At 63.7% G+C, this 48,785-nt stretch carries 40 protein-coding genes, 1 rRNA gene and 1 pseudogene; 2 read left to right on the top strand and 40 right to left on the bottom strand.

Going from position 1 to position 48,785, the window contains the following annotated elements:
* The 31 genes from H582_RS0109180 to H582_RS0109030 form a co-directional block, all read right to left on the bottom strand.
* Positions 1 to 260, bottom strand: a 16S ribosomal RNA gene (locus tag H582_RS0109180); the annotation flags it as partial.
* A gap of 243 nt (positions 261 to 503) precedes the next feature.
* A complete protein-coding gene (gene lysS / locus H582_RS0109175) occupies positions 504 to 2,015 on the bottom strand; it encodes a lysine--tRNA ligase (protein ID WP_028598316.1) in 1,512 nt (503 codons plus the stop codon).
* A 91-nt stretch (positions 2,016 to 2,106) separates the two neighbouring features.
* Positions 2,107 to 2,583, bottom strand: a complete 477-nt coding sequence (gene greA / locus H582_RS0109170; protein WP_028598315.1) for a transcription elongation factor GreA — start codon at positions 2,581 to 2,583, stop codon at positions 2,107 to 2,109.
* 278 nt (positions 2,584 to 2,861) lie between these two features.
* Positions 2,862 to 3,857, bottom strand: coding sequence for a tRNA dihydrouridine synthase DusB (dusB, locus tag H582_RS0109165; protein ID WP_028598314.1), 996 nt, complete (start codon positions 3,855 to 3,857; stop codon positions 2,862 to 2,864).
* Positions 3,858 to 3,873: 16 nt separating this feature from the next.
* Positions 3,874 to 4,095: a helix-turn-helix domain-containing protein gene (locus tag H582_RS0109160; RefSeq protein WP_028598313.1), complete on the bottom strand. Its 222-nt coding sequence runs from the start codon at positions 4,093 to 4,095 to the stop codon at positions 3,874 to 3,876.
* The gene (gene folK / locus H582_RS0109155; protein WP_028598312.1) at positions 4,047 to 4,625 is read right to left on the bottom strand and encodes a 2-amino-4-hydroxy-6-hydroxymethyldihydropteridine diphosphokinase; all 579 of its coding nucleotides are present in this window, start codon (positions 4,623 to 4,625) and stop codon (positions 4,047 to 4,049) included. Before folK ends, H582_RS0109160 begins: the two co-directional genes overlap by 49 nt.
* On the bottom strand, positions 4,603 to 4,989 hold the full coding sequence (folB, locus tag H582_RS0109150; RefSeq protein ID WP_028598311.1) for a dihydroneopterin aldolase: 387 nt from the start codon (positions 4,987 to 4,989) through the stop codon (positions 4,603 to 4,605). Before folB ends, folK begins: the two co-directional genes overlap by 23 nt.
* A 4-nt stretch (positions 4,990 to 4,993) precedes the next feature.
* Entirely contained in the window at positions 4,994 to 5,860 is an 867-nt protein-coding gene (gene folP, locus H582_RS0109145) for a dihydropteroate synthase (RefSeq protein ID WP_028598310.1), read from the bottom strand.
* A gap of 45 nt (positions 5,861 to 5,905) precedes the next feature.
* On the bottom strand, positions 5,906 to 6,802 hold the full coding sequence (locus H582_RS0109140; RefSeq protein WP_028598309.1) for an aminotransferase class IV: 897 nt from the start codon (positions 6,800 to 6,802) through the stop codon (positions 5,906 to 5,908).
* On the bottom strand, positions 6,799 to 7,380 hold the full coding sequence (pabA, locus tag H582_RS0109135) for an aminodeoxychorismate/anthranilate synthase component II (protein WP_028598308.1): 582 nt from the start codon (positions 7,378 to 7,380) through the stop codon (positions 6,799 to 6,801). Before pabA ends, H582_RS0109140 begins: the two co-directional genes overlap by 4 nt.
* A complete protein-coding gene (locus H582_RS26725) occupies positions 7,377 to 9,002 on the bottom strand; it encodes an anthranilate synthase component I family protein (RefSeq protein ID WP_043111136.1) in 1,626 nt (541 codons plus the stop codon). The genes pabA and H582_RS26725 overlap by 4 nt, the downstream gene beginning before the upstream one ends.
* Positions 9,003 to 9,390: 388 nt before the next feature.
* Positions 9,391 to 10,332: a cysteine synthase A gene (cysK, locus tag H582_RS0109125; RefSeq protein WP_028598307.1), complete on the bottom strand. Its 942-nt coding sequence runs from the start codon at positions 10,330 to 10,332 to the stop codon at positions 9,391 to 9,393.
* Positions 10,333 to 10,470: 138 nt separating this feature from the next.
* Complete coding sequence (locus H582_RS26720; RefSeq protein ID WP_052333095.1) at positions 10,471 to 11,451, bottom strand: peptidylprolyl isomerase; 981 nt, start codon at positions 11,449 to 11,451, stop codon at positions 10,471 to 10,473.
* Between the two features lie 13 nt (positions 11,452 to 11,464).
* Complete coding sequence (gene hslO, locus H582_RS0109115) at positions 11,465 to 12,367, bottom strand: Hsp33 family molecular chaperone HslO (RefSeq protein ID WP_028598306.1); 903 nt, start codon at positions 12,365 to 12,367, stop codon at positions 11,465 to 11,467.
* A gap of 81 nt (positions 12,368 to 12,448) precedes the next feature.
* Positions 12,449 to 13,216: a type III pantothenate kinase gene (locus H582_RS0109110; RefSeq protein WP_028598305.1), complete on the bottom strand. Its 768-nt coding sequence runs from the start codon at positions 13,214 to 13,216 to the stop codon at positions 12,449 to 12,451.
* Between the two features lie 3 nt (positions 13,217 to 13,219).
* A complete protein-coding gene (gene nadC / locus H582_RS0109105) occupies positions 13,220 to 14,116 on the bottom strand; it encodes a carboxylating nicotinate-nucleotide diphosphorylase (RefSeq protein WP_240478984.1) in 897 nt (298 codons plus the stop codon).
* The gene (nadB, locus tag H582_RS0109100; RefSeq protein WP_028598303.1) at positions 14,097 to 15,722 is read right to left on the bottom strand and encodes an L-aspartate oxidase; all 1,626 of its coding nucleotides are present in this window, start codon (positions 15,720 to 15,722) and stop codon (positions 14,097 to 14,099) included. Before nadB ends, nadC begins: the two co-directional genes overlap by 20 nt.
* A 37-nt stretch (positions 15,723 to 15,759) precedes the next feature.
* Positions 15,760 to 16,698, bottom strand: coding sequence for a quinolinate synthase NadA (nadA, locus tag H582_RS0109095; protein WP_028598302.1), 939 nt, complete (start codon positions 16,696 to 16,698; stop codon positions 15,760 to 15,762).
* Positions 16,699 to 16,978: 280 nt separating this feature from the next.
* The gene (locus tag H582_RS0109090) at positions 16,979 to 17,935 is read right to left on the bottom strand and encodes an ABC transporter permease (protein ID WP_028598301.1); all 957 of its coding nucleotides are present in this window, start codon (positions 17,933 to 17,935) and stop codon (positions 16,979 to 16,981) included.
* Positions 17,936 to 19,018: an ABC transporter permease gene (locus tag H582_RS0109085; RefSeq protein ID WP_052333094.1), complete on the bottom strand. Its 1,083-nt coding sequence runs from the start codon at positions 19,016 to 19,018 to the stop codon at positions 17,936 to 17,938.
* Positions 19,019 to 20,578: an ABC transporter ATP-binding protein gene (locus tag H582_RS0109080; protein ID WP_028598299.1), complete on the bottom strand. Its 1,560-nt coding sequence runs from the start codon at positions 20,576 to 20,578 to the stop codon at positions 19,019 to 19,021.
* A gap of 96 nt (positions 20,579 to 20,674) precedes the next feature.
* Entirely contained in the window at positions 20,675 to 21,742 is a 1,068-nt protein-coding gene (locus H582_RS0109075; RefSeq protein ID WP_028598298.1) for a BMP family lipoprotein, read from the bottom strand.
* A 355-nt stretch (positions 21,743 to 22,097) separates the two neighbouring features.
* The gene (gene ftsH / locus H582_RS0109070; protein WP_028598297.1) at positions 22,098 to 24,143 is read right to left on the bottom strand and encodes an ATP-dependent zinc metalloprotease FtsH; all 2,046 of its coding nucleotides are present in this window, start codon (positions 24,141 to 24,143) and stop codon (positions 22,098 to 22,100) included.
* Positions 24,144 to 24,240: 97 nt separating this feature from the next.
* Positions 24,241 to 24,780: a hypoxanthine phosphoribosyltransferase gene (hpt, locus tag H582_RS0109065; protein WP_028598296.1), complete on the bottom strand. Its 540-nt coding sequence runs from the start codon at positions 24,778 to 24,780 to the stop codon at positions 24,241 to 24,243.
* A 54-nt stretch (positions 24,781 to 24,834) separates the two neighbouring features.
* Entirely contained in the window at positions 24,835 to 26,361 is a 1,527-nt protein-coding gene (gene tilS, locus H582_RS26715) for a tRNA lysidine(34) synthetase TilS (protein ID WP_052333093.1), read from the bottom strand.
* A gap of 33 nt (positions 26,362 to 26,394) precedes the next feature.
* Positions 26,395 to 27,321: a protein kinase domain-containing protein gene (locus tag H582_RS0109055; RefSeq protein WP_028598295.1), complete on the bottom strand. Its 927-nt coding sequence runs from the start codon at positions 27,319 to 27,321 to the stop codon at positions 26,395 to 26,397.
* Positions 27,305 to 28,033 (bottom strand): vWA domain-containing protein, encoded by a 729-nt coding sequence (locus tag H582_RS0109050; RefSeq protein WP_028598294.1) that lies wholly within the window; start codon positions 28,031 to 28,033, stop codon positions 27,305 to 27,307. Before H582_RS0109050 ends, H582_RS0109055 begins: the two co-directional genes overlap by 17 nt.
* Positions 28,034 to 28,158: 125 nt before the next feature.
* The gene (locus H582_RS0109045) at positions 28,159 to 29,193 is read right to left on the bottom strand and encodes an NADH:flavin oxidoreductase/NADH oxidase (protein ID WP_028598293.1); all 1,035 of its coding nucleotides are present in this window, start codon (positions 29,191 to 29,193) and stop codon (positions 28,159 to 28,161) included.
* Positions 29,194 to 29,357: 164 nt separating this feature from the next.
* Positions 29,358 to 30,065, bottom strand: a complete 708-nt coding sequence (locus tag H582_RS0109040) for a hypothetical protein (protein WP_028598292.1) — start codon at positions 30,063 to 30,065, stop codon at positions 29,358 to 29,360.
* Positions 30,062 to 30,985 carry an ABC transporter ATP-binding protein gene (locus tag H582_RS0109035; RefSeq protein WP_240478982.1) on the bottom strand — a complete coding sequence of 308 codons (924 nt, stop codon included), beginning with the start codon at positions 30,983 to 30,985 and terminating at the stop codon, positions 30,062 to 30,064. The genes H582_RS0109040 and H582_RS0109035 overlap by 4 nt, the downstream gene beginning before the upstream one ends.
* A gap of 4 nt (positions 30,986 to 30,989) precedes the next feature.
* Positions 30,990 to 31,358: a GntR family transcriptional regulator gene (locus H582_RS0109030; protein WP_028598290.1), complete on the bottom strand. Its 369-nt coding sequence runs from the start codon at positions 31,356 to 31,358 to the stop codon at positions 30,990 to 30,992.
* 173 nt (positions 31,359 to 31,531) lie between these two features.
* Between H582_RS0109030 and H582_RS30855 the strand changes: the two genes are divergently transcribed.
* The gene (locus H582_RS30855; protein ID WP_127464516.1) at positions 31,532 to 32,146 is read left to right on the top strand and encodes a type II toxin-antitoxin system PemK/MazF family toxin; all 615 of its coding nucleotides are present in this window, start codon (positions 31,532 to 31,534) and stop codon (positions 32,144 to 32,146) included.
* Positions 32,147 to 32,511: 365 nt separating this feature from the next.
* Here H582_RS30855 and H582_RS26710 read toward each other — a convergent pair whose 3' ends face one another.
* The 9 genes from H582_RS26710 to H582_RS0108985 all read right to left on the bottom strand — a co-directional run bounded on the left by H582_RS26710 (position 32,512) and on the right by H582_RS0108985 (position 48,084).
* A complete protein-coding gene (locus H582_RS26710) occupies positions 32,512 to 38,115 on the bottom strand; it encodes a 5'-nucleotidase C-terminal domain-containing protein (RefSeq protein WP_127464515.1) in 5,604 nt (1,867 codons plus the stop codon).
* Positions 38,112 to 38,660 (bottom strand): lamin tail domain-containing protein, encoded by a 549-nt coding sequence (locus tag H582_RS29940; protein ID WP_255309744.1) that lies wholly within the window; start codon positions 38,658 to 38,660, stop codon positions 38,112 to 38,114. The genes H582_RS26710 and H582_RS29940 overlap by 4 nt, the downstream gene beginning before the upstream one ends.
* A gap of 621 nt (positions 38,661 to 39,281) precedes the next feature.
* Positions 39,282 to 40,106 carry a hypothetical protein gene (locus H582_RS0109015; protein ID WP_028598289.1) on the bottom strand — a complete coding sequence of 275 codons (825 nt, stop codon included), beginning with the start codon at positions 40,104 to 40,106 and terminating at the stop codon, positions 39,282 to 39,284.
* A 349-nt stretch (positions 40,107 to 40,455) separates the two neighbouring features.
* The gene (gene spoIIE / locus H582_RS0109010; RefSeq protein WP_028598288.1) at positions 40,456 to 42,951 is read right to left on the bottom strand and encodes a stage II sporulation protein E; all 2,496 of its coding nucleotides are present in this window, start codon (positions 42,949 to 42,951) and stop codon (positions 40,456 to 40,458) included.
* Between the two features lie 596 nt (positions 42,952 to 43,547).
* Complete coding sequence (locus tag H582_RS26705) at positions 43,548 to 44,366, bottom strand: type II toxin-antitoxin system PemK/MazF family toxin (protein ID WP_043111135.1); 819 nt, start codon at positions 44,364 to 44,366, stop codon at positions 43,548 to 43,550.
* 200 nt (positions 44,367 to 44,566) lie between these two features.
* Positions 44,567 to 45,340, bottom strand: a complete 774-nt coding sequence (locus tag H582_RS26700) for a hypothetical protein (protein WP_043111134.1) — start codon at positions 45,338 to 45,340, stop codon at positions 44,567 to 44,569.
* Positions 45,330 to 46,823: a pilus assembly protein PilM gene (gene pilM / locus H582_RS0108995; protein WP_028598287.1), complete on the bottom strand. Its 1,494-nt coding sequence runs from the start codon at positions 46,821 to 46,823 to the stop codon at positions 45,330 to 45,332. The genes H582_RS26700 and pilM overlap by 11 nt, the downstream gene beginning before the upstream one ends.
* Before the next feature lie 16 nt (positions 46,824 to 46,839).
* Complete coding sequence (locus H582_RS0108990; protein WP_028598286.1) at positions 46,840 to 47,598, bottom strand: prepilin peptidase; 759 nt, start codon at positions 47,596 to 47,598, stop codon at positions 46,840 to 46,842.
* 3 nt (positions 47,599 to 47,601) lie between these two features.
* The gene (locus H582_RS0108985) at positions 47,602 to 48,084 is read right to left on the bottom strand and encodes a prepilin-type N-terminal cleavage/methylation domain-containing protein (RefSeq protein ID WP_043111133.1); all 483 of its coding nucleotides are present in this window, start codon (positions 48,082 to 48,084) and stop codon (positions 47,602 to 47,604) included.
* 549 nt (positions 48,085 to 48,633) lie between these two features.
* Here H582_RS0108985 and H582_RS32790 point away from each other — a divergent pair.
* Positions 48,634 to 48,785 (top strand): annotated as a pseudogene (locus H582_RS32790) (IS256 family transposase); the annotation flags it as partial.

The raw sequence follows: 48,785 nt of genomic DNA, 5'->3' as shown, positions 1-48,785 counted from the left end.
TCACCAACTAGCTAATGCGCCGCAGGCCCATCCCCGAGTAACAGATTGCTCCGTCTTTCCCGATCTCCCCAGGTGGGAAGACCGCGTATCTGGTATTAGCATCCGTTTCCGGAGGTTATCCCAGTCTCGAGGGCAGGTTGCCTACGTGTTACTCCCCCGTCCGCCGCTAACCTTGTCCCGAAGGATGAGGTCCGCTCGACTTGCATGTATTAGGCACGCCGCCAGCGTTCGTCCTGAGCCAGGATCAAACTCTCCATAAAGGTAGTTCGATGACTCATTATGAAGTTTTCGCATCCAAGGATGAGAAAAGCTTCGAACGTTGACTTGCTTCACTCGTTGTTCAGTTTTCAAAGAACAAATCATGCTTTATTGCTTTAGTTCGTCGTGCCTCTCAGCGGCGACTTAGATAATATATCACGCCCGCCCATAGAGATGCAAGTGTTTTTTGAAATTCTTTTTAAGAACGAAAAAGGCGCGCCGCATCAGGCGGCACGCCCGTTTCTTTATTCGTTTCTCATATGAGGGAACAGCAGCACATCGCGGATCGACGGGGAATCGGTCAGCAGCATGACGAGCCGGTCGATGCCGATGCCCAGGCCGCCAGTCGGCGGCATGCCGTACTCCAGCGCGCGGATGAAGTCATCGTCCATCTCATGCGCTTCGTCGTTGCCGGCTTCCTTTTCGACGAGCTGCGCCTCGAACCGCTGGCGCTGGTCGATCGGATCGTTGAGCTCCGTGAACGCATTGGCGTGCTCGCGCGAGACGATGAACAGCTCGAACCGATCGGTGAAGCGCGGATCCTGGTCGTTCTTCTTGGCCAGCGGCGAGATGTCGACCGGATGGCCCGTGACGAAGGTCGGCTGGACGAGCGTATGCTCCACGAACTGCTCGAAGAAGGCATTGACGATATGCCCGTACGTCATATGCGGCTCGATCGCGACCTTATGCTCCTTGGCCAGACGCTGGGCGTCCTCCAGAGAGAGCTGCTCGGTGAAGTCGACGCCGGTCGCATCCTTGATGAGCTCCATCATCGAGACGCGGCGCCAAGGCACGGTCAGATCGACCTGCTGGCCCTGGTATTCGATGACGGTCTTGCCGTGCACCTCTTGGGCGATATGGGCGATCAGATTCTCGGTCAGCGACATGATGTCCTTGTAGTCGGCATAGGCCTCGTACAGCTCGATCATCGTGAACTCCGGGTTATGGCGCGTGCTCATGCCTTCATTGCGGTAGACGCGGCCGATCTCGTAGACCTTCTCCAGTCCGCCGACGATGAGGCGCTTCAGATGCAGCTCGATCGCGATCCGCATGTAAAGCTGCATGTCGAGCGCGTTGTGATGCGTGATGAACGGACGGGCCGCCGCGCCGCCTGCGATGGCGTGGAGCGTCGGCGTCTCCACCTCCAGATAGCCGAGCGAGTCGAGATAGCGGCGCATCGACTGGATGATGCGGGAGCGCTGGATGAACGTCTGCTGGACGTCCGGATTCGTAATCAGGTCGACATAGCGCTGGCGATAGCGCTGCTCCACGTCCTTGAGGCCGTGGAACTTGTCCGGCAGAGGAAGCAGCGACTTGCTGAGCACGGTCACTTCCGCGGCCTTGACGGTAATCTCGCCCGTCTTGGTCTTGAACACGGTGCCGCTGACGCCCACGATGTCGCCGATGTCGAGCAGGTCGAACGCCTGGTACTGAGTCGCCTCGACCGTATCCTGGCGCACGTAGATCTGGATGCGTCCGGTCAAGTCCTGGATATGGGCAAATGCCGCCTTGCCCATGCCGCGCTTCTGCATGATGCGGCCCGCCAAGCTCACCTGAATCGCCTTCTCCTCCAGCTCCTCCTTGCTCAGATCGCCGTAGGCGGAGGCGATTCCGCCCGCGGTCGCGCTGCGCTCGAACTTCGCGCCGAACGGATCGACCCCCAGATCGCGCAGCTCGTCGAGCTTCGCGCGCCGAATGCGCAGCAGCTCGCTGAGGTCCTGCTCCTGTGTTTCCACCGTGCCGTTTTCCTGATTCAATTCCATTCATCTCCTTGTCGTTGCCCTTATCCATAAAAAAGCTCCCTAACATTTAGGAAGCTTGTGCTTGCCGATCGGTTGTAGGAGCCGCTTATTTCTTGATGTCTACGATACGGTACTGAATGGCGCCAGCAGGAACGCTTACTTCCACGGTCGTACCCTTCTTCTTGCCGAGAATCGCCCTGCCGAGCGGGCTCTCGTTGGAGATCTTGTTCTGAAGCGGATCGGACTCGGCCGTGCCGACGATCGTGTACTCCATCGTGTCGCCGAGCTCCAGGTCCTCGACCGTCACGATCGAGCCGACGCTCACCGTGTCGACGCCGATATCCTCATTGTTGATGATGCGCGCGTTGCGAAGCATCTTTTCCAGCGTAATAATGCGGCCTTCAATGAAAGCTTGCTCGTTTTTGGCATCTTCATACTCGGAGTTCTCGCTGATATCGCCATATCCAATCGCGACTTTGATCCGCTCGGCCACTTCACGGCGTTTGACCGATTTGAGATTCTCCAGTTCCTCTTCAAGCCTCTTGAGTCCGTCCTGAGTCAGAATCACTTCTTTGTCGCTCATTGCCGATTCTCCTGTCGTGGCGTATTTGCTTGGCACCCTGCTGATGGATCACGCAGATCATGAAAGAGGTAGCCGGGCCGCAAACGCGCGCCGGACGGCCCCAAGAACAGTCGGTGCAGGATTATATTGCAAGATTATATGCAATTGCTCCCGGCGTGTCAATGCGAGCGCATGGCGTCCTTGCCCTGCGCCTGTCCAAGCAAAAAGCACCCGTGGCGCCTCTGAAGCTCGGAGGACTGGCGGATGCCGGAACGGACTCCGAGTCCGAAGCGGCGGCGCTAGACCGCCGCCGACGCTTCTTCCTGACGGAGAGATTCGATATAGCTCTCGAGAATCCGGACCATGACGTCCCGGCTCGTTTCTTCCATGATGTGGTCCTTGATGCGGGCCGCGCCCTTGAGACCCTTGAGGTACCAGGCCAGATGCTTGCGCATCTCGCGGACGGCGACCGCTTCGCCCTTGAGCGCAATGAGCCTGTCCATATGAAGAATGGCGATCTCCATCTTCTCCTGGGCGTTGGGCTCTGGAAGCAGCTCGTCATGCGTGAGGTAATGGATCGTACGATACAGCATCCACGGGTTGCCGAGCGCCGCGCGTCCGATCATGACGCCGTCGCAGCCGGTCTCGGCGATCATGCGCTTGGCATCCTCCGGCGAGTTCACGTCGCCGTTGCCGATGACCGGGATGCCGACCGCTTCCTTGACCTGGCGGATATAGCTCCAGTCCGCATGTCCGGTGTAGAGCTGCTCGCGCGTCCGGCCGTGGACGCTGACCGCCTTGCCGCCTGCACGCTCGACTGCGAGCGCGTTGTCCACGACGAAGATATGCTCGCTGTCCCAGCCGATGCGCATCTTGACCGTGACCGGCTTCTGGACGGCGTCGACGACGGCGCTGACCATGTCGTAGATCTTGTTCGGATCGAGCAGCCAGCGCGCGCCGGCGTCGCATTTGGTCACTTTAGGGACCGGGCAGCCCATGTTGATGTCGATGATGTCGGCGTTGGTCTCCTTGTCGACGACTTTGGCCGCTTGCACGAGCGAGTCGCGGTCGCCTCCGAAAATCTGCAGGCTGAGCGGCTTTTCGCGCTCATCCACGAACAGCATCTCGCGCGTGCGCTTGTTGCCGTGCACGATCGCCTTGTCGCTCACCATCTCCGCGCAGACGAGCCCGGTTCCGAACTCCTTGGCGATCAGGCGGAACGCCGGATTGCAGACGCCGGCCATCGGCGCGAGCACGACATTGTTCTTCATTTGGATATCGCCTATCTTAAGCATGTTGCCTACCTCTTTTCTATCGCAGACCGCCGCTGGCCGCGGCCGTCAACTCTTCATAATCGATGCCGAGCGTGTCGGCGATGCGCGCCAGCAGCTTCGGCTCCGGCCTGCGCGTGCCGCGCTCGAGCGAGCCGAGCACGGCGACCGAGACGTCCAGCTTGTCGGCGAGCTCCTGCTGCGTGTAGCCTTTCAGCTTCCGGAAGGCGCGGACCCGCTGCGCCAGTTGATCGTGTTCCATCGGGCAATGCCTTCCTTTCCTTCCCGTAATGCCGCCTCGGCCATCGCCTCGGCCCGTTCCAGAAGGGGATGATCCTTCTCCAGCACGTCCGCCAGCGGCGTCATCACGAACGCCCGCTCCAGCATCCGCGGATGGGGCAGCTCGAGCTCCGGCGTATCGATGCGGGCATCGGCGTGCAGCAGCAGGTCGAGGTCGATGACGCGCGGGCCGTTGCGGAACTCCCGCACCCGTCCGAGCGCCAGCTCCAGCTCCAGCATCCGCCGCAGCAGCGCCAGCGGATCGAGCGTCGTCGACAGGCGGGCCGCCATGTTGAGAAACGCCGGCTGATCGGCATATCCGACCGGGTCGGTCTCGTAGGCGCAGGAAACGTCGGCGACGGAAATGCCGTCCGAGGCGTCGAGCAGCTGCAGCGCGCGCGCCAGCATCCCGCTGCGGTCTCCGAGATTGGAGCCGAGCGCGATGTAGGCGGAGCAAGCCGCTGCGCGCGGAGCTTCGGCGGCCGGCCCGCTAGGCGGGAACGATTTGTCCATGCTCATCCCGCTTTCGGACCAGTTCGACGACGACTCCGTCGAAGAAGATCTCGAACGGAGGATTAGGCTTGGTGACGCGAACGGTCAATTCGTTAATGCCAGTATAAGTGTCCAGCAGCACCGTTGCAATACGCCCGGCCAGCGCCTCGATCAGCTTGAACGGCGGCCCTTCCACGATCTGCTTGGTCCGCGCATGCAGCTCGGCGTAGTTGATGGAGTGCTCCAGCTCGTCGGTGCGGGCGGCCATTTCCAGGTCCAGCTTGAGGCTGAGATCGACGCGGAACTGCTGGCCGAGCTTGTTCTCCTCCGGGAAAACGCCGTGATAGCCGTAGAAGCGCATGCCAGTAAGTGTCATTGTATCCATTCGATTACCGTCCCATCCTTTCGTAGACCATGGCGTCCATCATTGCGGCCGTGCGCTTGATCGCGCCGACATCATGCACGCGCACGATCTGGCAGCCTTGGGCGATGCCGAGCGCGACCGTCGCCGCCGTGCCTTCGGCAAGCTCGTCCACAGGCAGGCCGAGCGTATCGCGGATGAACCGCTTGCGCGACGTGCCGAGCAGCACCGGATAGCCGAGCTCCGACAGCTCCGACAGCCGGCCCATAAGCTCGAGGTTGTCTTCATGCGTCTTGGCGAAGCCGATGCCCGGATCGAGCCAGATGTCCCGCTCCCGCACGCCTGCGGCCAGCGCGATCTCCACGCTGCGCTGCAGATCGGCGATGACGTCCGGCACCAGGTCGCGGTAGTCGCGCGCCGCGCGGTTGTGGCTGAGGATGACCGGACAGCCGAACTCGGCCGCCACCCGCGCCATTTCGGGATCGTCGCGCAGCCCCCAGATGTCGTTGATGATATGGGCGCCGGCCTCGAGCGCGGCGCGCGCCGTCGCCGGCTTGTACGTATCGATCGAGAGGGGCAGCTCCGGCAGCTCCGTCCGCAGGCGCCGGATGAGCGGCACGACGCGGCGGATCTCCTCCTCGAGCGGCACCGGCGTGAAGCCCGGCCGCGTCGACTCGCCGCCTACGTCGATCAGGTCCGCGCCCTGCTCCGCCATGAGCCGGGCATGCTCCAGCGCCGCGTCTCCCTCGTGATGCCGGCCGCCGTCCGAGAACGAATCCGGCGTCGCGTTGAGGATGCCCATGACGAGCGTCCGCCTCCCGACGGCAAGCTTCGTCCCGTCCGCCCATTCGTAGCTCCGTTCGGGAACGGCATGCTCCGGTTGTCTTCTATACATAGGCTTGCCTCCTCGCCGCCGACGGCGGCTTCATTTGCAGCTCTTTCAGGTGTCCGCAGAAGGCCGCGAGCCGGCGTCCTCCCGATACTGCGCCAGCAGCTCGCGGACGACCGGACCGGCAGCGCGGCCGGCGCGCGGATGTGCGGGCTCTCCGTCCAATCCGGCCAGCGTCGTGACCGGCACGAGCTCCTGCACCGAGTTCGTCGTCCACACCTCGTCGGCTTCCAGCAGCGCCTCCCAGCTCCAGCGTCCCTCGCGGACGGGATGACCGGCGGCTTGCGCCAGCTCGAGCACCCGCTCCCGCGTGATGCCGGGCAGGATGCCCGTGTCGAGCGATGGCGTGCGGACTTCGCCGTCTGCGACAAAAAACAGATTGCTGACGATTCCTTCCGCGAGCCGGCCGTCCGCGGTCAGCATCAGGCCCTCGGCTCCCGGAGCCGCATCCGTATCCGCCAGCTCCCGCTTGGCGGCGATGCAATTCATATAATGAAGCGACTTCAGCCGCGTGGCGAGCTCCGGCGTATTGCGCGGAGTCCGCAGCAGGCGCAGCTCCCGGCCCCGCTCGTACAAGCCGGGAGCCGCCGCCGGCAGCGGCTTGACCATGACGAGCTCCTGCGGCTCCTCGTAATCTCCCGCCGGCAGGCCTAGGCCGCCGTCTCCGGCGGAGACGGTCAGCCGCACGTACGCGTCGCCTGGCAGCCCGTTCGCCTCCGCCGTCCGGCGGATCAGCGCCTCCAGCCGCTCCGCGTCCGGCTCGTACCGGATGCGCAGCTCCCGGCAGCCTTCGGCGAGCCGCCGCAGATGCCGCTCCAGCAAATACGGCCTGCCGCCGTAGGTGCGGAACGTCTCGAACAGGCCCATGCCATACAAAAAGCCGTGGTCGAATGCCGAGATGCGGGCATCTCCGGCGCTCACCACGGCTCCGTTATAGGCGATCTTCATTTCGAAGCCGGGGCCTTTTCCGCCAGGAAGCTGCGCAGCATGGAGAGGCCGTTCTCGGTGATGATCGACTCGGGATGGAACTGCACGCCCTCCACCGGGTAGCGCTTGTGGCGCAGCCCCATGATCTCTCCCTCGGCCGTCTCGGCCGTAATCTCCAGCTCGTCCGGCAGCGTCTCGCGGCGCACGATGAGGGAGTGGTAGCGGGTCGCCGTGAACGGGGACGGCAGGCCTTGGAACACGCCCCGGCCCGTATGGTGGATCGGAGAGGTCTTGCCGTGCATGAGCCGCTCCGCGCGCACGACCTCGCCGCCGAACGCCTGTCCGATCGCCTGATGGCCGAGGCAGACGCCGAGGATCGGAATCTCGCCCTTGAAGCGCTCGATCAGCGCGAGGCTGATGCCCGCCTCGTTGGGAGAGCACGGCCCCGGAGAGATGAGGATGTGGTCCGGAGCGAGCTGGGCGATCTCGTCCAGCGTGATCTCGTCGTTGCGCTTGACGAGGATGTCTTGCTTGAGCTCTCCCAGATACTGCACCAGATTGTACGTAAAGGAGTCGTAGTTGTCGATGACCAGGATCATGCGTCCATCCCCCTGTCGATTGATGCCGAGCCGTGCAGCCCGGCGTAGTGGAAGGCGCGCCAGAGCGCCCTTGCCTTGCTGATCGATTCGCGGTATTCCCGCTCGGGATCGGAATCGATCACGATGCCGGCGCCCGCCTGGATGTGCGCGACGCGGTCCTTGACCGCCATCGTGCGGATAATAATATTAAATTCCATATCCCCGCTATAGTCAATCCAGCCCATCGAGCCCGTATACGGCCCCCGGCGCACCGGCTCGAGCTCCTCGATGATCTCCATCGTGCGGATTTTGGGCGCTCCGGTAATCGTGCCCCCGGGGAAGACGGCGCGCATGACGTCAAACGCGTCCCGGCCCGGCATGAGCTCCCCGTTCACCTGCGAGACGAGATGCATCACATGCGAGTAGCGCTCCACGACCATCAGCTCCTCGACGCGCACGGTGCCGTAGCGGGACACCCGGCCGAGATCGTTGCGCTCCAGGTCGACCAGCATGATATGCTCGGCCGTCTCCTTTTCGTTCGTGCGCAGCTCGAGCTCCAGCTCGGCGTCCTCCTCCGGCGTGCGGCCGCGGCGGCGGGTGCCGGCGATCGGCCGCGTGTACAGCTTCCCGTCCGCGAGCTCGACGAGCAGTTCCGGCGAAGCGGAGACGAGCTGGAATTCCGGCGTCCGCAGCAGGCCCATGTACGGCGACGGATTGATGAGGCGCAGCCATTCGTACAGCTCCTCCGGCGAGGCTTCCATGGCTTTTTGCTGCCGCAGCGAAAGGTTCACCTGGAACACGTCGCCTGCCGCGATGTAGCGCTGGATGGCGCGCACGGCGTCCTTGTACCGCTCGCGGGGAAAAGGACTGGTCGCATCCGCGGGAACGTCCGGGAAAGGAAGCTCGGCGCCCGCTTCCGTCCGCTCCAGCAGCTCCCGGCGGGAGCCGGCATGATGCAGCGAAGCCGGCGACGAAGCCCAGGCGGCCCATTGCTCCAGCAACTCGAGCGCGCGGGCGGCAGCCGCGTCGTAGGCTAATCTGAGGGCCGCCTCGCCGGCGGCGGCCTCCGAGCCTTCGCCCGCCAGGGCGGCCAGGGGAGCCTGCACGGCGGCATAAACGCAGCGCCGCTCGCGGTCATGGATCCACAGCTCGTCCAGCTGCAGGAACAGCGCCTCGGGCAGCTCCAGGTCATCGGCCGCCAGCTCCGGCAGCCGCTCGATGGCGCGCGCCACGTCGTAGCTCCAGTAGCCGGCGATGCCGCCTGCGAACTTCGGACCGCCCGGCAGGCGCGGCGCCTTGCGCCCGTCCATCCAGCGGCGCACCGCCTCGAGCGGATCGGCGGCGATGGCCTGCGACGGCTCGTAGCCGCCGGCAGCGCTGCGCGTCCATACCTGCGCCTCGCCGCCCTTGGCCCGCAGCACGGCCGCCGGTTGCCGGCCCAGATACGTATAGCGGCCCGTCTTGCCGCTTTCGAGCAGGATCGAATACGGCTCCTGCTCGTGCCATGCCGCCTCCCATGAAGCCGGCAGCGCTTCTCCGTACGGCAGGTCCATTCGCGCCAGCACCGGCAGCGACGCGTAGCTCGTTCCGTCTCGCAGCCATTCCTGCCACTGCTCCCATGAGATGCAGATGTTCCCCTTCATTCGTTGCGCCTACCTCGCCTTCCGTGCTCGCTCTCTGTCTATCGCCTGATCGTATCGTGTCGTCGGTGCAAAATCAAGAGTAGAACGCAACCGATTCCCGCTTCGCGGACGGGAACTCGTTCCGATCTCCCTGGAGCCCAGATTCCTGTGAATGTATTCTCCCAGAAAGGAAGGAATCCGGCCTCCAAGGGAACCGCTGCCGCTTCTCCACGAGCCCCCGTCCGCTTCGCTCTTCGGTTTCAACTATTGCCTATGGGCTGGCTTCCAGAAGGATCGGAGAAAGGCTCGGCTTGCGCAGCGAAATGGCTTGTCTGCAGGACGTCTTCTTTTCAATGAAAAAACCGCCGGTCCCCTCCCGAAGGAAAGGCCGGCGGCCGGAAATGAAGGATTAGTTCTCGAAGTTGAACAGCGCGGTGCTCAGGTAGCGCTCGCCGTTGGAAGGAACGACCGCGATGACGCGCTTGCCCGGTCCGAGCTTGGCTGCGACCTGCAGCGCGGCGGAGATGGCGGCGCCGGAGCTGATGCCGACGAGCAGGCCCTCTTCCTTGGCGGCGCGGCGAGCGTAGTCGAACGCTTCTTCATTTTCGACGGTGATGACTTCGTCGTAGATGTCGCGGTTCAGGATATCCGGGATGAAGTTGGCGCCGATGCCCTGGATCTTGTGGCCGCCCGGCTTGCCGCCCGACAGCAGCGGAGATGCCGAAGGCTCGACCGCGACGATCTTGATGTCCGGGAAGCTCTGGCGGAGCACTTCGCCGGTGCCGCTGATCGTGCCGCCCGTGCCGATGCCGGCGACGAACGCATCGAGCTTGCCGTCCAGCGAGTTGATCGCTTCCACGATCTCAGGTCCTGTCGTCTCGCGGTGAATTTTGACGTTCGCCGGGTTTTTGAACTGCTGCGGCAGGAAGTAGTCTTCGTTCTCGGCCGCGAGCTGCTCGGCCTTCTTGACCGCGCCGTTCATGCCCTCGGCTCCCGGCGTCAGCACGAGCTCCGCGCCATAGGCGCGCAGCAGGTTGCGCCGCTCAAGGCTCATCGTCTCCGGCATGACGAGGACGGCACGATAGCCCTTGGCCGCTGCGACCATGGCCAGGCCGATGCCCGTGTTGCCGCTCGTCGGCTCGACGATCGTCGAGACGCCCGGCTTGATCAGGCCTTGCTCCTCGGCGACGTTGATCATGCTGATTGCGATGCGGTCCTTGACGCTGGATCCCGGATTCTGATACTCAAGCTTCACATATACTTCCGCGCTGCCTTCCGGCACCAAGCGGTTCAAGCGGACAAGCGGAGTATCTCCGATCAGTTCGGTCACATTCTGCACAATTCTGGCCATCGTCCAACTGCCTCCTCATCTATATTCCGACTAAAATAGTAGGTTATTAGCTGTTTCTATCTTAACAAGGCCTTTCGGCCCTTGTCAAGCCTGCGATGAAGAGACCTTTGGCCAATGTCAAAGTCTAACGCAAAACCGCTATCCGCTGGCCGATGGGGCCGGCTGCGGGGAGGCGTCGGCGCCCGTCCGAGCGCCGTATTGACGCAGCAGCCGCTGCTCGCCTTCCTTCAGCGAGCCCGCCTCGTCGAGAGCGATGAGGCGCCGCACCTTGGAGCGCAGCACCTGCTCGTCCAGCGCCGGCGGCGACTCGCGCTCCAGCAGCTGCACGAGGGCGAATCCGCCCTCTACCTCCGCCGGCCCGCCGAGCTCGCCCTCCGCCAGCTCCGCCGCCGCGGCCGCCGCGCCCGGATCGAGGAACGGGTCGCCTTCCTCGACGACGCCGAGATCGCCGCCGAGCTCCGCCGTCGCTTCGTCGAGCGAGTGCCGGCGGGCCAGCTCGGCGAAATCCTCGCCGGCCTCCAGCCGGCCGAGCAGCGCCTCGGCTTCCGCGCGGGAAGCGCTGACGATCCAGCGCAGATGGGCGCGCGGAGCCGGCCGCAGCTCCGCTTCATGCTCCTGCAGATACGCATCGACCTGCGCGTCGCTGACGACGATGCCTTGGGTCATCCACTTTTCCATCAGGAGGCGGTACATCGCTTCCTCATATACCTCGTCCCGGTCCAGGCCGAACTGGCTCTCCATCTCGCGGTAGAAGCCCTCTTCGTCGCCGTAGCCTTCCATCTGCGCCTGCAGCTCCGCCTCGATCTCGGCTTCCGTCACGGCCAGGCCGGCCTTGGCGCTCTCCTGATCGAGCGCGGAGCGGATCATCATCGTCTGCAGCACGCTCTCCCCGTACTGATCGCGCAGCCGCGCCGCCAGCTCCGACTCCGCGATCACATCGCTGCCGACGACAGCGGCCGTACCGTCGCCTCCGTCCTCTCCGTTCTCCCCGACCTGCGCTCCGACAGGCACGAGGACCGGCTCGCCGCGCAGCTGCCCCGCCAGCACGAACGCGGCCAGCACGATCATGCAGGCCGCCTGAAGGCCGATGATCGTTTTCAACGCCTTGTCTCTGCCCATGCTCCGCTTCCCTCTATTTCCCGCTTTCCGAAGTCGCTTCCTGCAGCAGCCTCTCCAGCTTGGTGCGATCGAACACATACGCTTCATTGCAGAAATGACACTGAACCTCCGCCTCGCCGTCCTCCTCGATCAGCTGGCGCAGCTCGGCCTCGCCGAGGCTGACGAGCGTCTGCTCCACGCGCTCCTCGCTGCACGGGCAGGCAAAGCCGACCGGCAGCGTCTCATGCACCGTCAGCTCGTCGCCGACGACCCAGCGCAAAATCTCTTCCGGCGTCTCGCCCTGGTCCAGCAGCGCCGTCACATGCGGCAGATGGCCGAGCGCATGCTCGAGACGGGTGATCTCCGCGTCGCTGAGGCCCGGCAGCAGCTGGATGATGAAGCCGCCGGCATGCAGCACGCTGCCGTCCACGTCCACGAGCACGCCGACGCCGACCGCCGAGGGCGTCTGCTCCGAGGAGGCGAAGTAATAGGTGAAATCCTCGCCGAGCTCCCCCGAGATGATCGGCACGCTGCCGCGGTACGGCTCCTTGAGCCCGAGATCCTTGGTCACATGCACATAGCCGGTCGTGCCGACGACGCCGGCGACATCCAGCTTGCCCTGCGCGTTCGGAGGCAGATGCGCCTGCGGGTTGTCGACGTAGCCGCGAACTTCGCCGCGGGCGTTGGCGTCGACGACGATCGCGCCGATCGGTCCGTCGCCCTTGACCTGCAGCGTCAGCTTCTCCTCGCCTTTGAGCATGATGCCCATCATCGCGCCGATGGCCGCCGTGCGGCCGAGCGCGGCCGATGCGGTCGGAAGCGTGCCGTGGCGGCGCTGCAGCTCGCGCGTAAGCTCCGTCGTGCGCGCGGCGAAGACGCGGATCTTGCCGCCCCACGCCGTCCCGCGCACCAGATAGTCCTTCGTCGTGTCGCTCATGCGATCCCTCCTGTCCGGATTCGTCCCGGTAAAATGAATCGGCGCCCCGTCCAAGCCGGACAGGGGCGTCGATGGATGAAGTCAGTCCTGATTGCGCTCGTAGATGAGGCGCAGCCCCTCGAGCGTCAGCAAATGGTCGACCCGCTCGATCGTCTCCGACTCCGCGGCGATCAGATCGGCGAGCCCGCCGGTTGCGACGACGCGGGGATGGTTGTCGAACTCCTTGCGGATGCGCCGCACGATGCCGTCGACCTGGCCCGCATAGCCGAAAATGATGCCCGCCTGCATCGAGGTGACCGGATTGCGGCCGATGACGCTGCGCGGCTTGACGAGCTCGATGCGCGGCAGCTTCGCCGCCTTTTGGTACAGCGCCTCGGTCGAGATGCCGATGCCGGGGACGATCGCTCCGCCAAGGTACGCTCCGCTCTCGTCGATGTAGTCGAACGTCGTCGCCGTACCGAAGTCGACGACGATGAGCGGGGCGCCGTACTTCTCTATGCCGGCGACGGAATTGACGATGCGGTCGGCGCCGACCTCGCGCGGATTCTCGTAGCGGATGTTCAGCCCGGTCTTGATGCCGGGGCCGATGACGAGCGGCGCATGCTTGAGATAGGTCGTGGACAGCTGCTCGAGCGTCCGCATGAGCGGCGGCACGACCGACGAGACGACGACGCCGCGGATCTCGTCCAGCGAGATGCCCGCATAGTGGAACAGGTTGTACACCATCATTCCGTATTCGTCGCTCGTCGCCGAGCGGTTCGTGCTCATCCGCCAGTGATGGAGCAGTTCGCTGCCGCGATAGATGCCGAGCACGATGTTCGTGTTGCCTACGTCAATGACGACGATCACCGCTTACGCCCTCCCTTTTTTGCCGCCGAGGTCGAGGCTGATGTCGAGCGAGCGGAACGAGTAGGTGAGCCCGCCGACGGAAATGACGTCCACGCCCGTCTCCGCGATGCCTCGCACCGTCTCCAGCGAGACCCCGCCGGACGCCTCGACGATGACATGAGGGGCGCGGCCGCGAATAAGGGCGACCGCCTCGCGCATGAGCTCCGGCTCCATATTGTCGAGCATGATGATGTCCGCTCCGCTGTCGAGCGCCTGGCCGACCTCGCCCAGCGATTCGGTCTCGACCTCGATCTTCATCGTATGGGGAATCGCCGCCCGCGCGGCCGCCACGGCCGCCTCGATGCCTCCGGCTCCCTTGATATGGTTGTCCTTGATCATGACGGCGTCGTACAGGCCGAACCGGTGGTTCGAGCCGCCCCCGACGCGCACCGCGTACTTCTCCAGGCGGCGATGGCCCGGCGTCGTCTTGCGCGTGTCGACGAGGCGCGTCGGAAGGCCGCCGAGCGCATCGATGAACTGCCTCGTCTTCGTCGCGATGCCGGACAGCCGCTGCATCAGGTTGAGCGCCAGGCGCTCACCCGTCAGGATGCTGTGCGTGCGGCCCGAGACCTCGGCGATGACCGTGCCCTTGGCTACGGCATCGCCGTCGCGTACGAGCGCGGTGAAGACGAGCTCCGGATCGACGACGCCGAACACCGCCTGCGCGACCGGCAGTCCGGCGACGATGCCGTCTTCCTTGACGTGGATGACAGCCTTCATCACGCTGTCCGCCGGAATCGTCGAGCGCGTCGTGATGTCGCCGGTGCCGATGTCCTCGGCCAGCCAGGCGCGGATGCTCTCGCGCAGTCCCGTATCGTATCCTTCCAAGCCGAGTCCGTGCTCAGCGGATCGCTGCATCATCGATCTTCTCCTCCGTCTGGCCCTGCACTCGATGCAGCACCGTATGCTTGCGCCAACGCCCGTCGTCCCGCTGCGGGAAGTCCACGCGGTAGTGCGCGCCGCGGCTTTCCTCGCGCGCCGCGGCGGATTCCGCCGTCAGCAAGGCGTTCGTCAGCAGATTGGCAAACTCGAAATCTTCGCGCTTCGTCATCTCCGTCGTGAAAAACGGCAGCTGCCGCTTCAGCTCGCCCAGTCCTTTGGCGAGACTGTCCGCGCTGCGGCGCAGGCCGATGTAGCGGACCATCACCTTCTGCAGCTTGAGCCGCTTCTCGACGACGGCCTGCCGCGACACGGCGTCATGGCCCGCGCGCTCCTCGCGCACGCGAACCTCGCCCTCCAGCGGAGGCAGCTCGTGGATGCGGTGGATGATGCGGCGGCCGAACACGATCGCCTCGGACAGCGAGTTGCTGGCCAGCCGGTTCGCGCCGTGCACGCCGGTCGAAGACACCTCGCCGCAGGCGAACAGGCGGCGGATGTTCGTTTCCCCGTTCAGATCGGTGCGTACGCCGCCCATCGTATAATGCGCGGCCGGAGCGACCGGGATCCAGTCCGTCGTCAGGTCGAGCCCGTACTGCAGGCAGGTCTCGTAGATCGTCGGGAAGCGATGGCGCACCATCTCCTCGGATTCATGCGTGACGTCGAGATAGACAAATGTCGCGCCGGTCTGCTCCAGCTCGCTGACGATCGCGTTGGCGACGACGTCGCGCGGCGCGAGCTCCAGCTGCGGGTGGTACCGCTCCATGAAGCGCTCTCCGTGGATGTTGCGCAGCACCGCTCCCTCGCCGCGCACCGCCTCGGAGATGAGGAAGCGCGGCGCGCCCGGATAACAGAGCGTCGTCGGGTGGAACTGGATGAACTCCATGTCCCGGATGTAGGCGCCGGCCCGGTAGGCCATCGCCACGCCGTCGCCGGTCGCCACCTCGGGATTGGTCGTATAGCGGTACATCTGCCCGGTGCCGCCGGTGCAAAGGATCGTCGCCTTGCCGCGCACGAACACCCGGCTTCCGTCCGGCTTCTGCACGAGCGCGCCGCAGCATTCGCCGTCCCGCGTGATGAGGTCGATCGCGAAATGGTCGTCCCATACCTCGATGTCCTCGTTCGCCAGCGCGCGCTCGGACAGCGCGCGCACGATCTCGTAGCCGGTCGCGTCGCCGTTGGCGTGCAGGATGCGGCGCTGGCTGTGCGCGCCTTCCTTGGTCAGGGCGAACTCGCCGTTCTCGCGGTCGAACTGCGTGCCCATGTTGATGAGCGTGCGGATGCCTTTCGGCCCTTCATGGACGAGCACCCCGACGGCGTCCTCGTCGCATAGCCCGGCTCCGGCGACGAGCGTATCCTGAAGATGGAACTCCGGCTTGTCCTCGTCGGAGATGACGGCCGCGATGCCGCCCTGGGCGTAGCGGGTATTGCTGTCGAGGAGCGATTTTTTGGTGATCATGAGCACCGAGCCGCGCTCGCTCGCCCGCAGGGCGGTGAAAAGGCCGGCGATGCCGGCCCCGATGACGATGACGTCCTTCTCGACGACAGGCAGGGCGTCCAGGTCGAGCTCCACCAGATATCTAGGAATCATAGGTCGGTTCTCCTCCGAACATGGGAGTAGCGCATGGCTACTTGACCAGCAGCATGCGCTCCAGGGACAGACGGGCTTTGTCGGCAACCTGCGGCGGCACGTAGATCTGCGGAGACATGTTCTCCAGGCAGCGCACGAGCTTCTTCAGGTTGTTGACCTTCATGTTCGGGCAGACGAGATACTTCGTGGCGAAATGGAACGTCTTGTCCGGGCTGTCCAGGCGAAGCTGGTAGCCGGTGCCGTCCTCGGTGCCGACGATGAATTCCTTGTTCGGCGATTCCTTGCAGTATTTGATGATCGCAGTCGTGCTGCCGACAAAATCTCCGAGCGCGACGACTTCCGGACGGCATTCGGGATGGACGACAAACTCCGCGTTCGGATATTTGGCCTTCATCTCCTCGACGTCCTTGACAGTCAGCATGTCATGCGTATTGCAGTAGCCTTCCCAGATGATCATCTTTTTGTCCGTCTTCTGCTGGACGTAGTGGCCGAGGTTTTTGTCCGGCACCCAGATGATCTCGTCGCCTTCGACCGAGTTGACGACCTTGACGGCGTTCGCCGACGTGCAGCAGATGTCGGTCTCCGCCTTGATTTCGGCCGAGGAGTTGATGTACGTGACGACCTTGGCGTTCGGATGCTGGGCCTTCAGTTTGCGGAGCCCGTCGACGTTGACCATGTCGGCCATCGGGCAGCCGGCGCGCTCGTCGGGAATGATGACCGTCTTGTTCGGAGCGAGAATCTTGGCGCTCTCCCCCATGAAGTGCACGCCGCAGAATACGATCGTGTCCGCATCCGTCTCAGCGGCCTTTTGGGCGAGCAAAAAGGAATCCCCCCGGAAATCGGCCACTTCCTGAATTTCGTCCCGCTGGTAATAGTGGGCGAGAATGATCGCGTTGCGCTCCTTCTTGAGCTGCAGCAGCCTCTCCCGCAATTCCCGGTTTTGCTCTGCCTTGCGTTCCAGAGCCAGTGCTTCCACGGCGCTTCCTCTCCTTCGGTCCATCGAGTCGCCAGCCGATTGTCACGCCGAGCCGACCCGTATAGTATGCGGCATTCGTCCCCGTCTCAATAGGGAACGGAAGCCGTTTCAAGCAAGTGAAATGATTCACATGTTACAAAGAAGTGACGAATCAGTACACCTAATTTACACTTCGCCGGGTACACTGTCAACCGACGGTTCAAGCGATTTCAAGACCATTTCCCAGGAAATTGAAACGGAAAGAAAAAAGCTCCCCGCAAGTGCGGGAAGCTGGGGAAAATCAGCGCTTGCTGGGATCGTAAGGCTCGCCGACTGCGGCCGGAGCCCGGCTCTTGCCTGCGGCGATCGCCAGCACGAGCAAAGTCAGCACGTACGGCAGCATGTACAGGAACTCGTTCGGAATCGACTTCGACCAGTCGAACAGGCCCGCCTGGAAGCGGAGCGCTTGCGTGAACCCGAAGAACAGCGCCGCTGCGGCCGCGCCGATCGGATGCCAGCGGCCGAAGATGACCGCCGCAATCGCGATGAAGCCTTGGCCGCTGATCGTCGTGTGCGAGAAGTCGTACGTCGTCGTCAGCGAGATCGTCGCGCCGCCGAGGCCGGAGAGCGCGCCGCTCAGCAGGACGCCGATGTAGCGGTACTTGGTGACGCTGATGCCGACCGTGTCGGCCGCGCCCGGATGCTCGCCGACCGAGCGCAGGCGCAGGCCGAAGCGCGTGCGGTAAAGCGCGTACCAGCTGACGAAGACGAGCAGGTAGCACAGGTACGTCGTCGGGTACGCCTTGAACAGCGCGTCGCCGATCAGCGGGATGTCCGACAGGAACGGCACGTTGTACTTGGTGAACGCGATGCCGGACAGGTTCTCCGTCTGGCCCGAGCCATTGAACAAGCTCTTGACGAGGTAGACCGTCAGGCCGAGCGCCAGGATGTTGATGACGACGCCGATGATGACCTGATTGGCCTTGAACGTGATCGTCGCGACCGCATGCAGCAGCGAGAACGCCGCTCCGAGCACGATCGACATCAGCACGCCGAACCAGGCCGACGCGCCGCCGAGGCCCCACTCATGGCCGTAATAGGTGAAGACGGCGGAGCTGAAGGCGCCGATGATCATGAGGCCCTCGAGGCCGATGTTGACGACGCCCGAGCGCTCCGAGAAGATGCCGCCGAGCGCGACCAGAATGAGAGCGGTCGAGAAGACCAGCGTCGTATTGAGCAGAAGACCGATTGTATCCATCTAGGCCGCCTCCTTCCTTTCTTCGCGCCGTTTGCGGAAGAACGGCTTGAGGAACCATTTGACGATGCCGTGGCTGGCGACGAAGAAGATGACCGCCCCGATGACGATGCGGATGATCTCGTTCGGCACGTCGGCCTCGAAGCTCATGCCGGTGGAGCCGTAGCTGAGGAAGCCGAACAGCAAGCCGCCAAAGATGATTCCGAACGGATTGTTGCCGCCGAGCAGCGAGACGGCGATGCCGTCGAAGCCGTAGCCTGGCAAGGCGTTCATGACCGCCATCGACTTGAACACGCCGAGCGATTCGAACGCGCCGCCCAGGCCGGCGAGCGCGCCGGAGATCATCATCGCCTTGACGATGCTGCCCTTGACGTTGATGCCGGCATAGTGGGCCGCGTCCGGATTGAAGCCGGAGGCGCGCAGCTCATAGCCTTGGCGGGTGCGCCACAGGATATAGTAGAAGACGAACGCGCACAGCACCGCGACCAGCGTGCCCCAATGGACGCGGGCGTTGTCGAGGATGCTGACGAGCCAGTCCATCGAGGCCGAGGCCGTCTCCTGGATGTCCTTGGAGCGGTTCTGTCCCGACTCGACCATGACGACGCGCACCATGTAGTTGGCGAGGTAGTAGGCGATCCAGTTGAGCATGATCGTCGAGATGACCTCGTTGACGCCGCGCGAAGCCTTCAGCCAGCCGGCGATGCCGGCCCAGAGCGCGCCGGCGATGCCGCCGACGATGACGGCGAGCGGCATGTGGATGAACCACGGCAGGTCGAGGTTGATGCCGATCCACGTGGCGGCCGTCATGCCGGTGATGAACTGGCCCTCGGCGCCGATGTTGAACAGGCCGGCACGGAACGCGAAGGCGACCGCGAGACCGGTGAAGATGAGCGGCGTGACCTGGCGGATCGCTTCGCCGAAATCGTACTTCGAGCCGAAGATCTTGTTGAGCATCGCTCCGTACGCTTCCCATGGGTTGTAGCCGCCGAGCCACATGACGATGGCGCCGACGAGCAGGCCGAGCACGATCGCGACGAACGGCACATAGGTCTCCTGCTTGGTGAAGATCTTGTTGAACGCTTGCACTTAGCTTTCCCCCTGTCTAAGGGCGGTATCGGACGCGGCGCTGCCGAGGGCGTTGCCCGCCATCATGAGGCCGATCTGCTCTTCGTTCTTCTCGTCGGCATCCATCTGGCCCATGATGCGGCCCTCGTAGATGACGGCGAGACGGTCGGAGAGGCCGTACAGCTCCTCGAGCTCGAACGAGACGAGCAGCACCGCCTTGCCGGCGTTGCGGGCTTCGATCAGCTGCTTGTGCACGAACTCGATCGCGCCGACATCAAGGCCGCGGGTCGGCTGCACGGCGATGATCAGCTCCGGATCGCGCGTCAGCTCGCGGGCGATGATCGCCTTCTGCTGATTGCCTCCGGACAGCGACCGCGCCTCCGTATGGATGCTCGACATGCGCACGTCGAATTCAGCCGCGAGCTTCGTCGCGTTTTCGTCCATCGCCTTGTAGTTCAAAATGCCGCTGCGCGTGTAGGGAGCCCGGTAATAATTGCCCAGGACCATGTTCTCGCTCACGGAGAAATCGAGCACGAGGCCATGCTTGTGGCGATCCTCCGGGATATGCGAGACGCCTGCCTCGGTCACCTGGCGCACCGACGAGCCGAGCAGCTCCTGCCCGTGGACGCGTACCGAGCCGCCGCTTGCCTGGCGCATGCCGGTGATCGCTTCGACAAGCTGCGTCTGGCCGTTGCCGTCGACGCCTGCGATGCCATAGATCTCGCCGGCGCGGATCTGGAAGCTGACGTTGTCGACGACTGCCTTGCCGTGCTCGCCTTGGACCGTAAGGCCGTTCACCTCGAGAATCGCCTTGCCCGGCTTGGACTTCTCCTTGTTCACTTGGAAGTTGACCGAGCGTCCGACCATCATTTCGGCCAGCTGGCGCTCGCTCGAGTCCTTGACCGCGACCGAGCCGACGACCTTGCCGCGGCGAATGACCGTGCAGGTGTCGGCGATCGCCATGATCTCCTTGAGCTTATGGGTAATAAGGATGATTGACTTGCCCTCGCGAGCGAGGGCGCGCAGAATCTCGATCAGTTCCTCGATCTCCTGCACGGTCAGCACCGCCGTCGGCTCGTCGAAGATCAGGATGTCGGCGCCCCGGTACAGCGTCTTGAGAATCTCGACGCGCTGCTGCATGCCGACGGTGATGTCCTCGATGCGTACGTGCGGATCGACCTTCAGGCCGTACTGGTCCGACAGCTGACGCACGCGTTCGCCCGCGCCCTTGATGTCGACCTTGATGCCCTTGGTCGGCTCGTTGCCGAGGATGATGTTCTCCGCGACCGTGAACGGCTTGACCAGCTTGAAGTGCTGATGGACCATCCCGATGCGCAGCTCGATGGCCTTGCCGGCGCCGTCAATGACGACCGGCTTGCCGTCGATCTCGATATGGCCCTCGTCCGGCTGGTACAGGCCGAACAGGATATTCATCAGCGTCGACTTGCCCGCTCCGTTCTCGCCGAGCAGCGCATGGATTTCCCCTTTGCGCAGCTGGAGGCTGATGTTGTCATTCGCGACGATGCCCGGGAACCGCTTTGTAATCCCTTTCAACTCTGCCACGATAGGCTGCTGTCCCATGCCTCTCTCTCCTTTCCTTGCCCTCAAGCCCTTTACGCGAAAAAGAACAAGGCCGGCTCTGGGGCTGGCCTTGTCTGATTCCATTTGAAGCGTGTCTTATTTCGCAGGAACGGTGATTTCTCCGTTCACGATTTTCGTCTCGTATTCCTTGACTTTAGCCATGATGTCTTCGGATACGTTCGGGTTGTTCTCCGGCAGGCCGACAGCGCCGTCCTTCAGCGTCAGCGTACGTGTCGTGCCGCCTTTGAAGTTGCCGTCGATCAGTTCCTGGGATACGATTTGCACCGCTTGGTCGACGCGCTTGACCATCGACGTCAGCGTGATGTCGTTGCCGAACTCGATCGATTGGTCTTTGTCGACGCCGATGACCCATACTTTTTCGCCTTTGGAGACGCGGTCTTTGGCTTCCGTGAAGACGCCGTTGCCGCTGCCGCCTGCAGCATGGTAGATGATGTCGTTGCCGTCGTTGTAGAGCGTCGCAGCGGATGCTTTGCCAAGGTCAGGCTTGGTGAAGTCGCCGACGTATTGGACCGTTACTTTGGCATCCGGGTTGACGGCTGCGACGCCTGCCACGAAGCCCGCTTCGAACTTCTTGATCAGATCGCCTTCTACGCCGCCGACGAAGCCGACTTTGTTCGTCTTGGTCGTCAGGCCTGCGACGACGCCGACGAGGAAGGAGCCTTCGTTCTCAGCGAACATGACGGACTCGACGTTAGGAGCGCTCACTTCGCTGTCGATGCTCGCCAGCTTTGCTTCCGGGTTTTGCGTCGCGACCGTCGTGATCGCTTTGTTCATCATGAAGCCGATGCCCCACGTCAGGTTATAGCCCGCTTTGACCATCTGGTTCAGGTTCGGTTCGAAATCGCTCTCGCCCTTGCTCTCCAGATACTTGATCTCGGCGCCGGTGTCCTTTTCGAGCTGCTGCAGGCCTTCCCATGCGGATTGGTTGAACGATTTGTCGTTCACGCCGCCGCCGTCGGTAACCATGCCGATCTTGAAGTCCTTGCCGGCATCGCTGCCTGCGCCTGCATTTTCGGTGTTCGCTGCCGCGCCGCCATTGTTTGTCTCGGAGTTGTTGCTCTTCGAGCCGCAGCCGCTAACGACGAGCATCAGTGCCAGAGCGGAAACGCTGAGTACATGGAACGGTTTGCTTGTCCATTTCATCTTTGTCTTTCTCCCCTGTTCTTCACCATAGGTTATTGGTTGGATATAGATAGTATAGCCTATATTCATCAAGAGTCAACGAGAAAATGTAACTAATCCTGACATAATGAAAGCCATTACAAAATAAAATTCCGAATATAATGTCGGTTTATGACAGCAATTCGGATGATCATGCATATTCGAGCATAAATATCTAACATCAACGTTACATATTTGTGCGCAATGCATGGTTTGGCTTCCATCAAGTTGATCTCATTATTCCCTGACCCTCGCTTATTATACCCGAACGCCTTGAACAGAAGCAACAGCCCCCATGCACAAATGTGCATGGGGGCTGCGCCGAATAGTTCGATTGTCACGCCTTGTCTGTCGGGCCCGGCTCGCCGCCGGCGTCCGAATCGGCAGGCGCGGCATCGGAGCCTTCGCGGATGCCTTCGCCGCCTGGGGCATCGCCCGGCTCGCGGCCTTGAATGCGGACCTTGACGCCGCCGATGGAGTCGATCGTCGGCTCGCCGCCTGGCTCGGAGCCTTCGCCGCCCTCGCCGCCTACGCCGTTGCCTTCGACCGATCCGGTCTCCAGCAGGTTGCGGATCTGCTCGAGATCGAGCGTCTCCTGCTGCAGCAGCGTCTGTGCGATGAGGTGGACTTCCTTGCTCCGCTCGGTGAGCAGGTTTTTGGCCCGCTCGTAGCATTCGTTGATGAACGTCTGCATCTCCTGGTCGATCTCATAGGCGATCTTGTCGGAGTAGTTCTGCTCGTGGCCGATGTCGCGGCCGAGGAACACCTGTCCCTGCGAGCTGCCGAACTGCATCGGGCCGAGCTTGTCGCTCATGCCGTATTCCATGACCATGCTGCGCACGATGCTCGTCGCCTGCTTGAAGTCGCTGTAGGCGCCGGTGCCGATCTCGCCGATGAACAGCTCCTCGGCGACGCGGCCGCCGAGCAGGCCGGTAATCTTGTCGAGCATCTCTTGCTTGGTGATCAGCATGCGGTCTTCCTTCGGCAGCATGATGACGTAGCCGCCGGCGCGTCCGCGCGGGATGATCGTCACTTTATGCACCATGTCGGCGTTCTCGAGGAAGTAGCCGATGATCGTATGGCCGGCCTCATGGTAAGCGACGATCCGCTTCTCGCGGTCGCTGATGACGCGGCTTTTCTTCTCTGTGCCGACGATGACGCGGTCGACCGCCTCGTCGATCTCGATCATGGCGATGTCCTTCTTGTTGCGGCGCGCCGCGAGCAGCGCGGCCTCGTTGAGCAGGTTCTCCAGATCGGCGCCGGTGAAGCCGGTCGTCCGCTTGGCGACGACGTCGAGCTTGACGTCCTTGTTGAGCGGCTTGTTGCGGGCATGCACCTTGAGCACGGCCTCGCGGCCCTTGACGTCGGGACGGTCGACCGTGATCTGGCGGTCGAAGCGGCCCGGACGGAGCAGCGCCGGATCGAGGATGTCGGGACGGTTCGTCGCGGCGACGATGATGATGCCCTCGTTGGCGCCGAAGCCGTCCATCTCGACGAGCAGCTGGTTGAGCGTCTGCTCGCGCTCGTCGTGGCCGCCGCCAAGGCCGGCGCCGCGCTGGCGTCCGACGGCGTCGATCTCATCGATGAAGATGATGCACGGCGCGTTTTTCTTGGCGTTCTCGAACAGGTCGCGGACACGGGAAGCGCCGACGCCGACGAACATCTCGACGAAGTCGGAGCCCGAGATGCTGAAGAACGGCACGCCTGCTTCGCCGGCGACCGCGCGGGCAAGCAGCGTCTTGCCTGTGCCCGGAGGTCCGTTCAGCAGGACGCCCTTCGGAATGCGGGCGCCTACGGCGGCGAACTTGCGCGGATCCTTGAGGAACTCGACGACCTCGACGAGCTCCTGCTTCTCCTCGTCGGCGCCGGCGACGTCCTCGAACGTCACGCGCTTTTTCTCTTCATTATACAAACGAGCCTTGCTCTTGCCGAAGTTCATGACTTTCCCGCCGCCGCCTTGAGCCTGATTGATCAGGAAGAAGAACAGGATGAAGATGATCACGAACGGAATGATGGAGGTCAGGAACGTGAGCCAGATGCTTTGACCTTTCATCGGCTTGTAATCGTAGTCGAATCCGTTCTGCTTCGCGGCGTCGTCGATCTCTTTGGCCGCGAACTCCTCGGCACTCGTGTAGGTGTAGAACTTCAGTGATTCGCTTTCAGCCCCCGCTGGCGCTTTTCTGTATTCACCGGTCACCAGATACGTGTAACTGTCGAATTGCACGGTCAGCTTGCTGATGTTGTCCGCCTGGAGCTCCTGGCGGAATTCGCTGTAGAAGATCTTTTCGGTGTTATCGTCCTGACCGCTGATGAACTGCACAATTCCGACGGTTACCAGGAAAATAAGCAGGTAAAATCCAGTGTTCCGGATGATTCGATTCATCCCCTACCTCCTCTCAAGACGCTTCAAATATTTTACCATAGCCGCTCCGGCGATCTCAACAGAACCCAAGCGGGCTCAGAGCCTCGCGGACTCTAGCTTATTTGCGGTAGACTTCCGGCTTGAGGATGCCGATGTACGGTAGGTTGCGGTAGTACTCGGCATAGTCCAGTCCATAGCCTACGACAAAAGCATGAGGAAGGGTGAATCCGGTATAGTCGGCGTTGAGGTCGACCGAGCGTCCGGACGGCTTGTCGAACAGCGTGACGACCGTCACCGACTTCGCGTTGCGGCGCTCCAGCACGTCGATCAGATAGCTGAGCGTCAGGCCGCTGTCGATGATGTCCTCGACGATGAGCACGTCCCGGCCTTCGACGGAGACGTCGAGATCCTTGATGATCTTGACGACGCCGGAGGATTTGGTGGAGGCTCCGTAGCTGGAGACGGCCATGAAGTCCATTTCCAGCGGCACGCGTATTTCTTTAACCAGATCGGCCATGAAAATAAACGCGCCCTTGAGGACGCAGATGACGAGCGGATTGCGGCCCTCGAAGTCCCGGGTCAGAATCTCTCCGAGCTCCTTGACCTTGTCGCGGATCTCCTCTTCGCTGTGCAGAATTTCTTGAATGTCATTATGCAATGATGGTTCCTCCCGAATCGTCTAATCCTATTCTTATGAGCGGAATAAGTCCGGTTATTCGCCGGCGGGCTCACTCGACCCGCCGGCCGGCCGAACCTCGGCGCGCAGCATCAGCCGCGTGCCCTCGTCCGCGAGCGCATGGCTCGAGCGGCGGAGGCCCGGAATCCAAAGGATGCGTCCGCCGCCGTCGCACAGCAGCGGAAGGAAGGGCCTCCTGGAAGGAGGCAGCTTCCCGTCAACGAACATATCTTGCACCTTTTTGGTGCCGTTTAGTCCCAGCGGACGCATCCGGTCGCCGCTGCGCCGAGGACGGAGAAGCAGCGGGAGCTCCAGCTTGTCCCAATCAAAAAAAGCGGTCCGCGCGTCCGCGTCCGAAGCCGCGAAGCGCGCCGTACCGTCCCTCGTGTGGCGATGGGCGCTGAACCGGATCTCCAGCCCCGCCTCCGCGATCGTCCAGACGCCATCCGGCTCCGGGATCTCGACCGCGTAGGGCAGCGGCTCCTCGTCCGCGCGGCGGGTCCAGGCAAGCCGGCCGTATTCCCGTCGGAACCGCAGTCCTCTCGACAGGTCGACCCGCCAGCTCGCAGGCGTGCCGGACAGCGCGCCGACACGGATCCGCTCCACTTCGTCAAAGCTGGAGGGCGCCATTTCCAGAGCAAGATAATCTAATATTAGTTTAATCAATCTTCTTTGTAAAGCGACGTGGAGGGCCGCAAAAGCCGCGCCGGACATCGTCAAACCGCCTCTTTCGGACACGACGCTCGAGGCGAAAACCTCCTTGGTCCTGGCATCGAGGTAGTCCGACTCGGCCGACGCCGATTCGGCCGTCCGGCAGAGCGATTCGGCGAGCCGTCCGTTGAACGTCTCCAGATAGGGCATCGCCTCCAGCCGAATCGCATTGCGCGTGTAGTCGGCCGAGCGATTGCTGGCGTCCTCCTCGTACGGAACGCCATGCCGCTCGCAGTAGGCCAGCAGGTCCGGCTTATGTATACGCAGCAGGGGGCGGATCAGTTCCGCCTTTCCTTCCTGCCGCCGCAGCGGAATGCCGGACAGCCCTGCCGACGAGCTGCCGCGCAGCAGCCGCATGAGCACCGTCTCCGCCTGATCGTCCGCATGATGGGCGAGCGCGATGCGCGTCGCCCCCGCCCGCTCGGCGGCCTCCAGCAGGAAGCGGTAGCGCAGCCTCCGGGCCTCCGCCTGCTTGTTGCCTCCATGCTCTGCCAGATGCGCGGGCACGTCCAGCTCGGCCGTCTCGCAGGGCACGCCGAGCCGGGCGCAGAAGCCGCGCACCGTCTCGGCCTCGCGCGCGGAGGCTTGCGGGCGGAACCCGTGATCGGCATGCGCCGCGGCCACGGACACGCCGAGCTGCGGCGCCGCGGCATGCAGCGCATGCAGCAGCGCCATCGAGTCGGGCCCGCCGCTCACGGCGACGAGCACCGTGTCGCCCGGCTCCCAGAGCCGCTCGTCCGCGCCCATCCGCAGCAGCTCCCGATGCACGCGGTCCGGATCGCCGGCGCTTGCCGGCGGCCTCAGCGGCTCCAGGCGCGTACGGTCCGGCTGGCCGGAATCGGTTGATGCCATGACGCTTCCTCCTTGTCGTCGAATCCTCTCGCTCTAGCCGAGCCCGCCGCCCAGCCAGAACGCCGAAGCCGCCAGCCCTGCGGCGGCGGCAAGAAACAGCGCTTTGGTCCACCAAGGCACCGGCTTCGCGGGACGGGAGACGCGGTGCATGACGGCTTTCCAGGCATGGGACGCCTCCGCCGCGTCGGCGAAGCCGCCCGCGAGCGCGCGCGCCAGCCAGCCGGAGAACGGCCGCAGCTGCGGCGCGTCCTGGGCGAGCTTCAGCACGTCGCCCGCGCTGCGGTTTTGCGGGAGCGTGCCGGAGGCGGCCCGATGCAGCTCCTTTTCGGCGAACAGCTGCACGCACAGCACCGCGAACGAGAACAGGTCGTATCCGGCATCCGAAGCGCGGGTGCCGGCGTTCCAATAGCCGCGATCGTAGATCTCGGTGAACTGGCGGATGCCCTTGCCGAAGGCGGTCACGCCGCCGTAATCGATCAGCTCGACGCGCCCGTACTCGGCCGCGAGCACGTTGTCGATCTTGAGATCGCCGAATGCCCAGCCGGAGGCATGAAGCTCGGCGAGCCGCAGCAGCAGATTGTATCCGGCCAGCGGGAACCATTCGTCGCCGCTCGCGGCCAGAAAAGCCGGCAGCTTGGCCCCGCGCACGTAGCGCATGACGTAGAACGGGTACTCCTTGCCGGAGACGAGCTTCAGGTCGTCCACGTCCAGCAGGTACGGGCTCGCCCCGCCGCCGCGCGGCTGCTGCTTCTCCAGCGCCTTGAGCACGTTGATCTCCGACTGCAGGTCCGCCGTGTCCATCCCGACCTTGAGCGCGAGCAGCCGGCCCTCTTGCTGGACCAGGTACACCTTGCCGTTGGCGCCTTCTCCGAGCATCCGCTCGACGCGGTACCGGCGGCGGCGCCACTTGCCCGTAATGACCATGCCCCGGTCCAGATCAAGCTTAGCCGACGTAGCCACTCCTCATCTCGTCCTCCTCGCCGCCCCTTCGCCGGTCGCCGGCGCTGTCGCGATAGTACTGGATCACCTGGCGAAGCGCCGGTCCCGTCGGCGTCGTGCCCCGCATCTGCAGCTTGGGAAACAGCGCCTGCACGCCGCTCAGGTCGCTCGTCCACTCGCGGTCGAGCGCCGCGTCGTCGCCGTGCCGGTCGCCCGGGAAATGGAATACCGCCAGCTCGCTTTCGCCCTGACGCGACTGCAGGCTCAGCATGAGGTCGCGGATCGCTTCCTCGACGGCGGCGATTTTGGGCTTCATGCTGGCGCTGGCGTCGATCAGCAGGGCGACGCGCAGCCGGCTCGTCTCGCCGAGCTCGTCGATGACGCGCACGACTTCCCCGCGCCGCTCCGGCGGCAGGTCCTCGAGCGCGCCGGTGCCGCCGAGCACCGACTTGAGCTCCTTCTGCACCGCCTGCTGGATCGTCTGCACGACCGTCTTGCGCGTCATCATCTGCACCGTCTGCGACAGCTGCCGCGTGCTGACCATGCGGCTCATGCCGCCGCCCGCATGGGCGATCTCCTGGATCTCCTTGGCCCCGTACTCGCCGAGGTCGCCTCCGTCGAGCACGCCGACCACGTTCACCGTTATTCCTTCCGCAAAGGCTTCCGCCGACGCCACGACCGGATTCAAGCCGACGTTCGAGCAGCCGTCCGTAATGAGCAGAATCTGCTTCATCGCAATCCCTCCCGCTGATAGATTGAACTCTATCATTCAGTGTTGCCCCATCGGGAGAGATCTAGACCTGCGGCGCGGCGGATCGGGGCCAGCGGGAGCGCCCGGGGCGGCCGTCCGGCCGGGCGCTACTTCAGCGGGTAGCCGCGCTTGTAGGCCGGCTGCTCGGTGCGCAGCCCCTCGGTCCTGAGAAGCGCGTCGACCGCCCAGTACGGATTCCGCAGCAGCGCGCGCCCGATTCCGGCAAGATCGGCGTCGCCGCTTTGCACGACCGATTGCGCGAGCTCCGGCTCGTCCAGCATGCCGACCGCGATGACCGGGATGCCGGCCGCCTCGCGCACGGCGCGGGCCATCGGCACCTGGTAGCCCGGATAGTTGCCGGGCTGGCGCTTGCCGTTTGGCGGCGCCTCGCCGCCGCTCGACACATGCAGGATGTCGGCGCCGGCTTCCTTGTAGCGGCGGGCGATTTCCAGGCCGTAGTCGAGCTCGTAGCCGCCTTCGATGTATTCGGTCGCCGAGAAGCGCAGGATGAGCGGCATGTCCGCCGGCATGACCTCGCGCACAGCCGCGATCACCTCGCATCCGAAGCGGAGCTTGTCCTGGCCGTACTCGTCCGTGCGGCGGTTCAGCGACGGCGAATGGAACTGATGGATGAGGTAGCCGTGCGCTCCGTGCAGCTCGATCGTGTCGAATCCGGCCTCGACCGCGCGCCGGGCCGCCTCGCGGAACAGGCCGACCTGACCGCGCACCTCCGCGGTCGTCAGCTCGCGCGGCGTCTTCCAGCCGGTCGGCTCGACCGGGATCGGCGAGCTGCTGACCGGCTGCTCGGCGTCGGTCGCCTTGCGCCCGGCATGGGCGATCTGCACGCCGACGCGCGCGCCGTAGCGCTGGCATTCCCGCACGATCCGGGCATAGGCCGGAATCTGCGCGTCGTCCCACAGGCCGAGGCAGCGGCTGGTGATGCGGCCGTCCGGCTCGACGTTGGTCATTTCCATGATGATGAGGCCGGTGCCGCCGACCGCGCGCGAGACATAATGGACGAAATGCCAGTCGTTCGGCGTGCCGTCCTGCTCCTCGACGGAATATTGGCACATCGGCGCCATGACGATCCGGTTTTTCAGCTCCAGCCCTTTCAGGCGGAACGGTTCCGACAGCTTGGCCATGCTCTTTCGCGCTCCTTCCGGCGGGAGCCTGCGGGCTCCTCGTCGTTTCTTTTCCTCTATTATAAGCGAACCCGGTAGGGAAAAGAAAAACCGGGCTCGCTTATGCTTAGCGAACCCGGTGGAGAAAAGAAAAACCGCTCCCCGAAGGAAGCGGCAAAGGGAGGTCAGGCTCTCGCCGACGAGCGGCGCAGCATGAGCCAGGACAGCGTCGCGAACAGGACGGCCAGCGCGAGCAGCAGCAGGCAGACTCCCTGCAGGCTGATCTGGAGGCCGGAGATCCAGTCGAAGATCGGAACCCACCAGCCGCGCAGCGAGGCGATCGTGGTGAACGCGCCGCCGAGGATGAACGCGCCGCCGTACAAGAGGAAGTTGCCCCGCTTGCCGTAGCGCCGGCTCAAGCTGCCGGACACGAAGCCGCCGTAGCCCGCGAAGAGCAGCGCCGTGAAATAGACCGCGAACGTCTGCCAGAACGGACCGTCCGTCGTGTAGGGAATGACGAAGAAGTGCATGCCGAACCAGCCGCCGATCGCCTGCTCGATCGAGGTCGCGACCGTCAGCAGCGCGCCGTGGAACACTGACATCGCGAGAAAGGCGATGCCGCTCCCCGTAAAGTAGTCGCGCCGGCTGATGCACAGGCTGAGCGCGAAGTTGAAGGTCCAGTAGACGGAAATCATGCCGACGATAAACATGTAGATGATGATCGACAGCAGTCCTCCGGTCGTGAACGACTGCTCGCCGCCGCCGCGGTTTATGGAGAAGGCGACGACCAGATTCACCGTGAAGCTGGAGAGCAGGATGAGCCAAGGCAGCAGCAGCCAGTTGAATTTGTCTCTCCGATACATCGTAAGGATGCTTTTCAGTCCTCGATTCATGCCGATTCCTCCTTGCCGCGGGCCGCATGGGCCGTCAGGTCGACAATCAGCTGCTGCAGCGGCAGCGGCTCCGCCTCCAGCCCGGCCTCACGCGCCCGGCCGATGCCGTTCTCGCCCGGCTCGCCGGCCAGCACCGAGGCGACAGCCGAGCCGCCGATCGTCTCGCGGCGCAGCACTCTCCGGCCCGCCGTGACGGCGTCGACCTTGGCGGCCGAGCCGCTCACCCGGTAGGCGCGGGAACGCAGCGACTCCGCATCCTCGCTCAGGAGCAGCCGGCCGCCGTCGATGACATGGATCGCCTCCAGCAGCCGGCTCACCTCGTCGATCAGATGGGTCGACAGCACGACCGTGCGCGGATGCTCGGCGTAATCCTCGATCAGGCGGTCATAGAACAGCGAGCGCGCGACGGCGTCGAGGCCGAGGTACGGCTCGTCGAACAGCGTCAGCTCCGCCCGGCTCGACAGCCCGACGACGATGCCGACCGAGGAGAGCATGCCGCGCGAGAAGCCTTTGATCTTCTTGCGGCGGGGAAGGCGGAACGACTCCACGAGCTCGCCGGCGAGCGCCTCGTCCCAGTTCGGATACAGCGCGCGGGCCGTCGCCAGCACGTCCTCGACATGGAACATATCCGGGTATCTCTGGCTTTCCTTGATGAAGCAGATCTTGCTGAGCGCCTCGCGGTTCTCGTACGGCTGCTGCCCGAAGATGCGGACCTCGCCGGACGTGGCGAACAGCTGCGCGGTCGCGATGCTCATGAGCGTCGTCTTGCCCGCGCCGTTGCGCCCGAGCAGGCCGTGGATGAGGCCGGCCTCCAGCTTCAGGCTCACGCCGTCCAGCGCCTTCTGGGCGCCGTAGCTCTTGGTCAGCCGGTCGGCCTCCAGCGCGTAGGCGGCCTGCGTCCGGTCCTTGACGGTCATCATATGCTCAGCCCCTCCCTTTCTCCTGAATGATGGCCGCCAGCCGGCCGCTGTCGATGCCGAGCTTCTCCGCCTCGCGCAGCAGCGGCACGACGTACTGCTCGTAGAACTGCTCCCTGCGTCTTTCCATCAAGCGCTCCCGCGCCCCTTCCGCCACGAACATGCCGATCCCTCTCTTCTTGTAGAGAATGCCTTGATCCACCAAAAGATTGACGCCCTTGGCCGCAGTCGCCGGATTGATGCCGTAGAACTGGGCGAAATGCGTCGTCGAAGGCGCCTGCCCTTCCTCCGGGAGCGATCCGTCTACGATGTCGTCCTCGATCTTCTCCGCGATCTGCTGAAAGATCGGCCTCCCGTCATCCTTGAGAAAGCTCAACTTGCCTCACCACCACATTGGTTAATTACTCATGTAACTAACCATATAACCTATGCGGGAGAATGTCAAGGGATGCGGGCGCAACATTCATACAAGGAAATCAAAATCAGATTAGTTTGTAATATTTGGATCTGCATGATATTTTCAATTCACATGCATAGAGGAGGTAAGAGATGACGATTTTAAAGGAAGACGCTCATTGGCATAGCATTTTAAAGGAGAGAATCGCTGATTTAGAACGTACCATTGAAAATATGGGACTAAAACGAGGAAAAATATTTTTGGAATGGATGGAAACTCAAAACAAGTACCTAAAGTGGGAAACAGGTTTTGAACCATCGAAGCTCCGAAAATATAATCGTGGAGAGATCATCTTTGTCAATTTTGGGTTTAATCCAGGATCGGAAATCGGGGGACTTCATTATGCAGTCGTAGTGGATGAAAATGAGAAATCAAATCCGGTCGTAAATGTCGTGCCTCTCGGATCTCTTGAGAATAGCCAACCTAGGAGTATCTTACATAAGCATGAAATATATATAGGAGTTTTGGAAGATCTTAATGGAAAAGAGGCTTTTGCTATTCCAAACCAATTACAACCGATTAGCAAACTACGGATCTACAAGCCAAGAAGAGCTGCTGATAAAGTGTTTAAATTGCCCGCACCATTTTTAGATTTAATCGATAATAAAATTTTGGAACTGTTTACACCCAGATATTCGTCGGCTATCAAACTAATGGAGCAGGCAACTAATACAGCAGCTGCAAGCCGAGAAAATGACTCACAATAAACTATTGCATTTATCTAAAGATATATGCTATAATGTCTGGAGCGCCTTAAACAATGCCCTTTGGACTTTGTCCACTGCGGTCCTAAAAAGATTAAACGTACTTTAAAAGAGAAGACCGTCCCCTTAGGGGACGGTCTTCTTCGTCCTAAATTCCGAAAAGTAGTTCTCATTAACTGTTAATAATTTTACCTGTTGGATAATGGAGTCATCGGGAAGTCCCTTCCTCTAGATTGTCTTCCATCACCTAAAAGATGCAGCTGCCTCCATTTCAGCACATGTGGATCAAAGGAAACTCTCATTGAACGCAATAAAACGAACCGCTCTTCGGAAAAATCCCGAGGAGCGGTTCGTTTTTACAGGGATGTCTATTCGAACGAAGCTTGGGCCAGCAGGCGCTGCAGGAGCGCGGCGCTCTCGGCGCGAGTCGCGCCGGCGAGCGGCTGGAAGCGGCCCTGGTCGTCGCCTTGGATGAGGCCGTAGCGGCTAAGCTCCGCCGCTGCTGCCTGGGCCCACGAGGCGATGCGGCCGCTGTCGGCGAAGGCGACGGCTTCCGCTTGCGGAGCGGAGGCCTGGCGCCCGGCCAGCTGCACGGCGCGCAGCGTCATGACCGCCATCTCTTGGCGGGTGATGCGCTGCTGCGGACGGAAGCTGCCGTCCTCGTAGCCGCCGATCAGGCCCGCCTCGGCAGCGGCGGCGATGCCGTCCGCGTACCAGGCTCCCGCCGCGATGTCGGTGAACGATGCGGCGGAGCCGGCGGTCAGGCCGAGCGTGCGGGCCAGCAGCACCGCGAACTCGGCGCGCGTCACGGCATCGCCCGGAGCGAACGCCGAAGCGGTCTTGCCGGCGACGATGCGCTTGCCGGCCAGCTCTTGCACCGCCGCGGCGGCCCAGTGGCCGCGCATGTCGGCGAAGGCGGCGGCTGCGCCGCCCAGGGCGACATAGCTGCTGTTGCCGCGGCTGAAGAAGACGATCTGGCCGTCCTGCACGATGAACGGGACCGGCACGTAGGCCAGCTGGCCGGAGGCGTCGGAGCTGAGGCGCACGATCGCCGTCACGGCTGCAGTGTCAGCGAGGCTGAGCGAGCGCGGAACGTAGGAGCCGAAGCGGTTCGGCTCGGACGTCTTGCCGTCGACCGTCAGCGCAAGCTCGTACTCGGCAGCGCCGATTGCCGGCAGTCCCGCAGCCTTGGCGAGGTCGAGGCCTGCCTGGCCGCTGCCGATCTTGACGGTCAGCGCGGCGTCGGCGGCACCTTTGGCCAGCGACTCCAGCAGCGCGCGGGTAAGGACGTAGCTGCCCTGCGGCGAGGATACGGCTGCCTCGCGGAAGCTCGGCGCGCCCAGCAGGGCGGCGACCGTGCCGGAAGCGAGCGTCACCTCGGTCCGGTCGAAGGAACCGGCTGCGGATGCAGCGATGGTCAGCTTGCCGTCGGCTGCGGCTTGCAGCGCGGCAAGCGCCTGCTCCGCTCCGACGGTCACGGTTCCGACGGTCAGGCCCGCCTGTTCGCTCAGCTGCAGCGGGGCGGCGATCTCCCCTGGCTTGGCTGTAGGCGCAGGCGTTGTCGAAGCCGTCGGCTGCGGCGTCGCCGTGCCTGTCGGTGTTGCTGTCGGCGTTGGCGTCGGCGTTGTTGTCGATGTCGGCGTTGGCGTCGGATCGACCGGCAGCGGGCTGCCTTTCAGGTCGATGATGCGGCCCGCCGGAGCCGTGCTCTCATCGATCGTTTTCTTTTCCTTCAGATAGGTTTCCATCACTTCATAGTCCGGCAGATAGAGCGGCACGACTCGGCCTTCGTTGTAGGCCTTGGCCAGAGAGTCGTAGAAGTCGCCGCCGCGCGCGGTGAAGGCGTTGGTCGCGAGCTCGTAGGTCGCGTCCTCCTTCATGGCGATGTAGCTGCCGTCCGGCTGCAGCGTCTCGATCTTGACGACGCGCGAGCCGGCAGGCTTGAGCGAGTCGTAGTAGAAGCGCATGCCCGCCACATGCGGGAAGCGTCCATCGGAGGCCGGAAGCTTGGAAACGCCGTTTTCGAGCGCCTCGCGGATTTCCTTGCCGGTCAGCTTGACGGTGACGAGATCGTTGTTGAACGGAAGCACCGTCAGCACCTGGCCGAGCGTAATCGTGCCGGCCTCGATCGAGGCGCGGATGCCGCCGCCGTTCTGCAGCGCGAGCGTCGCGTTCGCGCCCGCTTTGCGGGCTGCGCTCAGCATGCCGTCGGCGATCAGGCGGCCGAGGTTCGTCTCCTTGGTGCGGACGTCATCGCGGACGCCGTTCAGCACGACGGTCGACTTCGCGACTTCCTCGCGTCCGAGCGCGTCGATGCCCGGCTTGTAGTCCTGCTTCAGCAGCGCCTCCGCTTCGGGATCGTTCGCCAGTACATAGGCGCTGCCGTTTTTCTCCTCGATGGAGATGAGCTTGTCGGCGTATTCGGAGATGACCCCTTCCTTGTCGAAGGCGACATCGAGGCGGCCGAGGAACTGGCCCTTCTCTCCCGTCTGCACGATCAGCGTCGGCGCTGCGAACGTGCGGTCCACGACCGCTTGCTCGAGCTTGGTGTGCGAGTGGCCGCCGACGATGACGTCGATGCCTGCCACCGCTTGCGCCAGCTCAATGTCCTCCTCGTAGCCGAGATGGGACAGGGCGATGATCTTGTCGATGCCTTGCTCCTGCAGCTGCTTGACGGCGGCTGCGGCGCTAACGGCCGGATCGGCGAACGTCACCGCTCCCGGAGACGCGATGTTGGCCGTGTCCGGCGTCGTCAGGCCGATCAGGCCGATCTGCTCGCCGCCGATTTCCTTGATCATCGTCGGATAGATCTTGCCTGCTGCCGCTTGTCCGGCTCCCGCCGCCGGGCGGACGAACGCCTGCAGCGCCGCTTCGCCAGAGAAGTCCACGTTGGACGAGACGAACGGGAACGCCGCGCCCTGCACGAAACGGGCCAGCACATCGGCGTTTTTGTCGAACTCATGGTTGCCGAACGTCATGGCGTCGTATTTCATCAGGTTCATGAACGCCAGATCGGCCATGCCTTCGTACTTGTTGAAATACAGCGTGCCGGAGAACACGTCTCCCGCATCGACGAGCAGCGGATTGACCGCGCTCGCGCGCTGCTCCTTGACCGCCGTCACGCGGCGGGCGACGGACGACGGCGCGCTCGTCGTGTCGAGGTTGGCATGCGTATCGTTCGTATGCAGCAGCGTCATGCGGAAGTCCGGCTTCGGCGCCGGCGTCAGATCGATCTGCGCGAGCACCGGATCATGGTCGGAGACGCGTCCTCGCGATTCCGGGAAGTCGGCGTTCAGGTGAACGACGTCGACCTTGGAGCCGACCAGCAGGTTGCGGCTGACGAGGATGTGGTCGAGCACCTGCGAGTTGCCGTCGTACGTGTACGTGTACTGCTGCTCGGCCGGCAGCGTGTCGATCAGGTTCGCCAGCTCGCCGCCTTTGAGGACCTTTGCCGTCTTGGTGAACTGGAAGTCGTTGAGGTCGCCGGTGACGACGACGTTCGCTTCCGGATTCGCCTGGACGATGGTCTTCACAAAGCCGTTCACGACGGCGGCGATTTTGTGGCGCTGGGTCTCGCTGGACAGGATCGGCGGCTGCGCCGCGCCGAACGGCCCCTGGTCGCCGCCCTTGGAGTTGAAATGGTTCGCGATGACAATCACCTTGCGGCCCTGGAACACGAACTGCGCGGCCAATGGCTTGCGCGAGGCTTTGAACGCGTCGTTCGCCGGGTCGACGCGGCCCGGGTTGAGCGTCAGCGAGTCGGAAGCGGCATCGTAGGCCGTCGCTTCCGTTGAGCCGCCTTTGCGGCCCTGCACGCTGTCCGCCAGCTGTACGCGCTCGGCGTTGTACAGGAAGCCGACGCGGATGTTGCCGTGCGGCGCGCCGCCGTCCATGTCGTAGACCGGAGCGACATCGACGTATGTGTACGTCGGTCCGCCCTTGGCAGCGATCGCTTCGATCAGCTTCGTCGCGTCCGCTTCGACGATGTCTCCCTCGCCTTCGCCGTTGCGGTCCTGCATCTCGATGACGGTGATGATGTCAGGCGCCTTGAGGTTATGGGCGATGGAGTCGCCGAGCTTCTCGATCTTCTCCGCCTTGACGCCCGGGTAGAAGTTCTCGATGTTGTAGCTGGCGACGAGCAGCTTGTCGCCCTCCGGCTGCAGCGTCGTCGTCTCCTGGGCAAAGGAGCTCGTCTCGATCGCAGGCAGGCTGCCCGGCGCCGGGATCAGCTTGAAGTTGCCGGCATGGTAGCCGAGCGCGCCTACGACGTCGCCGGCGAAGCGGTCGCCGGTGCCGACCTCGAAGCCCGGATTGGACGAGAGGATCAGGACGCGCTGCGGGTTGTAGTCCTTGTACGCGCCAAGCGCCAGGCCGCCGGCCGGCGTCACGAGATCGGCGCCGCCGTTGTCGATGCGCGTCGCGATCGTGTACAGGCCGCTGCTGATCCAGTACGGGCTCGTGATGACCGGAGCCGGAGCTTGGACGCGCATGCCCTCGAGCGACTCGAAGAAGTCGATCGCATCGTTCTCCGGATCAAAGACGGTCATATTGTCATCGTCGATCGTCGGCGTCGGAATGACGCGCCCTCCGGCGCCGAGCACGACCGGAGCCGGCAGCTCATGGCCGCTCTCCAGCACGGAGATGCTGGCCAGCGCGAGCTGCGTCGTCGTCAGGTTCGCCGGCAGCCCTTCGTTGTACTCGTCGATCTTGCCGCTGACTTCGACGACATCGCCGACAGCCGGCTTTTTGGACGCATCCGTGCTGTATACGAACAGTCCCTCAGAGGTGGCCGGGTCATTGTCCGGCTCCAGCGTCTGGATGTAGAAGCCCTTGTAGGACGGGGTCGCGCTCGCCAGATTGTAGCCGAGCTGCGTGACGACGCCCTTCACGCCCTGGATCGTCTGGCCGACGAACGGGGAAGCGTGGCCCTTGCCTTGAATGTCGCGGATGCCGACCTCTCCCGCCAGCTGGTAGGAGAAGGAAAGCGTCTCGGTGCGCTGCTCGCCGTCCGTGGCGAACGCCCGGATCGTCATCGCCCGGTCGACGAGGATCGACTCCTCGTAAAGGGGGCTGGATGCGGTCGGCTCGGAGCCGTCGGTCGTGTAGCGGATCGGCAGGTCGCCGGCCGGCACGCTCAGAGCCACGCGGGTTCCAGGAGCGACGATGCCGCCGGCTGGGCTCGCGAGCACGGTGAACAGCTGGTCGACCAGCATGCCGTCATGCAGCGGCACGAGCTGGTAGATGCCCTGGTACTGCTTGACGACGCCGATGACGCGGTCAAAGGCTGCATTTTCCTTGACCTTGGCCGAGCTGGAGAAGATGGCGAAGCTGGTGTCGGAGCCGGCCTGCTTGGCCGACCAGGTGCTGCCGGACTTCGCTCCGATCGTCACATTGTCGATGGAGATGAACTGCGCTTCCAGCGCCTCGCCGGCCGGAGCGGCCAGCTGCTCCGGCGTGACGGCGCGGATCGCCGGCACCGGCTGGTCGCGCTCCAGGATCTCGAGGCTCAGTCCGGCTGCAGGCTTCAGCTCCTGCAGGTTGTTGTAGTGGACCATCTCGCCCTGCACGCTGACCCGGTCGCCCGCGCGGAGCTGGTCCGGATAGTCATACAGCACGATGGCGGCGGTATTGTCTTGGAGATAGACTTCCCTGCCGTTAACGGCGGTAACGACGCCCTCCGTCCAGACGTTGCGTCCGACCGGAGCGAGGCGGGCGTCGGCGACCGACTGCTTGGCCAGCACATCATAGGCCAGGTCGCGGGAGATGCTTCCTTCTGCGCCTTCTTTGGCGGCATAGGTGTGGAAGGTGACGGACTCCGTCAGCACGATCGGGCTGGTGAAAGCGCGATACGTGGAATCGGCGGACGTCGAGTAGTAGACGGACGCGCCAGCCGTCGCCGTCGACAGCGTCACCGCCGTGCCGGCCGGCCATGCGTTCGGAGCCGGGCTGCCCGTCACGGGCTGGACCGTCACGACCGACGGCACGTCGGACGGGGAGGCGCTGTTGCGCGGAGCCGGAGATCCGACTTCAAAGTCGGTTGCGTTGTTGTCCGTATCCTGGCCGCGGTCGTGTTGGACAGATTGCCCGTCGGGCCTGCGCCTTCGAACAGATTCGCCGCCGTGCCGTAACCAACCAGATCGACGACGGCGCCAGTGGCGTTGGACAGGCGGACCTTGCCGCTAGCGGCGGCCAGGTTCAGCGTTCCGGTCGCATCCGGCGTCGGCAGCGCCGCTCCGTTCGCTCCTCCGGAATGCTTGGTCAGGAAGTAGCCTCCGGGAGGAATGGAGCCCGAAAGCGTGAGAACATTGCTGTTCGGGGTGGTCGCGGGGAAAATGCCCGTGGAACTGGCATAGTCGAGCTTCCAGTCCGCAAGGCTCACCGTCTCGCTTGTAGGATTGTACAACTCGATGAAGTCGGCGTTGGGGTGAGAAGGCAAATTCGTCAGCTCCTTGAGGATAATAGAGGATATTGCGTTTATTATAGCGGAAAATTTTAGCTTGCATAGATGAATATTCATCATGAATATCATTAGTTTTTTGTAAATGAGATGCAAATTGATTCAAAGATGAATGAAAATAGATGCAGAATGTTTTCAAATTCATATGAATTCAGGCTTCCGATGGTGAAATGTCAGGTTTTCAGCGGCCACTTCATTTTGAACTAAAATTTTGGCGAGGGCCGGGTTGTTCGCTTCGCGCAAGGGGCAACGGGATGCAAAGGCCGTCTTGTCCTTCGTTGAACCCTAGGTCCCGAACGGCAGCGGACAGCCCGTTTGAGCGCTCGCCGCCCCTCTCCGTCCGACGCCTGACAGGAGAAGGCAATGAAAAAAACCGGCAGCCCGAATGGGGGCTGCCGGTCGGCAAGGTCTGGCGCGTCGCCGCATGAGGCGCCGGCCAGGATGCTGGCTCTATGCGCCTTAAAAGGCGCTCGCTCGATGAGCGCTGGCTCGGGGCGCCGCATAAGGCGCCCGCTCGGTAGGGCGGACTCGGCGCCGGATGAGGCGCCGAGCGAGATATGGAATCGCGGAGCCTTGGCGCGGCGGGCGGACGGCTGACCGCTCCGGACCCGGCGAGGCTCGGCGTCGAATGGATAAGTTCGGGAAGCTATTCGGTTGTCGCTCCCGGCTCCGGCGCCGGGCTCAGCGGGGCTTGCCGCCGCGCGCCTCCTTTCCCGGAGGTCGCCCCGGCCTCACGAGCCGCAGGCGTCCTTCCTCGCCGCCGCATGGGCTGCGCACCGGTCCGCGCCGCCTTCGGAGCGCCTGGGCGGCGCGGCTTCGTCGCCGCCCGCTCCCCGCCGCCGCAAGCACGTGGGGGGCGAGCCGCTCCAGCTGGCCGGCAGACGCCCGGCCCAGCGGCAAGGCTCCCGGCGCGGCATCCCCCTGCCGCGCCTCCGCCGCGCCGCCCGTGCCCGGCGGCGCCATGCCTCCGGCGGCGCGGCCACGCCCGCCGCCGTGCGGCTGCGCCGGCGGCTTCGCCACGAGCTCCAGCTGCGCGCGGGAGCTCGTCCGCTCCGCCGCCGCCGTCCTCGCGCCGCCCGCTCCGCCCGGGCGGCGCCCGCCGGCTGCGGCTGCCGCGGGCATCCAGCCCTCGGCATAGCCGGAGCGCTCGGCCTCGCGCTCCGCCTGCGCGGCCGCCGCCGTCTCCATGAGCGCCGCGGCGAACGCGCGCTGCGCCATCCGCTCCTCCGCGGTCCACAGCCGCTTGCCGCGCTTCTTGTCCGCCGCGAGCCGCATCCGTTCCATCTCGCGCATCAGCAGCTCCTCGAGGCGCAGCTCCTCGAGCCGGGCCTCCGCCTCGCGGCGCTTTTCCCGCTCCTGCTCCCGGCGGCGGCGCGCCGCCTCCAGCTGCTGCTGCTCCTGCAGACGCAGCTGCTCCTCGAGCCTCTGCTGCTGCTTCTGCTGCAGGCTTTCGCGCTTCTTGCGGGAACGGGCGCTGCCCGGGTTTCTGCGGATAAGAGTGGTCATGATCGAATTCCTCCTTTGATTGGTCGAGCGGTTGATCTATGCTCAAGGTTCCGGCGGACCGCCCTCTGCGGCTCTGCCGTACGCGATTCGCGCCATGCGGCCCGGCGCCGCCATGTCCGTCCCTAACGCCCGTCATCCACCAGATGTCCGTCCGTCCTTGCCTTGCATCGCCGATTACATGTCCGTCCCTAACGTCCGTCATCCCTCGGATGCCGGCCCTTCCCTGCCTCGCATCGGCCATCGCGGACCCGTCCCTGCCGGTCGTCCTCCACCAGATGTCCGTCCCTGCCGGCCGATGCCGCGGGCGCTCCGTCCTGTCTCCGCTCTGCCTCGCCGCCTGCCTGCCGCCCTAGCTCACCGTGCGCGGCCGCTCCAGCTTGCTGAGGCCCGGCCAGCGGAACGTCGCCCACTCCGGCAGATGCTTGTCCACCTGGGCCACGACGACCGTCATGTCGTCCACGATCTCGCCCTTATACTGCCGCACGACGCGCTCGAGCAGCATGTCCGCGATCAGCTGCGGGTCGTCCGTCGCCATCTCCTGGATGATGCGCTTCATCCACAGCTCCTTGTTGACCGCATGGCCCGGGGCGTCGTAAATGCCGTCCGTCATCATGATGAGCGTGTCGCCCGGCTGCAGCTGCATGCGGATGAGGTCGACGTCGATGTCCTGCAGGATGCCGATCGGCAAGTTGTTGGCGGCCACCGGGATGACCTCGCTGCCGCGCTTGATGAAGCTCGGCGTCGAGCCGATCTTCATGAATGTCGTCTGCGCCGTGTACAGGTCGATCAGCGCCACGTCCACCGTGGCGAACATCTCGTCGGGCGAGCGCAGCATCAGCACCGAGTTGACCGACTTGATCGCGAGCTGCTCGTCCATGCCCGACTGCAGCAGCTGCTGCAGGATGCTGAGCGCCGTGCTGCTCTCCAGCCGCGCCCTTTCCCCGTTGCCCATGCCGTCGCTGATCGCGACCGCGAACTTGCCGTTGCCGAGCTCGACCGTGCTGAAGCTGTCTCCCGACAGCAGCCCGCCGCCCTTCGCCGCGCCGGCGATGCCGGTCGCGACCTCGTACTCCTTGGCCGAGCCGAAGCGCAGCAGCCGGGGCTCGCCGTTTTTCAGCGGCTCCCGCTCCGCCTTCACCGCCACATGCTCGCCCAGAATGTCGCTGAGCAGCGGCGCAATAATTTTGCGGCCCTCGTCGTGTCCCTGCGGGAAAGTATGATAAACCTCAATCTCCACATTCCCTTCCTCGAGGCTGATGATGTCGATGCCGTGGATGGACAGCCCGAGCGCCTCCAGCGCGTCGCGGATCTGCTCCTCCTGCAGATGCAGCTGCTGCCCCTCGCGCTGGATCTCCCTCGCCAGATCCTCCATGATCTGCGAGACGCCGGCCAGCTGGTCAGCGACCAGTTGACGCGATTCGAAGATTTGCCGCTTCCAGTGCAGATCGTGCTTGTAGCGCTCATGCTGCTGCTGCAGGGCGTTCATGACCGGATGCGTCTTGCTGCAATGGCTCGTCCACGTCCTCGGCATGTCTTTTTTGCCGGTATACTCCCCCTCGTCGATCGTCGTCATCATCTCGGTCATCATCTTGTAGGTGTCCATGAACTTCGAGCTCCAGCACATGTCCTTGCGGTGGCAGCTGGCGCATACTTTGGAGGAGGCGGCATTCATGAAATGCTCGAGCTCCTCCTCGGCCGGCTTTTGCGGAGCGGCCGTATTGAGCTGCCCGAAGCTGCTCGCCAGCTGGCGGAACACTTCCGAGAACTGCGTCACCCGCTGCGCCGTCACTTCCCGAACGCGTTTCGCATACTCATGCTGCGACTTCACATGCTCGCTCGTGCCCGGCACGTAGCGGGAGATCGTCTTCACGACGAGCTTCGGCGTGAGCAGGAACAGCGCGGCGGCGACGACCGATTCCCAGGTGCTCGCCATGACGTCCATCCCTCCGCCTACATATAAGGAAAGGATCGACGTGCCGAGCAGCATGCCGAACGCGACGGCCATCCTTCCGCCTTCCTTCAGCAGCCCCGCAAGCAGTCCCGAGAAAGCCAGCAGGCTCATCTGCACGACCGCGTTCAGATTGGCGAGGCTGAGGATGAGGCCGGCGACGACGCCGACCGACGCCCCGAGCGGCGCGCCTCCCGCAAAGGCGAACAGCAGCAGCATGTAGCGGGAGAGGATATGCTCGAGCGACAGCCCTTGGATGCTCCACCCGACCGCCCCCGTCATGACCGACGCCATCAGGATCATGAGGCAGATGATCTCCTCGTTCTTGAGCGAGTTGCTCTTGCGCGTCATCGTCAGCACCGGGATCGCCTGCACGAACACCAGCGTCAGGACGAACGCGAGCGCCGACTCTACGCCGACCATCATCAGGTCGTACCAGCCGAGCGTCCCGTGCACGAACGCCCCGAACAGCTTCACGACGAGCGTCGCCAGGAACACGAGGATCGGCGCCTGCGACAGCTCCGCCTTCTCGTACACCTCCAGTCCCTTCAGGAGCAGGAACAGCACCGCGATCTCCATCGCGATCGGAATCGCGCTCGGCGTCGCCGCCAGCAGGCTGCCGGCGACGAGCGACACGGCCGTCAGCTTGTACATGTCCCTGCGCAGGAAGTAGATGACCGCGAAGTACGCGGGAGCGAACGGCATCAGGTTTTCCAGGATGACCGCCCGACCGAGCAGGAAGCCGACGACAGCGAGCAGGATCGTCCAGCGCTTCGCGGCGATCAGCTGGAATACTCTCCACTGGGCCGCCCTTTCCCTCCCTCTGCGCAGCGCCTCCGCCGCGCGGCTTGTCCGAGGCTGGCCGGGGAACAAAACAACGTTGGCCTTTTCCTTCATTTCGGCACCACCATTTCCGCCTTAGTGTAGGTCTGATTATAGGGGCCGGTTTTTATGAAGTTTGTCAGAACAAGGCTTCTGCCCGAAAGTTTTTTCCGACACGCGGCGCGTCCGGGTCGAGCCGCCCGCGCCGCGCTGTCGGCTGGGGGCGCGAGCCCTTGCCCCGCAAGCGCTCCGGGTCGTTCGGAGAGCGGCCTGGCAGCCGCGGCGAAGCTCCCCTCGCGCGGATGATGCGGTGCTTCACCCCGTTTAGCTTCACTCGGGACGCGTCGAATCGCAGTGGGTTCGTGTCGGGATTGATGGGACGGAGGGGAAAAGTTTTTGGCATACGCGGGTATAAGGCGAATCGGGGGACGGCGGAGTCGAAGCCTCGGGGGCGGATGCTGTCCGCGCACGACGCCGGGCCGGGGCGGGCCAGCCGCGAGAAGCTCGAGGGCATGAGGCTTTGGGGGGCAAAAAGAAAACCCCCAAGGCGGATGCCTTGGGGGTTTTTCGCTCGAACGAGCTCGTTTGAAATCATGTTTCGTTTTCCCGAACGGGAGCTATGTAGAACATTCGTATCCTATGATAGCGCGTCGGCTGTAGGCTGTCAATGCTTATGAAAGCTGTCCGACCGCCGCTTCGGCGGCCATCTGTCCGGTCTGCTTCAAGGCGAGGATGGCTTCCGCCTCAGCCTGCTGGAGCGGATCGCGCGAGATCAGGCCGCGGACGAGCCTCCTCCGCTCCCCGAACGGCATCTCGATCGCCTGGAGCGGAATCGCCTTCATCGTCTTGCTCCAGGGGAGCTGGTAGAGGAGCAGGCTGTGGTGCAGGCCGTAGGCGACCGGGACTTCCAGATCGGAGCGGTTGTCGTCGCTGAGGCCGAACGGGATATGGCTGCCCAGCTCCTTTTCGATGACGCTTCTCAGCGTCGGCTGCTTCAGCAGCGTCTCATGGAACAAGGCCAGCACCTGCCGCTGCTGCCGGACGGTCAGCGACACGTTGACGAGCCGGCCCGCAGCGTTGCGCTTCTTGACCGGCTCGATGAGGCTCCGGCGCGACACGGTCGTCAGCTGGTTGATCATGATCGCCGTATCCTCGGCCGGCAGCGTGTCGACCGGACCGATGGCGAACTTCGGATGCTTCACCTTGCTGCTCAGGGGAAAAACGCTCAGGTTCGAGCTGTGCGCCGGCGCGTCCCACACGACGGCATAATGGGGCTCGTTCATGAGATGGCCGATGCCGATGAAGCTGACGAGCACGATATCGAATCGGTCGAGCAATGGCTTGTAGACGGTCTTGCCGCGTTCATCCGTTCCTTGGGACAGCACTTTGGCTTCGGCGTTGATGAGGCGTTCGAACTGATCGACGAGCTTGTCCTGCAGCTCGCGGTCGAGGCGGCCGAATGTCTCATGGCCGTTCAGGCATTCATGCACGTTGGGGTCTCTCCTCCGGGGACTTAATCGGGCCGCTTGCTCAAGAGCCGATTAGATCCACTATTTTTGTAAAGACGAATCTCTCTTCCCTCCTTACCCGCTTTCGTCCGCGCGACGCGAAAAAAGCCCTCCGGCAAGGCGCGCTTCGCATCGAAGCGCTTCTTGCCGGAGGGCGGGAGAGGAGAATCATCGAGCCGCGCTCAGGAGCGCGGCGGAGGCGAAGCGACGGAGGACTCCGCATAAGGCAGCAGCGGCGTCTCGACCCGGTCGCGGTACGTCGGCTGGAAATAGGCGGCGAACGTCAGCGGCACGGTCAGCTCCTGCTCGCTGCCGCAGCCGCAGGAGCTGCGGCTCAGCTCCAGCGACTCCAGCGTCGTCAGGCGGGTCAGTCCGTGCAGGCTTTGCACGTACTTCAGCACGGCGTCGTACGTTCCCTTGACGACGGCCGACACCTGCAGGCGCAGCGGCCCTGCGGCCGCCGCTCCCGCCGGCTGCGGCTCCGAGGACGGGGAGCCGCCGGCCGCCAGGCCCAGCTCGTCGGCGGACGGGGCGGCATCGCCTTCGGCCGCGGGGGCGCCTTCGCCGGGAGCGGCGGAGCGCTCGGCGGCCGGATCGGCGGACGGATCCGAGCGGAGCGGACGGGAGGCGGCCAGATCGCCGCTGAAGGCGATCGACACATGCTCCACGCCATTTTCGGCGCCGAGCTGCTCGAGATCGAGCACGAGCTGCTCTGTGTTGTCCCAGTACGGCAGCTCCGCCTGGACGCCTTCCACGGGGCGAATCTCCGCCTCCTCCCGGCGTTCCTGGAGCTTGGCGATCAGGATGTCGTTCAGCTTCTGCTGCGTGCCGAGCTCCGCCTCGAGCGAGGCGGCCTTTTCCTCCGCCGGCTTCAGCCCGTAGAGGAAGAACAGCAGCAGGCCGAGGAAGAGGATCGCGGACAGCAGCAAAATCCAGGAATTGCGTCTAGCTGCCATCGGCGGTCCCCTCCTTCGTAGGCTCGGTCGGCTTCAGGACGATCGTATAGGCCGCTGCATACGTCGGCGTCGCGTCGTTCTCGGCCCCTGTCTGCTCCTGCTTGATCGAAGTCAGCGTCGCCTGGTCCAGCCACTCGATCCGCCGGATATCGAACAGATAGCGGGAGGAATCCTTCATGCCGCCCAGCCGGACCGATACGCTCAGCTGCCCTCCGCTGCTGTAGGCGATGCTCTGCAGCTCCGCCCCCGTCGGCAAATAAAACTCGAGATCGCGCACGTAGCCGGTTGCATCCCGCCGCTGGGCCCGAATCTGCTCGGCCTGCTCGTACGGATCGGCTTCCGCTCCGCTGGCCTGCCGGTTCAGCCCGTCGAGCTGGCGCTGCAGCGCCAGCTGCTGCTGGCTCGCGTCCAGCAGCCGCTCCTGCGCGTCGGACGCCGCTTGCCGCTCGCCGACATAGCTGTAGCCGAGCAGCGCCGCGCAGGCGATCCAGGCGACCGCGAGCAGCGCCGCCGCCAGCGGCGCCAGCCGCTGCTCGCGGTCGACGCGCGGCAGCAGGTTAAGCCGGAGGATGCCAGATCCGCGGACGAGCAGCCCGGCCGGCACGACGTACGGCTCCGCGCGGCCGTCCAGGCTCTCGGCCGCAAGGCTGCCAGGCTCGGCGCCGCGGAACTCCACCTCCGGCAAAGCGGCGGCCAGCGACTGCCGCAGCGCCTCCGCCTGCTTGCCGGCACCGGTGATGACCGCCTGCCGGATGCGGGAGCGGCCTTCCTGCAAGCCGAATTCATAGAAGCTGAGCATGCGCGTGATCTCGGCGGTAAGCTCCCCGATGCGCAGGCCGCCCAGCTCCTGGTCCACGCCGTCCGCCTCGATCGAGCGCACGAATACCGGGTTGCCTTCGTGGAACATCGCGATTTCCGCCGCGGCTCCGCTTAGATGGACATGCATCCGCTCGCAGGGAGGCTCGTCGCCGAAGCCCGCCGCTCCTTGCAGCGCCGTCGCCACGATGCCCGTGCCGACGACGCGGATGCGCGCCTCCCGCAGCATCGCGACCAGCGGCTCGATCCAGCTGCGGGGCGCCGCGTAGACGAGCGCCTGCGCGCTTTCCTCGCCTTGCTCGAGCAGGACATAGTCATAGACCGGATGCTCGAACGGCAGATGCATGACCGTCTCGACTTCCAGATGGATCAGCTGGCGCAGCTCGCGGTCGCTCGCCGCCGGCAGCGCCATCCTGCGTACGATGACCTGGGAGGTCGGCACCGCCAGCACGGCGACCGCGCCTTGCAGCTTGCGCTCCCGCGCCCACTCCCGGATCGAGAGCCGCAGGCTTTCTTCGTTGACGATGGCGTCCTGCGCGATCAGTCCCGGAGGGAACGGAAAAAATCCGGCCTGCTCCGGATCCAGTCCCTTCTTGCCGAGCGGAGCGTAACGGATTCCGGCGGCGTCGATCGCGATGCCGATCCGCTTTCTGCCTAGTGCGGGCATCCTTATCACATCCTGCCTACTTGAATAATTGAAGGTAGCTGCCGATCAGCGCATCCCCGTACCCGTACGCGATCAGCGCGCCGAGCATGAGGAAAGGGCCGAACGGCATCGGCTGGCGCAGCTTGCTCCGCCGCCGCAGCAGCAGGACGAGTCCTGCCGCCGTTCCGGCGAAGCTGCCGAGGAGCAGCGTCAGAAGCGCGCCTTTCCAGCCGAGCGCGAGTCCGATCAGCGCCAGCAGCTTGACGTCGCCCATCCCCATGCCTCCCCGGCTCAGCAGCGCGACTAGCAGCAGCACGCCGCCTCCGGCGATCGCCCCGAGCGCGTACTCCGCATAGGAGCGTCCGTCCGGCTCGAGCAGGCGCAGGAGCAGCAGCGGCGGCAAGAACGCCAGCAGCACCGCGTTCGGAATCCGCATGTAGCGGATGTCCGACACAGTCACGATGACGGCCAGGCTGGCGAGCAGCAGGCCGATCAGGCCCTGCGCCGTCAGGCCAAACCGCAGGTACGCCCAGACGAACAGCAGCGCGGCGGCCAGCTCGCCTGCCGGGTACAGCGGCGAGACTGGCGCCGCGCAGCTGCGGCAGCGCCCCCGGCTGAGCGCGTAGCTCAGCACGGGGACGAGCTCGCGCGCCGCGAGCCGATGCCCGCAGTGCGGGCAGGCGGACGGCGGTCGCACGACCGATTGGCCGAGCGGCACGCGCAGCGCCACGACATTGAAGAACGAGCCGCAGGCGAGTCCGAGCGCGAACAGGTAGAGGGAGATGAGGAGGGTCATGGGTTAGGGGGAAGTCGGTGCCGTTGTGCTTACTTCGCCTTCGCCTTTAAGTACATCACTGCCCTTGTAAAATTTTGTTGCTGCGCTAGCTCCACTTCCTGTCACTATTGAAACGTACAGCAACTGTCCATCTGACTGGAATTTCACAAGTCCACCATTGATTTTGTCTTTCGTGCTTGGAAGCGCGATATTTTTATCTAAATAACCTTTATCTTGGAGATCATCATCTGTAGCTGCGGTTGTCACAACCGGTACCTCAGCGTCTTTAAAGTCGCCATTCTTTTCGTTCGTTACGTACAAACGGGCAGCATCATAAATTTGTCTTGCCGTTTGGAAATCAGACTTCGCCCGGTTCTTTTCCAGTATATTTCCGATCAACGGAATCGCAATCGCCGCAATAATCCCCAGAATGACGATAACGGCCAGAAGCTCGATCAGAGTGAAGCCTTTCTCGTCCTTCTTCAACTTCTTCAAAATCGCTGTCATGTTTATTCCTCCTAATTAAATGATGACTTGAACCTCAGGGCATCCAGGGTTCACTGCATGCCCTGCAATAGAGATCGGGCTCGTACCTGTAACCCGATTTTTCCGGGTTACAGCCTCTTTCCCGTGACTTCGGGCACCTATACCCGATTTTCTCGGGTTGCAGCCTCTATTCCGTCACTTCGAGCACCTGTAACCCGATTTTTTCGGGTTACAGCCTCTTTTCCGCGACTTCGAGCACCTGTAACCCGATTTTTTCGGGTTGCAGCTCTGGCAACGCATCCCCAACTACCGAGTTACTCGGTTTTTCCGCGCAACTGCCACTCCGACGCGCCTCCTACCACCGAGTTACTCGATTTTTCCGCGCAACCGCCACTCCGACGCGCTTCCCACTACCCGAGTTACTCGGTTTTTCCGCGCAACTGCCACTCCGACGAGTTAAGTCCATATAATTGTGTAAAATGCTCCTGACCATAAAAAGAAAAGCCATGGTAGGACTCTCGGTTAGAATGGAAGTTGTCGAGACCAACATTCCAAGGAGAGTGCCTACACATGACTCAATACCAGATTACCGTAGATCAGGACATTTTGCACCAGCTGTTTATCGGAACCGATCGGGACGCGGGAGTGGCCCGCTTGTTGGAGACGGTGCTGAATCAGGTGCTGACAGCCCAGGCGACAGATCAGCTGGCGGCGCAGACGTA

The sequence above is a fragment of the Paenibacillus pasadenensis DSM 19293 genome, from assembly GCF_000422485.1.
GTDB classification, from domain to species: Bacteria; Bacillota; Bacilli; order Paenibacillales; family Paenibacillaceae; genus Paenibacillus_O; species Paenibacillus_O pasadenensis.
Note: the sequence above shows the minus strand (reverse complement) of the source record. Positions and strands in the feature narration are given on the sequence as shown.

Bases quoted from the DNA above. Each gene is read 5' to 3' on its own strand.
- greA (WP_028598315.1), bottom strand. From the start codon at position 2,583: ATGAGCGACAAAGAAGTGATTCTGACTCAGGACGGACTCAAGAGGCTT.
- dusB (WP_028598314.1), bottom strand. From the start codon at position 3,857: ATGCTTAAGATAGGCGATATCCAAATGAAGAACAATGTCGTGCTCGCG.
- H582_RS0109160 (WP_028598313.1), bottom strand. From the start codon at position 4,095: ATGGAACACGATCAACTGGCGCAGCGGGTCCGCGCCTTCCGGAAGCTG.
- folK (WP_028598312.1), bottom strand. From the start codon at position 4,625: ATGGACAAATCGTTCCCGCCTAGCGGGCCGGCCGCCGAAGCTCCGCGC.
- folB (WP_028598311.1), bottom strand. From the start codon at position 4,989: ATGGATACAATGACACTTACTGGCATGCGCTTCTACGGCTATCACGGC.
- folP (WP_028598310.1), bottom strand. From the start codon at position 5,860: ATGTATAGAAGACAACCGGAGCATGCCGTTCCCGAACGGAGCTACGAA.
- H582_RS0109140 (WP_028598309.1), bottom strand. From the start codon at position 6,802: ATGAAGATCGCCTATAACGGAGCCGTGGTGAGCGCCGGAGATGCCCGC.
- pabA (WP_028598308.1), bottom strand. From the start codon at position 7,380: ATGATCCTGGTCATCGACAACTACGACTCCTTTACGTACAATCTGGTG.
- H582_RS26725 (WP_043111136.1), bottom strand. From the start codon at position 9,002: ATGAAGGGGAACATCTGCATCTCATGGGAGCAGTGGCAGGAATGGCTG.
- cysK (WP_028598307.1), bottom strand. From the start codon at position 10,332: ATGGCCAGAATTGTGCAGAATGTGACCGAACTGATCGGAGATACTCCG.
- H582_RS26720 (WP_052333095.1), bottom strand. From the start codon at position 11,451: ATGGGCAGAGACAAGGCGTTGAAAACGATCATCGGCCTTCAGGCGGCC.
- hslO (WP_028598306.1), bottom strand. From the start codon at position 12,367: ATGAGCGACACGACGAAGGACTATCTGGTGCGCGGGACGGCGTGGGGC.
- nadC (WP_240478984.1), bottom strand. From the start codon at position 14,116: ATGATGCAGCGATCCGCTGAGCACGGACTCGGCTTGGAAGGATACGAT.
- nadB (WP_028598303.1), bottom strand. From the start codon at position 15,722: ATGATTCCTAGATATCTGGTGGAGCTCGACCTGGACGCCCTGCCTGTC.
- H582_RS0109090 (WP_028598301.1), bottom strand. From the start codon at position 17,935: ATGGATACAATCGGTCTTCTGCTCAATACGACGCTGGTCTTCTCGACC.
- H582_RS0109080 (WP_028598299.1), bottom strand. From the start codon at position 20,578: ATGGGACAGCAGCCTATCGTGGCAGAGTTGAAAGGGATTACAAAGCGG.
- H582_RS0109075 (WP_028598298.1), bottom strand. From the start codon at position 21,742: ATGAAATGGACAAGCAAACCGTTCCATGTACTCAGCGTTTCCGCTCTG.
- ftsH (WP_028598297.1), bottom strand. From the start codon at position 24,143: ATGAATCGAATCATCCGGAACACTGGATTTTACCTGCTTATTTTCCTG.
- tilS (WP_052333093.1), bottom strand. From the start codon at position 26,361: ATGGCATCAACCGATTCCGGCCAGCCGGACCGTACGCGCCTGGAGCCG.
- H582_RS0109050 (WP_028598294.1), bottom strand. From the start codon at position 28,033: ATGAAGCAGATTCTGCTCATTACGGACGGCTGCTCGAACGTCGGCTTG.
- H582_RS0109045 (WP_028598293.1), bottom strand. From the start codon at position 29,193: ATGGCCAAGCTGTCGGAACCGTTCCGCCTGAAAGGGCTGGAGCTGAAA.
- H582_RS0109040 (WP_028598292.1), bottom strand. From the start codon at position 30,065: ATGAATCGAGGACTGAAAAGCATCCTTACGATGTATCGGAGAGACAAA.
- H582_RS0109035 (WP_240478982.1), bottom strand. From the start codon at position 30,985: ATGATGACCGTCAAGGACCGGACGCAGGCCGCCTACGCGCTGGAGGCC.
- H582_RS30855 (WP_127464516.1), top strand. From the start codon at position 31,532: ATGACGATTTTAAAGGAAGACGCTCATTGGCATAGCATTTTAAAGGAG.
- H582_RS29940 (WP_255309744.1), bottom strand. From the start codon at position 38,660: ATGAATATTCATCTATGCAAGCTAAAATTTTCCGCTATAATAAACGCA.
- H582_RS0109015 (WP_028598289.1), bottom strand. From the start codon at position 40,106: ATGACCACTCTTATCCGCAGAAACCCGGGCAGCGCCCGTTCCCGCAAG.
- spoIIE (WP_028598288.1), bottom strand. From the start codon at position 42,951: ATGAAGGAAAAGGCCAACGTTGTTTTGTTCCCCGGCCAGCCTCGGACA.
- H582_RS26700 (WP_043111134.1), bottom strand. From the start codon at position 45,340: ATGGCAGCTAGACGCAATTCCTGGATTTTGCTGCTGTCCGCGATCCTC.
- pilM (WP_028598287.1), bottom strand. From the start codon at position 46,823: ATGCCCGCACTAGGCAGAAAGCGGATCGGCATCGCGATCGACGCCGCC.
- H582_RS0108990 (WP_028598286.1), bottom strand. From the start codon at position 47,598: ATGACCCTCCTCATCTCCCTCTACCTGTTCGCGCTCGGACTCGCCTGC.
- H582_RS0108985 (WP_043111133.1), bottom strand. From the start codon at position 48,084: ATGACAGCGATTTTGAAGAAGTTGAAGAAGGACGAGAAAGGCTTCACT.